The organism is Cycloclasticus sp., from assembly GCA_040743155.1.
Taxonomy (GTDB): domain Bacteria; phylum Pseudomonadota; class Gammaproteobacteria; order Methylococcales; family Cycloclasticaceae; genus Cycloclasticus.
The window spans coordinates 2304603-2362273 of record JBFLJU010000001.1 but is presented as its reverse complement, the minus strand read 5'-3'; the positions used below and the strand labels follow the sequence as shown (position 1 = coordinate 2362273).

At 41.8% G+C, this 57671-nt stretch carries 48 protein-coding genes (2 of these 48 cut by a window edge); 25 read left to right on the top strand and 23 right to left on the bottom strand.

Annotated elements, in window-relative coordinates:
- The 4 genes from glnA to AB1Y31_11290 form a co-directional block, all read right to left on the bottom strand.
- A protein-coding gene (gene glnA, locus AB1Y31_11305) for a glutamate--ammonia ligase (protein MEW4983765.1) crosses the window boundary here: on the bottom strand, window positions 1–1132 show its 5' portion. It extends 278 nt beyond the left edge of the window; only the first 1132 of its 1410 coding nucleotides appear in the window; its start codon is at window positions 1130–1132; the stop codon falls past the left edge of the window.
- Window positions 1133–1304: 172 nt separating this feature from the next.
- Complete coding sequence (locus AB1Y31_11300; protein ID MEW4983764.1) at window positions 1305–2441, bottom strand: cation diffusion facilitator family transporter; 1137 nt, start codon at window positions 2439–2441, stop codon at window positions 1305–1307.
- Window positions 2442–2450: 9 nt separating this feature from the next.
- Window positions 2451–2675, bottom strand: coding sequence for a sulfurtransferase TusA family protein (locus AB1Y31_11295; protein MEW4983763.1), 225 nt, complete (start codon window positions 2673–2675; stop codon window positions 2451–2453).
- The gene (locus AB1Y31_11290; protein MEW4983762.1) at window positions 2672–3715 is read right to left on the bottom strand and encodes a tRNA (5-methylaminomethyl-2-thiouridylate)-methyltransferase; all 1044 of its coding nucleotides are present in this window, start codon (window positions 3713–3715) and stop codon (window positions 2672–2674) included. The genes AB1Y31_11295 and AB1Y31_11290 overlap by 4 nt, the downstream gene beginning before the upstream one ends.
- Window positions 3716–3932: 217 nt before the next feature.
- Here AB1Y31_11290 and AB1Y31_11285 point away from each other — a divergent pair, with 217 nt between their 5' ends.
- The 6 genes from AB1Y31_11285 (at window position 3933) to AB1Y31_11260 (ending at window position 10415) form a co-directional block, all read left to right on the top strand.
- Window positions 3933–4334 (top strand): DUF6632 domain-containing protein, encoded by a 402-nt coding sequence (locus AB1Y31_11285; protein MEW4983761.1) that lies wholly within the window; start codon window positions 3933–3935, stop codon window positions 4332–4334.
- 14 nt (window positions 4335–4348) lie between these two features.
- Entirely contained in the window at window positions 4349–5884 is a 1536-nt protein-coding gene (locus AB1Y31_11280) for a GMC oxidoreductase (GenBank protein MEW4983760.1), read from the top strand.
- A 272-nt stretch (window positions 5885–6156) separates the two neighbouring features.
- The gene (glyQ, locus tag AB1Y31_11275) at window positions 6157–7074 is read left to right on the top strand and encodes a glycine--tRNA ligase subunit alpha (GenBank protein MEW4983759.1); all 918 of its coding nucleotides are present in this window, start codon (window positions 6157–6159) and stop codon (window positions 7072–7074) included.
- Window positions 7071–9137 (top strand): glycine--tRNA ligase subunit beta, encoded by a 2067-nt coding sequence (gene glyS, locus AB1Y31_11270; GenBank protein MEW4983758.1) that lies wholly within the window; start codon window positions 7071–7073, stop codon window positions 9135–9137. The genes glyQ and glyS overlap by 4 nt, the downstream gene beginning before the upstream one ends.
- A 5-nt stretch (window positions 9138–9142) precedes the next feature.
- Window positions 9143–9694 carry a D-glycero-beta-D-manno-heptose 1,7-bisphosphate 7-phosphatase gene (gene gmhB / locus AB1Y31_11265; GenBank protein MEW4983757.1) on the top strand — a complete coding sequence of 184 codons (552 nt, stop codon included), beginning with the start codon at window positions 9143–9145 and terminating at the stop codon, window positions 9692–9694.
- Window positions 9666–10415: a lysophospholipid acyltransferase family protein gene (locus AB1Y31_11260; GenBank protein MEW4983756.1), complete on the top strand. Its 750-nt coding sequence runs from the start codon at window positions 9666–9668 to the stop codon at window positions 10413–10415. Before gmhB ends, AB1Y31_11260 begins: the two co-directional genes overlap by 29 nt.
- Before the next feature lie 8 nt (window positions 10416–10423).
- On the opposite strand, the gene AB1Y31_11255 is transcribed toward AB1Y31_11260, so the two are convergent.
- The 8 genes from AB1Y31_11255 to dnaA all read right to left on the bottom strand — a co-directional run bounded on the left by AB1Y31_11255 (window position 10424) and on the right by dnaA (window position 23520).
- Window positions 10424–10789 carry a DUF6232 family protein gene (locus AB1Y31_11255; protein ID MEW4983755.1) on the bottom strand — a complete coding sequence of 122 codons (366 nt, stop codon included), beginning with the start codon at window positions 10787–10789 and terminating at the stop codon, window positions 10424–10426.
- Between the two features lie 431 nt (window positions 10790–11220).
- Window positions 11221–13650, bottom strand: a complete 2430-nt coding sequence (hsdR, locus tag AB1Y31_11250) for an EcoAI/FtnUII family type I restriction enzme subunit R (GenBank protein MEW4983754.1) — start codon at window positions 13648–13650, stop codon at window positions 11221–11223.
- A gap of 24 nt (window positions 13651–13674) precedes the next feature.
- Window positions 13675–14871 carry a restriction endonuclease subunit S gene (locus AB1Y31_11245; GenBank protein ID MEW4983753.1) on the bottom strand — a complete coding sequence of 399 codons (1197 nt, stop codon included), beginning with the start codon at window positions 14869–14871 and terminating at the stop codon, window positions 13675–13677.
- Window positions 14868–16322, bottom strand: coding sequence for an N-6 DNA methylase (locus AB1Y31_11240; protein MEW4983752.1), 1455 nt, complete (start codon window positions 16320–16322; stop codon window positions 14868–14870). Before AB1Y31_11240 ends, AB1Y31_11245 begins: the two co-directional genes overlap by 4 nt.
- A gap of 445 nt (window positions 16323–16767) precedes the next feature.
- On the bottom strand, window positions 16768–19182 hold the full coding sequence (gyrB, locus tag AB1Y31_11235) for a DNA topoisomerase (ATP-hydrolyzing) subunit B (GenBank protein ID MEW4983751.1): 2415 nt from the start codon (window positions 19180–19182) through the stop codon (window positions 16768–16770).
- The gene (gene recF / locus AB1Y31_11230; protein MEW4983750.1) at window positions 19183–20262 is read right to left on the bottom strand and encodes a DNA replication/repair protein RecF; all 1080 of its coding nucleotides are present in this window, start codon (window positions 20260–20262) and stop codon (window positions 19183–19185) included.
- Window positions 20263–20289: 27 nt separating this feature from the next.
- Window positions 20290–21390, bottom strand: a complete 1101-nt coding sequence (gene dnaN, locus AB1Y31_11225) for a DNA polymerase III subunit beta (protein ID MEW4983749.1) — start codon at window positions 21388–21390, stop codon at window positions 20290–20292.
- An 804-nt stretch (window positions 21391–22194) separates the two neighbouring features.
- The gene (dnaA, locus tag AB1Y31_11220; protein MEW4983748.1) at window positions 22195–23520 is read right to left on the bottom strand and encodes a chromosomal replication initiator protein DnaA; all 1326 of its coding nucleotides are present in this window, start codon (window positions 23518–23520) and stop codon (window positions 22195–22197) included.
- Window positions 23521–23746: 226 nt separating this feature from the next.
- Between dnaA and rpmH the strand changes: the two genes are divergently transcribed.
- From rpmH to mnmE, 5 genes are read left to right on the top strand one after another with little or no spacing between them, the layout of a single operon-like run.
- Complete coding sequence (rpmH, locus tag AB1Y31_11215) at window positions 23747–23881, top strand: 50S ribosomal protein L34 (protein MEW4983747.1); 135 nt, start codon at window positions 23747–23749, stop codon at window positions 23879–23881.
- Window positions 23872–24237 (top strand): ribonuclease P protein component, encoded by a 366-nt coding sequence (rnpA, locus tag AB1Y31_11210; protein ID MEW4983746.1) that lies wholly within the window; start codon window positions 23872–23874, stop codon window positions 24235–24237. Before rpmH ends, rnpA begins: the two co-directional genes overlap by 10 nt.
- Entirely contained in the window at window positions 24230–24460 is a 231-nt protein-coding gene (yidD, locus tag AB1Y31_11205; protein ID MEW4983745.1) for a membrane protein insertion efficiency factor YidD, read from the top strand. Before rnpA ends, yidD begins: the two co-directional genes overlap by 8 nt.
- On the top strand, window positions 24453–26099 hold the full coding sequence (gene yidC, locus AB1Y31_11200; protein ID MEW4983744.1) for a membrane protein insertase YidC: 1647 nt from the start codon (window positions 24453–24455) through the stop codon (window positions 26097–26099). Before yidD ends, yidC begins: the two co-directional genes overlap by 8 nt.
- 9 nt (window positions 26100–26108) lie before the next feature.
- Entirely contained in the window at window positions 26109–27464 is a 1356-nt protein-coding gene (gene mnmE / locus AB1Y31_11195; GenBank protein ID MEW4983743.1) for a tRNA uridine-5-carboxymethylaminomethyl(34) synthesis GTPase MnmE, read from the top strand.
- Between the two features lie 202 nt (window positions 27465–27666).
- On the opposite strand, the gene AB1Y31_11190 is transcribed toward mnmE, so the two are convergent.
- Entirely contained in the window at window positions 27667–29049 is a 1383-nt protein-coding gene (locus AB1Y31_11190) for an outer membrane protein transport protein (protein ID MEW4983742.1), read from the bottom strand.
- Between the two features lie 266 nt (window positions 29050–29315).
- Here AB1Y31_11190 and AB1Y31_11185 point away from each other — a divergent pair, with 266 nt between their 5' ends.
- Window positions 29316–29972 (top strand): nitroreductase family protein, encoded by a 657-nt coding sequence (locus AB1Y31_11185; GenBank protein ID MEW4983741.1) that lies wholly within the window; start codon window positions 29316–29318, stop codon window positions 29970–29972.
- A 37-nt stretch (window positions 29973–30009) separates the two neighbouring features.
- Here AB1Y31_11185 and AB1Y31_11180 read toward each other — a convergent pair whose 3' ends face one another.
- From AB1Y31_11180 to AB1Y31_11170, 3 genes are all read right to left on the bottom strand, one after another.
- Window positions 30010–31956, bottom strand: a complete 1947-nt coding sequence (locus tag AB1Y31_11180) for a DUF3488 and DUF4129 domain-containing transglutaminase family protein (GenBank protein ID MEW4983740.1) — start codon at window positions 31954–31956, stop codon at window positions 30010–30012.
- Between the two features lies 1 nt (window position 31957).
- Window positions 31958–32917, bottom strand: a complete 960-nt coding sequence (locus tag AB1Y31_11175) for a DUF58 domain-containing protein (GenBank protein MEW4983739.1) — start codon at window positions 32915–32917, stop codon at window positions 31958–31960.
- 104 nt (window positions 32918–33021) lie between these two features.
- Window positions 33022–33630: a glutathione S-transferase family protein gene (locus AB1Y31_11170; protein MEW4983738.1), complete on the bottom strand. Its 609-nt coding sequence runs from the start codon at window positions 33628–33630 to the stop codon at window positions 33022–33024.
- Window positions 33631–33718: 88 nt separating this feature from the next.
- Here AB1Y31_11170 and AB1Y31_11165 point away from each other — a divergent pair, with 88 nt between their 5' ends.
- The 4 genes from AB1Y31_11165 (at window position 33719) to AB1Y31_11150 (ending at window position 37453) form a co-directional block, all read left to right on the top strand.
- Window positions 33719–34501, top strand: a complete 783-nt coding sequence (locus AB1Y31_11165; protein MEW4983737.1) for a 1,6-dihydroxycyclohexa-2,4-diene-1-carboxylate dehydrogenase — start codon at window positions 33719–33721, stop codon at window positions 34499–34501.
- A 143-nt stretch (window positions 34502–34644) separates the two neighbouring features.
- Window positions 34645–35964, top strand: a complete 1320-nt coding sequence (locus AB1Y31_11160; GenBank protein MEW4983736.1) for an aromatic ring-hydroxylating dioxygenase subunit alpha — start codon at window positions 34645–34647, stop codon at window positions 35962–35964.
- A gap of 9 nt (window positions 35965–35973) precedes the next feature.
- Window positions 35974–36498, top strand: a complete 525-nt coding sequence (locus tag AB1Y31_11155) for a 3-phenylpropionate/cinnamic acid dioxygenase subunit beta (protein ID MEW4983735.1) — start codon at window positions 35974–35976, stop codon at window positions 36496–36498.
- Window positions 36499–36556: 58 nt separating this feature from the next.
- Complete coding sequence (locus AB1Y31_11150) at window positions 36557–37453, top strand: DMT family transporter (GenBank protein MEW4983734.1); 897 nt, start codon at window positions 36557–36559, stop codon at window positions 37451–37453.
- A gap of 57 nt (window positions 37454–37510) precedes the next feature.
- Here the strand turns inward: AB1Y31_11150 and AB1Y31_11145 are convergent, their stop codons facing one another.
- Complete coding sequence (locus tag AB1Y31_11145; GenBank protein MEW4983733.1) at window positions 37511–38488, bottom strand: quinone oxidoreductase; 978 nt, start codon at window positions 38486–38488, stop codon at window positions 37511–37513.
- Window positions 38489–38792: 304 nt separating this feature from the next.
- Between AB1Y31_11145 and AB1Y31_11140 the strand changes: the two genes are divergently transcribed.
- The 9 genes from AB1Y31_11140 to hcaB all read left to right on the top strand — a co-directional run bounded on the left by AB1Y31_11140 (window position 38793) and on the right by hcaB (window position 52823).
- Window positions 38793–40046, top strand: a complete 1254-nt coding sequence (locus AB1Y31_11140) for a YCF48-related protein (GenBank protein ID MEW4983732.1) — start codon at window positions 38793–38795, stop codon at window positions 40044–40046.
- Window positions 40046–42379: an MMPL family transporter gene (locus AB1Y31_11135; GenBank protein MEW4983731.1), complete on the top strand. Its 2334-nt coding sequence runs from the start codon at window positions 40046–40048 to the stop codon at window positions 42377–42379. Before AB1Y31_11140 ends, AB1Y31_11135 begins: the two co-directional genes overlap by 1 nt.
- 117 nt (window positions 42380–42496) lie before the next feature.
- Window positions 42497–44560: a hypothetical protein gene (locus AB1Y31_11130; protein MEW4983730.1), complete on the top strand. Its 2064-nt coding sequence runs from the start codon at window positions 42497–42499 to the stop codon at window positions 44558–44560.
- A gap of 134 nt (window positions 44561–44694) precedes the next feature.
- Window positions 44695–46110 carry an outer membrane lipoprotein-sorting protein gene (locus AB1Y31_11125; GenBank protein ID MEW4983729.1) on the top strand — a complete coding sequence of 472 codons (1416 nt, stop codon included), beginning with the start codon at window positions 44695–44697 and terminating at the stop codon, window positions 46108–46110.
- A gap of 404 nt (window positions 46111–46514) precedes the next feature.
- Window positions 46515–47933, top strand: coding sequence for a DUF1329 domain-containing protein (locus AB1Y31_11120; GenBank protein ID MEW4983728.1), 1419 nt, complete (start codon window positions 46515–46517; stop codon window positions 47931–47933).
- A gap of 140 nt (window positions 47934–48073) precedes the next feature.
- A complete protein-coding gene (locus AB1Y31_11115) occupies window positions 48074–50104 on the top strand; it encodes a PQQ-dependent dehydrogenase, methanol/ethanol family (GenBank protein ID MEW4983727.1) in 2031 nt (676 codons plus the stop codon).
- A 30-nt stretch (window positions 50105–50134) separates the two neighbouring features.
- Window positions 50135–51481 carry an aromatic ring-hydroxylating dioxygenase subunit alpha gene (locus AB1Y31_11110; GenBank protein MEW4983726.1) on the top strand — a complete coding sequence of 449 codons (1347 nt, stop codon included), beginning with the start codon at window positions 50135–50137 and terminating at the stop codon, window positions 51479–51481.
- On the top strand, window positions 51481–52002 hold the full coding sequence (locus AB1Y31_11105) for an aromatic-ring-hydroxylating dioxygenase subunit beta (GenBank protein MEW4983725.1): 522 nt from the start codon (window positions 51481–51483) through the stop codon (window positions 52000–52002). Before AB1Y31_11110 ends, AB1Y31_11105 begins: the two co-directional genes overlap by 1 nt.
- Window positions 52003–52028: 26 nt before the next feature.
- The gene (hcaB, locus tag AB1Y31_11100) at window positions 52029–52823 is read left to right on the top strand and encodes a 3-(cis-5,6-dihydroxycyclohexa-1,3-dien-1-yl)propanoate dehydrogenase (GenBank protein MEW4983724.1); all 795 of its coding nucleotides are present in this window, start codon (window positions 52029–52031) and stop codon (window positions 52821–52823) included.
- A 55-nt stretch (window positions 52824–52878) separates the two neighbouring features.
- Here the strand turns inward: hcaB and AB1Y31_11095 are convergent, their stop codons facing one another.
- From AB1Y31_11095 to AB1Y31_11070, 6 genes are all read right to left on the bottom strand, one after another.
- Entirely contained in the window at window positions 52879–53367 is a 489-nt protein-coding gene (locus tag AB1Y31_11095) for an aromatic-ring-hydroxylating dioxygenase subunit beta (protein MEW4983723.1), read from the bottom strand.
- A complete protein-coding gene (locus tag AB1Y31_11090) occupies window positions 53364–54554 on the bottom strand; it encodes an aromatic ring-hydroxylating dioxygenase subunit alpha (GenBank protein ID MEW4983722.1) in 1191 nt (396 codons plus the stop codon). Before AB1Y31_11090 ends, AB1Y31_11095 begins: the two co-directional genes overlap by 4 nt.
- Before the next feature lie 98 nt (window positions 54555–54652).
- Complete coding sequence (locus AB1Y31_11085) at window positions 54653–55369, bottom strand: helix-turn-helix domain-containing protein (GenBank protein MEW4983721.1); 717 nt, start codon at window positions 55367–55369, stop codon at window positions 54653–54655.
- Between the two features lie 134 nt (window positions 55370–55503).
- A complete protein-coding gene (locus AB1Y31_11080) occupies window positions 55504–56757 on the bottom strand; it encodes an aromatic ring-hydroxylating dioxygenase subunit alpha (protein MEW4983720.1) in 1254 nt (417 codons plus the stop codon).
- A gap of 15 nt (window positions 56758–56772) precedes the next feature.
- Window positions 56773–57258 carry an aromatic-ring-hydroxylating dioxygenase subunit beta gene (locus AB1Y31_11075; GenBank protein ID MEW4983719.1) on the bottom strand — a complete coding sequence of 162 codons (486 nt, stop codon included), beginning with the start codon at window positions 57256–57258 and terminating at the stop codon, window positions 56773–56775.
- Between the two features lie 141 nt (window positions 57259–57399).
- On the bottom strand, window positions 57400–57671 hold the 3' portion of the coding sequence (locus AB1Y31_11070; GenBank protein MEW4983718.1) for a hypothetical protein. 124 nt of this gene lie beyond the right edge of the window; 272 of the gene's 396 nt are visible here — the last part of the coding sequence; the start codon falls outside the window, past its right edge — the gene reads right to left on this strand; it ends in the stop codon at window positions 57400–57402.

The window sequence follows — 57671 nt, the reverse complement described above, 5'->3', positions numbered from 1 at the left end:
CCATTAACATCGCTGCAAAGCAAAGGTATGGGTTAGCTGTTGAGTCACCAAAACGTACTTCAATACGGCGTCCTTTAGGGTTAGCAACAAAAGGAATACGGATAGATGCTGAACGGTTACGTGCAGAGTAAGCCAACATAACAGGTGCTTCAAAACCAGGTACTAAACGCTTGTAGCTATTTGTTGATGCGTTTGCAAATGCGTTGATTGCTTTAGCATGCTTAACGATACCGCCAATGTAATGCAACGCTGTTTCAGATAGACCACCGTATAAATCACCAGCAAATAAAGCTTTGCCATCTTTAAAGATAGATTGGTGAACGTGCATACCATTACCGTTATCACCAACGATTGGTTTAGGCATAAAGGTTGCTGTTTTACCGTATGCGTGTGCTACGTTTTGTACAACATATTTAAGCTCTAATACTTCATCCGCTTTTTTCACGAGTGTGTTGAACACAGTACCAATTTCACATTGACCAGCTGTTGCAACTTCATGGTGATGTACTTCAGTTTCTTGACCCATTTCTTCAAGCGTTAGGCACATTGCTGCACGCATATCATGAAGAGAATCAACTGGAGGCACTGGGAAATAACCGCCTTTTACGCCAGGACGGTGACCCATATTACCACTTTCATATGATTTTTCTGAGTTCCAACCCGCTTCTTCTGAGTCAATCTTGTAGAAAGACCCTGACATATCAGTACCCCAGCGAATATCGTCGAATACGAAGAATTCATTTTCTGGGCCAAAATAAGCCGTATCACCAATGCCTGTTGATTGAAGGTATTCTTCTGCTCTTTTAGCAATCGAGCGAGGATCTCTTTCGTAGCCTGACATATCAGTAGGCTCTACAACGTCACAGCGAATGATTAGTGTTACATCGTCAAAAAATGGGTCTAATACAGCTGTTGAAGGGTCTGGCATCAAAATCATGTCAGACTCGTTAATACCTTTCCAACCTGCGATGGATGAACCATCAAACATTTTGCCATCTTCAAATACGCCGGCATCTATCGTGTGTGATGGAACCGTTACATGTTGTTCTTTACCAATGGTATCAACGAAACGAAAATCAACAAAAGTGACTTCTTTTTCTTTGATTAGATCTAATACGTCTTGTGCTGACATGATTACTCCTAAAATTTAATGTTATTAATTCAAATACGTTAGCCTGACAATTTTTGCACATATTGTGCCAAAATATAACCCCTTGTTTTCTACGGATATTTCGCTCAAGCTCCTTCAAAGCGCATCAACATTGGTGCGACGCGAGGTCATAAGCGCACCAATATTGGTCAAATTATAAAAACAACACCTTTACATCCACAACTTTCGGCACTGTTAGCGTTCTATTTTTAAACCTTTCCGACACTTCTTCCGCTTGTTTTATGTTTTCAACTATCTCAAAAGGCAGCCTTATTTCGACCTCCACTTTGCCACCGAGGTAGTGGAGATTAATATTACGCACGCTGTCTTTTTCAATGAGCCCATCCCACGCTTCATCAAATTGCGTCAACAGACTATCTCTCAACGGCAGTGCCGCGCTTGGTGAATACATTTCGTCGTCTTCTGGGTCAATATGCACCATCACCTCACCAATGTTTTCCACTCCGCTCATCAATGACAGTCGTACCGTTTCACTGACTAAGTGACCCTCTGATACACTGATTTTTGGATCAACAAGAATGTGCACATCAACCAGAGCCGTTTCTCCCATTTTTCGGGTGCGCAAAAAATGCAGCTGCCTTACTCCATGTACATTCAAGATAAGCTGTTTGATCTGCTCTACAATGCGAGCATCTAAGGCGGTATCAACCAGTTCTTTACTCGCACTAAGCACCAGGTCAACACCAATTTTTACCACCATTAGACCCACAACAAGCGCCGCGATGGAATCAAAATACTGGAAACCTGCCATCTCAAGGCCAACCCCGATCAACACCACCAATGATGAAATCGCATCACTTCTATGGTGCCAAGCATTTGCCTTTAATAAAGCCGACTTAGTTTCTTTTGCTGTCCTCATCGTTAAATGAAACATCACTTCTTTAGAAAGCACTGACAGTGTTGCAATGCCTATAATCAACCAACCATACGACAGGCTCTGGTCATTAAAAAATCGCGATATTGCATCCCAAACAATTGCACCAGCCACCGCTATGAGTATCGAACCCAAGATGACGGTTGCTAATGTTTCAAAGCGCGCATGCCCATACGGGTGCTCCTCATCTGCTGCTTCGTTTGCATGATGGGCGGCGTAATACACCAAGGCATCAGTTAATAAATCAGATAATGAGTGAAAGCCATCGGCAATTAACGCGTGCGACTGACCCAACCAACCAAAGCCTATTTTCAAAATAGACAGCACTAAGTTAACCACACTGCCAATAACAGTGATTTTCTTTTTAGCCTGTGTTTCCGTTATGGTTTGCGACATAGCGTTGTATTAATCCTTTCCAACTTCGATAGTAAGGATATATTCGTGGTCAATTTCCTCAGTTTTTAACACAGTATGTCCATTAATTCTGCACCAAGCTGGAATATCCTGCATAACGCCCGGATCGGTACACGTTACCCGCACGTTATCACCAGTTGACAACGTTTTAATGATATTTTGCGTTTTAATAACTGGCATAGGACACATCAATCGACGCGCATCTAACTCAATCATACCCGCCAAGCCTCTTGAATTTCATCCGCCGCAAAAGGTTTTACCGCGATGTTTTTAGCCACACCATTTTTCTCAGCCACTTCCACATCAACCGTATCCGCATCACGCCCTTGACTGAAACGTGCAACAATTTTCGCTGCAAGCACCAAATCTTCATCACTCGCCGTGCCATCCAGTAATGTTAATGGCCCTTTATGACTCATTGTTCTTAGCGTAATAAACTGTTTTTTATAGCCTTGTAAAAAGTTGTTCTCACCTTCTTCGCGCGCCACTATTATTTTAAAGTTTGGTTTAGGGCGAAAATGACGGCCTACTTTTAACAACATAATGTCGTCTATTTCATAGTCGCGTTTACCGCGTGACGCCCATAAATCCGTCAACTTCACCGAATAGGCCTTATCCGTTAAGAAGCAACAGCCACCGGCTGGTTGCGCGTAATCATCAAAACCAAATTTTTCAGCCAAGGCCATTTGTGGTTTACGTGTACGGCCACTGAAGTCATACAATTCATCACGATTAACCCAACCTTCACGTTCGGGTAATGTTTCTGGTAAATTTTGTGCGCATAACGGCCTCAATAAACGATCTTCTGCACCAGATTCTTCCGAAATAATCGGCATCGTTTCTTTACGTTGCGACATAGGGCGCTGGCCGATGACCTCACCGGTAATAATAAAATCAAAACCATTCTCGTCTGCCCACTCTTTGGCTTTACCCACCATAAACACTTTACAGTCCAAGCATGGGTTCATGTTTGCCCCATAACCGTGTTTTGGGTTGATCAACACATCTTTATATTCTTCAATAATATCAATGATGTGCAGTTTTATGCCCAGCGTTTCCGCACTCCAAAGTGCGTTATTGCGTTTCGGCTTCGCCTTGTCTTTTTTACGAATCGCATGGGTGTGCCCTTCCACACAAAACCCAGTGTAAAAGTTAATACCTTCCACATGAACGCCTTGCTCAAGCATTACTTTTGCCGCTAATAATGAATCTAGGCCGCCTGAAATAAGTGCGACCGCCTTACGTTGTTTTGACATAGCTCTCAATCAATAAGTTAATTGCACGCATTATACCGGATGGTAGCTTGCTATGTTGGAGCCACTAACAAGTGAGCCTCTTTATAAAAAACTTAACCGTTACACATGAAGTTGAACTTATTACTTGGAAATACATCAATAGTGTTGCGTTTGAGTTCTCAGCTAATTCAGTTGCACAACTACAATACAATTTACTTAAAAACTAAAGGAGAAAACGATGCTTTATAAAAGCAATATCCCAGCTATGCGCCACCTGTCAATTGCACTAGTGGTTTTGGGTATATCATTCCTCGCATTACCAATTCTTGTGGAGTTGTTACCCAGTATGTTTCGCTGGTCAAATCCGGCGGTCAACATGGCCGATGAGCATATGATTGTGTCGATATATTATGCTTTAGGTATTTGCTTTTTTATTGCCGCTAAAGACCCGCTGCGTAATGCAATCCTTATTGATTTCACCATCATCTCAAGTATTTTGCATGGTACCGTGATGGCTTATTACGCCCTAGTACTGGAAGGTGAAATGGCGCACATGTGGGGTGACATACCCTTTATGTACGCAATGGCGATAGGTTTTTACATTTACCACCCGCGTCGTCTTGCACGTGCGGCTGCTTAACAAGGAGATTTTTTATGAATACACAAGACGTGATTGTTATCGGCAGTGGTTTTGGTGGCGCTGTTTCTGCTTCGAATATTGCCGAAGCCGGATTTAAAGTTAAGATATTAGAACGGGGGCCTTGGCGCGACAGCCTGCCTAATGCTTCCCAAGGTATTCCTAACCGAGTCCCGTTTCCTAGCGAAGGGCTAAATTTTTGGACGAAAGTAGTTCGCACATTACGTAACAATAAATTACCAGGCGGCCGCCTTACGCTTAACATAAATGGTTTTTATGAAGCCCATATTGGCAAAGGTTTAAACATCGTTTGCTCTTCCAATGTGGGGGGTGGTAGTCACGCTTATGGTGGTTTAAATATGCTGCCAGCCAAATCGAATTATTGGGATGACATCACCAGTGGCCTGAGTGAAGAGCAGATGGCAGGGCATTACGATTCTGTCTTCGGCCGTATGGGCTCTAGCGTGCCAGGTGATGAGCATATCCCGTTGTCGATTCGTAAGCGATTTTCTGACTCTGATTCAATTCAAAGTGATGACGAAGTAGGTAACTTGCAGATGGGGTTTTTATTTCCAAAAGAGGCAGGAAATCCTCAAGAGGTCACCACTGAAGATGGCGTTCGGCGTTGTGAAATTGCTCCTAACGAGGGTGGTTTTCTTGGTTCACCTAAAGGCGGTAAAACATCACTAGATGTGGCGTATTTATACCAAGCGATAAAACATGGCTTAGAAATCTGTGACCTTCAGGAAGTTTTGGCTATCAGAAAAACAAGCGAACTAGGTAAACCCCGCTACTGTGTGAAGGTGGAAAACCACCACACTGGTGAGTTTGAAGATCATTTTGCAGATCATGTTATTTTTGCAGCGGGTACTCTCAATACGCTCCATCTTCTACTACAAAGTCGCGAGGGCGAAAAAGGTCTCGGCGGTATGCCTCAGTTAGGTAAAAGCTTTGGCAGTAATGGTGACCTCTTTGCGTATTGGAATTTGCAAAACAAGGGTCAAGACATGACCCAAAGTCTGCCAGTTAATGGTTATGTGCGTTTGAAAAATTGGGATGAGGAGAATGGAGCCACCCAACCAACCATTGTTGAAACGCCAATGCCTAGTCCAAATAAGCTTCGCTTACCTAGCTGGCTTGCCAATAAAATGCGACAAGGAACTATGGTTGCAGGCATGGGTGAAGATGCGATGGATGGTACGGTTAGCCTTAAAAACGGCAAATTGAACGTTGATTATAACCCTGACAATAGCTCTATTTTTCGTCAGATCCGCGATCAAATGGATCGTATTGCTAAAAGTACAGACAAGCGTATTTTATCCTTTAAACGACCGACTACTGTCCACCCATTGGGCGGCGCTTGTATTGGGCGCGATGTCAACACGGGTGTTATCGATGACAAGGGAGAGGTTTTTGACCACCCAGGTCTTTATGTAGCTGATGCTGCAGCGCTACCAAAGCCAGTAGCAGCGCCTCCAGCGATGACTATCGCTGCCTGGGCAAACCACGTTGCTGAGCAGCTCATTGTTAAACTTCAGAAGGAAAAAACTTAAGGTATTTCACAGTCTTTAATTTACTGAAAAAACTAGATTATTGATGTGGATAAATTCCACACTTAGACGACAAGCTGTATCTTACTAAGTCAGCCAGTAACTCTTCCTTTTTTTGCTAAGGATATAATTGGCATAGCAACTCAAACACCTCCCCCCCATGCTTACACAAAGCTTTGGGGGAGGTTAATGACGACCCATTACCAGCGTTTTAATGATATATGCGGGCTTATTAGATATACTTCTCGTTTATTTAAATTACTGTCAATTTCAGCGTGTCAAAATCCAAACAAGACCTCCAAACATTCCAAGGCCTTATCCTTGCATTGCAAGAATATTGGGCTGACCAGGGCTGCGTTATTCTTCAACCTCTCGATCTTGAAGTCGGTGCAGGAACATTTCACCCCGCTACTTTTTTGCGTGCGATTGGCCCAGAGCCTTGGGCAACCGCTTATGTGCAACCTTCGCGTCGCCCAACCGACGGTCGATTTGGTGAAAACCCTAACCGCTTGCAACATTACTATCAGTTTCAAGTGCTTATTAAACCGTCACCAACCGATATTCAAGACTTGTATCTCGGCTCGTTAAGCCATTTAGGGCTAGATATGCTGGAACACGATATCCGTTTTGTTGAAGATAACTGGGAGTCACCAACGCTTGGCGCTTGGGGGCTTGGCTGGGAAGTTTGGCTAAACGGCATGGAAGTCACGCAATTTACTTACTTCCAACAAGTTGGCGGTTTAGATTGCCGCCCAGTAAGCGGTGAAATCACCTACGGCCTAGAACGAATTGCCATGTATATTCAAGGCGTAGAAAGTGTTTACGATTTGGTTTGGGCAAACACTAAAAATGGCCCGGTTAGTTACGGTGATGTTTTTCATCAAAACGAAGTGGAACAGTCCGCTTATAATTTTGACCACGCCAACACAGACGCGATGTTTAAACAGTTTGACGAATGCGAAACCGCTTGCAACTTATTGATTGAAAAAGGCTTAGCTTTACCCGCGTATGAACACGTTTTAAAAGCCTCGCATACCTTTAATTTATTGGATGCGCGCCACGCCATATCCGTTACCGAAAGACAGCGCTTTATTCTTCGCGTGCGTTCCTTATCTAAAATGGTCGCTGAAACCTACCTTGCTTCACGTGAAGCACTTGGATTCCCAATGTTAAAAACGGAGGAATCAGCATGATGGCCAGTAAAGACTTATTATTTGAACTGGGCTGTGAAGAGTTACCACCCACCACGCTAAAAACGCTACGCGACCACCTGTTAAACGGTATTTGTGCAGGCCTAGATGACGCTAATTTAAGCTACGGAAAGACCCATAGTTTTGCCAGCCCGCGTCGCTTAGCCGTGTGGATTGAAGGCGTTGAAACCGCTCAAGCAGATGAGACCGTTGAAAAACGCGGCCCCGCTGTTGCAGCCGCCTACGATAAAGAAGGCAACCCCAGTAAAGCCGCTTTAGGCTTTGCCCGTGGTTGCGGCGCTGAGTTTAGCGACTTAGGCACGTTAAAAACCGATAAAGGCGAATGGCTATCGTACAAAAAACTTGAAAAAGGCCAAGCCGCTGAAGCACTTATTCCCGGCATTATCGAAAAGTCACTCAACCGCTTACCCATTGCAAAACGTATGCGTTGGGGCAGTTCTAACGAAGCCTTTGTGCGCCCCGTCCATTGGGTTGTTCTATTATTTGGCAACGATGTAATCAACAGCCAGTTCTATGGTATTACCGCGTCTAATACTACCTTTGGCCACCGCTTTCATGCACCGGCTGGCATCTCTATTGATAAACCAAGCGATTACAGTGAGCAACTGAGTAAAGCCATGGTTATTGCTGATTTTGAAGAGCGCAAGGCCGCTATTGAAAAACAAGCCATTCAAGCCGCTGAAGCGGTTAACGGTAATGCGCATATCGAACCTAGCTTATTGGATGAAATTAGCGCCTTGGTAGAATTTCCAGTCGCCGTTACCGGTCGATTTGATGAACACTTTCTAGCTTTACCAAAAGAAGTGCTCATTACCACCATGCAAATTAATCAGAAGTACTTCCCTGTGCTTGATAGTGCTGGCGCGTTACTGCCTTTTTTCATCACCATCAGTAACATCCAAAGTACCAACCCTGCCTCTGTAAGCCATGGTAATGAACGCGTCATTAGCCCGCGTTTGTCCGATGCAGAGTTTTTCTGGCAACAAGATTTAAAAACCAGCTTGGCTGATCGTATTGCCTCTCTAGACAATGTCGTTTTTCAACATAAACTCGGCTCCGTTGGCGATAAAACCCGTCGTATTGAAAAGCTATCAAGCGAACTGGCGAAACAGCTTGGCCATAATCTTGATTATGCTTCACGTGCGGCACTCCTCAGTAAAACTGATTTAGTGACCGATATGGTCGGCGAATTCGCCAGTTTACAGGGCGTTATTGGCCGTTACTATGCCACTGAAAATGCTGAACCGGAAGAAGTCGCCACTGCCATACAAGAACAATATCTACCAAAACAATCCGGTGGTACATTGCCCAGCACACAAACGGGGCAAATTTTAGCGCTTTCGGATAAGCTCGATACAGTGGTGGGTATTTTTAGTATTGGACTACTGCCAACCGGCGACAAAGATCCTTTTGCGCTACGTCGCGCTTCGTTGGGTGTTTTAAGAATATTGATTGAACACAATATTAAATTAGACCTAAAATCACTCGTTTCGCTATCATGCCAACACTTTAACCATGATTTCGACGAAGATAGCACCACAAAGCAAGTTATTGGTTTTATGCTTGATCGCCTAAAAGGCTATTGCTTGAGCCAAGGGTTCAGCCCCGAGCAGTTTGCAGCGGTAACCTCGGTGAACTGTACCGAGCCGGTAGATTTTATGAACCGCCTTCAAGCGGTTAAAGAATTTGCCCTACTTGATGAAGCGGCAAGCCTAGGCGAAGCCAATAAGCGTATTCAAAACCTATTAAAGAAAGCGCCTAATAATGTTGCTGAACACTTCAACGAAGCGATTTTATCTGATAGCCAAGAAATTCATCTACATAAAGAACTACAAAAAACTGAACTGCAAATTAACCCGCTTATTGAGCAGAACAACTACATTGATGCACTAAAGGCGCTATCGACTCTTAAACAGCCGATTGACGACTTTTTTGAACATGTTTTCATCATGGCTGATGATGAGAAAGTTAAAAATACCCGTTTAGCACTACTCGCTAATATTCATGCTAATTTCATAAAAATTGCTGATATTTCAATGATATAGAACAAATGGGCTTAAATAAAACTCAAACTGTAGATATTATTTTAGATCGCGACGGTGTTATTAATCTTGATAGCGACGCCTATGTAAAAAGTGCTGACGAATGGCTACCGATAGACAGCAGTATTCAAGCCATCGCTCAGTTGCACAAGGCCGGTCACCGCGTTTTTGTTGCTACTAACCAATCCGGCATTGGCCGCGGCTATTTCAGCCTTGCTACGCTCAATGCCATGCATGAAAAAATGCGCGGCTTAATTAATGAAGCCGGTGGCATTATTACCGACATCGCATTTTGCCCACACGCTCCTGAAGATGAGTGCGACTGTCGTAAACCGAAAGCCGGTTTGCTCGAATCCCTTGCCCATAAACACAGCATTAACTTAACTCACGCGATTGTCGTTGGTGACAGTTTGCGAGACCTGCAAGCCGCAGATAAAGTCGGCTCAAGCGCGATACTCGTTTTAACCGGCAAAGGAAAAAAAACGCAGCAAGACAACCCGTCACTGCCTTACCCCATATATGAGAACCTCTATGACGCAACCCAAGCCATCCTCGCATAATATGTTTCTTCTCGGCATTCGATCCGTGTTGTTTTTTGGGTTTCAGGTTATCACGCTGTTTATTTTTGCACCGCTCGTTCTGTTATCCTTCCCCTTTTCTTATCGCACCCGCTACGCCATTGCCAGCGCGTGGGCAAAGCTTGTTATTAAAGCCCTCAAAGTCATTTGTAATTTAGACTTCGAAGTTTCCGGTGCTGAAAACATTAAAGGTAATGGCATTATTTTTTGTAAGCACCAATCCGCGTGGGAAACCTTTGCCTTACAGGTCATGTTTCCGGAACAGTGCTGGGTGCTAAAACGTGAATTATTGTGGATTCCCTTATTTGGTTGGGCGCTTGCACTTATTCAACCGATTGCCATAGACCGCTCTAAAAAGAGCAAATCGTTCAGACAAATCATTAAACAAGGAACACAGCGTTTGCAGTCGGGTCGCTGGGTTGTTATTTTTCCTGAAGGTACGCGTATCGCTCCCGGTGAAAAAGGCAAGTATATGGTTGGTGGTGCGCTACTGGCTGAAAAGTCGGGTTACCCTGTTATTCCCGTTGCCCACAATGCTGGCGAATTTTGGAGGCGGAAAGCCTTCATTAAATACCCAGGCACCATACAGGTAAGAATAGGTGAAATGATCGACAGCAAATCTATTTCGGCCAGAGAGCTTAACCAGAAGGCTGAAAAATGGATTGAAGGCCAGATGGACGAGATATCCAATAAAACTTCGTAGGCGAGCTTTCAGAAGCCTATTTTTTCCTTCAATATCGTTTCAATTTGCTTAATTCGCCTCAAATCGTGACTAACCGCAACCGGTGTTTCCTTTTCTTTATTTTTTAAAAGAATCGTATACTTTCTTCTAGAATCAAAAAAAGTAACTATTCCCGCTAATATTGCTAAAACACCGCCAGCCATAAACCACCGTGTTGTAAAAATTATCAATACGATACCTATCGCTACATAAGCATACGCTCGATCCTTTGCTGGGTTTTGCTCCCCTATATAAATAGACTCGATATCAGCCAACGATATTTTATTTTTGCCAACAATAATTTCATCTTCTGTCAGGAAAATATTTTCTTCTTTTAATATTTGGTTGTTTTCCACATCAGCACCTTGTCTTAATTCTTAATTTATTTAGTTTCCCATCGGTTGAGGTATCTAACTTTTTTATTAACGTTTAATAAAAAAACTAATCTCTGCCACCCCGATTAAGGACAACTAATTCTAATAGCGAATGACGTATAACTTCGGGTTCATTATCAAATAACCACGGAAATTACTATACAGGCGTTTCTTAATATTTCTAAGCCGTTAGTTTATTTAACGTCATTTGAAAACATTGCTGATTGGTACTTGAATCGTTTAACTCGCCTATACAAACAGACATATTATTTTCCTATAAATAATAAAGCTCTCTTCTTAGCTAAAATCCATTTATTGGTTTTTTAATACCCCAATACGGTAAACATCGTTGAAATTTTGCATCCCCAATTGTTTAAACGCCGGAATTAATCGTTAGGTTAAGCCGTTATATTTCACTGACCCAATTCAGCATAGAGGTGTTTTTGAAACCCAATAAATACCCGACTTATTTCAGGCACACCCCCAAGTTCCGACATCGCATCCCTTATGGAGTGGTACTTTAGTTCTAACAAATTAGGCAGTTTATCTTTATCTAGCTCGCCGACTCCTTGCGTCACATAATGCTCCAACACAAAAGATAGAAATTCTTGCTGCTGATCAGAGTAATGACTATAAATTTTAGCCTTATGATGACTCACCCGTTCCGCACGCGTCACCGCAGGCACCGCAAAAGACACGTAAGCCAGCACATCGTACAGGTCACTTTTCTCCGCTTCTATCACTCGGCTTAACTCGCGCAATTGCTCTATGCCGTAACCCTTTTCCTCAAGCCCATCTAACAGCTTCTTACGCGTGTCAGGCTTGCTCCATATTGCCCTTAACTCATCTTCATTCTTAAACAAGTCAGGGAGTTCACCATATAAGCGTTCAATAAACTGCGCAGAAGAAATGGGCGTACCATCGGCACTCCAAAAAGAAGTCGCCGTCATGCTTTGAATTGTCCGTTCCTTGCCATCTGCCAGCTTAATAACCAGCTTACTTTTCTTTTCGCAAACACATGGTTTTTCACCGCACTCAGAACAAGGCTCAGTAACGGAAGAGCATTCACATGGAATCGAACCACAAACAGCACAAGCTTCTGGCAACACTATTGAACAACTACAAGGGTTATCACCGCATTGTTCACATATTGCAGGCTCTAGTGGATCACCATCCCACTCAGGGTCGCTAAAGTGCTCATAGGCTTTAACAAAATCATACAGGGTGAAGTAATCTTTGCCGTCAAACAGGCGCGTTCCCCTACCGACAATCTGCTTAAACTCAATCATTGAATTAACAGGCCGCATCAAGATAATGTTTCTCACATTACGTGCATCCACACCGGTGGATAATTTTTGTGAGGTGGTGAGTATGGTCGGAATCGTCTTCTCATTATCTTGAAAAACTCTTAACCAGCGCTCCCCTTCTGCCCCATCATTGGCAGTTACTCGCACACAATAATTAGGGTCGGTATGGGTCTTATACTGATTAATCAAATCCCTTACCGCTAAGGCATGATCTTGGGTCGCACAGAAAACAATCGCTTTCTGGTTTTGATCAACCTTTTCCATGAATAACTTCACCCGATAAGCTTCGCGTTCTTTAATCTCAATAACGTTATTAAAGTCAGATTCGGTATAACGTTTGCCCGCCTCTACCTCACCTTCAAGCACCGCATCATCGGCGGTATAAACATAATCATCCAAGGTCGTGGCAATTTGCTGAACCTTAAAAGGCGTGAGGAAGCCATCATTAATACCCTCTTTCAGAGAATACACATAAACAGGCTCACCAAAATAAGCATACGTATCCACATTACCCTTACGCTTAGGCGTAGCGGTAAGGCCTAATTGAACAGCAGGCGAAAAGTATTCAAGAATTCCGCGCCAATTACCCTCATCATTCGCACCGCCTCTATGGCACTCATCAATGATAATAAAATCAAAAAAGTCAGCGGGGTAATCACCAAAATTGGGAGCCGCTTGACCGTTTGCATCGGTACCCGACATAAAGGTCTGAAAGATGGTGAAGAAGATATTTCCGTTCTTCGGCACCATCCCCTTCTTACGGATAGTCTTAGGATCTATTCTCACCAAGGCATCTTCAGGAAAGGCGGAAAAAGAGTTATAAGCTTGATCGGCCAAAATATTACGATCAGCCAAAAACAGCACTCTAGGCCTACGCGTTGCCTCAGCATCGCCCTGCCACGCTTTAAGATTCCAACGGCTATGGAACAACTTCCACGCTAATTGAAACGCAACAAAGGTTTTACCCGTGCCGGTGGCCAGCGTTAAAAGAATTCGTTCTTGCCCTGCCGCTATCGCTTCTAAGGTTTGGTTAATCGCATTATGTTGGTAATAACGCGCTTCCCAACTTCCGCCCTTATCTTCAAACGGTACCGCCGAAAAGTTATCGCGCCAGTGTTGGGTTGATGCCTCTTTTTCAACATACGTTTCGGCCCAAAGCTCATCTGGTGTTGAGTAGTTATCCACATAGCCTTCAACACCTGTTTGCATATCAACCCTGTAAATTTTTCTACCATTGGTTGAATACGCATAGCGAGCTTGTAACCTTGTGGCGTATCGTTTGGCTTGAGCAAGCCCTTCAGTATCGGCAAGGCTCATTCGTTTGGCTTCAATAACCGCCAGCTTTTGCCCTTTATACACCAATACATAATCGGCAATATCGGCTTTACTGCGTTTACCGGCACCAATAAGCAGCCCCGGTGCAATTACTTCTTCTCGCCGGATACGGCTATTATCAAGCACACCCCAACCGGCAGAAGCCAGCGCTGGGTCAATCAGTTCGGCACGTGTTTCAGCTTCATTTAAATCTAGGTTCATCCGTTTACCTTTGTTGATATCGTCTTAGCTTAATTGGCCTGAGAAGGCTTTTTGTAGGAGAGATTGTTTGAGTTCATTAAGTGCTTCACTCTTTCTTTTAAAGATCGATTTCAGCTTTTGTGACTTTAAACATAGGTCATCTAAGTCACGAACAATAGAGGCTTGTTTCCTCTCATTCATACTCGGAACAATCATACTTCTTAAAAGTTTTAGTGAAACTGTTTTCTGTGCAGTTCCTGTTGCACCATCAGTTGCTTGACGATAAACCATAGGCGATAACAAAGCATAATAAAGCCATGAACTATTTACACCTGGTTTTGGCCTTAATAAGCCGATATGCCGCTGGAAACAGAAATTAACTCCGTCAGGCACTTTAACAGGAATACCGTATGATCCTGTCACTGTATATAAGACATCACCATTTATAGGTTTTCTATGCTTTAATTTATTGAAGTAATCTTTAGGCACTTTGAAGGTATTAGAAAAGTCGATCAATTTAGTGTTCTTATCAATGTTAGAAATCGTGATGAATGGAATACCACTAGGGGCTTTAGGTGGAGCAGAATGATCACCATCAGTAATACATGAAGTTACTTCTGATAATGAAACAAGAGGGTCTTTATTGTCATAATTAAAGACATTATTAAGATAACTCTCAAACAACTCACGCGCATTAGTTAGGTTCTTCTCTGTATTTGTAATCGCTTGATCTATGCTTTTAAAGGCTTCATCTAGAATGGAGACTATGCGTTTTTGTTCTGTGAGTGCGGGAAGTAATACTTTAACTCGCTTCACTAAGCCGATATTAAGATTGCGAACTGTTGAGCCTGCAGCAAGTTCATCAAACTGTTTATAAGCAGCATTTGAACCAAGAAAATAATATAAGTAGTCTTGATTGAATGCACCCGATTTATCACTAAGGACTAACCATCCATCATGAATACAGCCGGAAGTTTTCATAATATACGGACGACCGAAACTCATGGAGTTTGATAGCAGAAAGTCTCCCGCCTGAACAAACCGTGACCGTTGAATACCTTCCCTTTTTATTTTTTGCTTAGTCTTATATATATACTTATTACTAGCGGTTGCGTCACCTATCTTGATCCAGTTAACACCATCAGCAGCATCTGTAATAAATTCTTTAATCGGACGCGGAGAACCTCCTCGAGCAATATCACATATTTCATCTAGTGATACAGTTTTCCAACCTTCACTCACAACATACCCCTAATACCCTCAAGCAGCTTAGCGCTCTCAGCATCTAAAGCTGTTATCTCAGCCAGTATTTCTTGCGGATCTCTTAGCGGTGCTTCTTCTTCCGCATTGGGGTTTTTAACTGATAAATCAAAGCTGCTCTGATCAATATCATTAGCACTGATAGACCAAGATTTATCGCTATCTTTAAAGCCTTTTTGTAGTTCTATAAATTCTTTTAGGTCATTATCATTTAACGGATTGGTCTTGCCCATATTGCGCCCAGGATCTAACTGGTAGTACCAAATGTTTTGCGTTGGTGCACCTTTTTCAAAAAATAACACCACGGTTTTAACGCCTGCCCCTAGGAAGGTGCCACTGGGGCAATCTAATACGGTATGTAAATTACAACTTTCTAGCAGTTCCTGACGCAGTGCTTTTGATGCATTATCAGAATTTGAGAGGAAGGTGTTTTTAATAACCACCGCACCTCTGCCGCCAGCTTTTAGGTATTTGATAAAGTGCTGTAAAAATAAAAAGGCCGTTTCGCCGGTTTTAATTGGGAAGTTCTGCTGTATTTCTTTGCGTTCTTTTCCGCCAAAAGGCGGATTGGCTAGAATAATATCGTAACGATCTTTCTCTTGAACATCGGCTAAGTTATCTGCCAGAGTGTTGGTATGCAGGATGTTAGGGGTATCTATACCATGCAGAATAAGATTCATGATGGCGATAACATACGCCAGACTCTTCTTTTCTTTCCCGTAAAAAGTTGCCGTTTGCAGGGTTTGCAATTGATCGGTAGTAAGCTTTTTATCGGCTCTTAGGTAGTCGTGCGATTCACATAGGAAACCGGCTGATCCACACGCGGCATCATAAATGGTTTCGCCGATGGTCGGTTTTATCACTTGAATCATCGCTCTAATCAACGGCCTTGGGGTGTAATATTCGCCGCCATTACGCCCGGCATTGCCCATGTTTTTGATTTTAGTTTCGTAAAGATGGGATAACTCGTGTTTTTCTTTTTGTGACCTAAAGTGCAGCTGATCCATTAGTTCTAGCGCATCTCTTAAGGAATATCCGCTTTGAAATTTATTCTTAATTTCGCTGAAGATTTCTCCAATTTTGTATTCGATGGTATCGGATGAGGTGGCTCTTTGTTTAAAACCTTTTAGATACGGGAACAATTCATTATCAACATACTCAATTAGATCATCACCGGTGAGTGCCGTATCGTGATCAAAACTGCCATCGGAGCGTTTAGGCGCAGCCCACTTTGACCAGTGATGCGCTTGATCAATTATGAAGTTATATTGCTTGCCCATTAACTCAGACTCAATCGCCCTTTCGCCTTCTAGGTCATCTAGGTATTTGAGAAATAGCATCCATGAGGTTTGTTCGGTGTAATCGAGTTCTGAAGAACAGCCCGCTTCTTTCCAAAGTACATCATCGATATTTTTGAAGGTTTGTTCGAACATGAATTGCTTCCCTGCTTATATGGTTGGGTTTTTAATATTGTGAGACACAGTATATTGTAATTAGGCAAATAAATAAGCGATGTTGAAAGTAGGCTTAAGCGACTTTCAAAAATTGCTTTTGCGGTTTTTCATCGATGCATTAGCATTATTCGTAATTTGCTAACTACAATGTCTGACATGCTCTGATTTAGCATTCGCCAGCTCCTAATCATCAATCAAGTCTCGCCATGCCGCTGGCAGACAAATAAACAGCCTAAAGCCCCAAAAAAGACCCTCTGAGATGCGATATAAGAGACTTTCTCAACCAAACCCATGCTCTCGCCTTTATTTGCAAAAAAACCGCCTATAAATGCTTTATAGGCGGTTTTGAGTTTTTATCCGCCTGTTTTTATCGGGCGGTTTTAAGATAAGTTACAAAGGCTCTTTATTGAGCAAGCCTGTGACTCTAGACATCTAGATTTGCGACTTCTAATGCATTTTTTTCTATGAATGCACGTCTAGGTTCTACCTCATCACCCATCAAGGTTGTAAAAACGCCATCCGCTGCGACGGCATCTTCGATTCTAACCTGCAATAAGCGTCTTGAATCTGCGTCTAGTGTTGTTTCCCAAAGCTGTTCTGGGTTCATTTCGCCTAGACCTTTATAGCGCTGAATTTGTTGTCCTTTTCTTGCTTCTTTCATTAACAGGGTAAAGACTTCTTTAAAGCTTGAAACAAGGTGGGCCTTATCTGCAATAAGTAGTTTTGAGCCTTCTTCAAACATTCCACTTAACGTTTTACCAAAACTCACCAATCTTTTATATTCGCCCGATTTAAAGAACAAGCGTGTCATCTCAAATGATTTCTCTACACCGTGAGAAACAGTTGAACATTGAAGCGACCAGTCGCCTTCTTGGTATTCCAATCGTAAACTGTAATGTGTTGGGCTACTTTCTATCTCGTTTAATCGCTTCTCTAAATCGTTTAACCAGCTTTCAAGCTCAGCTTCGCTAGTAGATTCCGTTACCCCAGTAGAGACCAACAACTCGTTCAAAATTAGCGCATCATAACGGCCAGATAATCTGGTAATCATGCCTTCAATTTGAATATGCTCTTTAGCAAGTTCTTCAAGCGCTACGCCTGAAATAGCAGGAGTTGAGTCATTAATAACTAAACTGGCTTTTTGTAAGGCCAATTGCAATAAGTAATTATTTAACTCGTTATCGTCTTTCACATAATGCTCTTGTTTGCCCTTCTTAACTTTATACAAAGGTGGTTGAGCGATATAAACATTGCCGTTTTCAATAAGCTCAGGCATTTGGCGGTAAAAGAACGTTAACAACAAGGTACGGATGTGTGAACCATCAACGTCAGCATCGGTCATGATGATGATTTTGTGATAGCGCAAGTTTTCTGGCTTATATTCTTCTTTACCGATACCACAGCCTAGCGCCGTGATTAGCGTACCCACCTCATCGGATGACAGCATCTTGTCAAAGCGTGCTTTTTCAACATTTAATATTTTACCCTTCAACGGTAAAATAGCTTGTGTTCGTCTATCCCTACCCTGCTTTGCTGAACCTCCAGCGGAGTCCCCTTCCACTAGGAATATTTCTGATAATGCCGGATCTTTTTCTTGGCAATCGGCTAACTTTCCAGGTAAACCAGCGATATCTAACGCCGATTTTCGACGCGTCATTTCTCTTGCTTTTCTAGCCGCATCACGCGCCCTCGCCGCTTCTAGCATTTTACCTGCTATTTCTTTTGCTTCCTTTGGGTTTTCTAACAAAAACTCTTGTAACGCTTCGGATAAAGACGACTCTACAATCGATTTAACTTCCGATGAAACTAACTTGTCTTTTGTTTGTGAGGAGAATTTGGGGTCTGGCACTTTGACCGATAAAACGGCTGTTAAGCCTTCTCTTGCATCATCGCCTGACGTTGAAGCTTTTTGTTTTTTAGCTAAGCCGCTGCTTTCAATGTATTGATTTAACGTTCGTGTAAGGCCCGCTCTAAAACCGGCTAAATGAGTACCACCATCTCGTTGTGGAATATTATTTGTGTAGCAAAATATATTCTCTTGGTACGAATCATTCCATTGCAATGCAACCTCTACGTTCACATCGCTTTTCTCCACGTTAATATAAATAATGTTTTCGTGGATTTGTGATTTATTGATATTCAAGTGATTTACAAAGGCTTTAATTCCACCTTCGTATTCAAATACTTCTTCTTTAGCCGTGCGTTCATCTGACAATTTAATGCGAACACCCGAGTTTAAAAATGATAGTTCTCGTAACCTTTTTGCCAGCAACTCAAAATGGAACTCAATATTTGTGAACGTGTTTATGCTGGGTTTAAATCTCAGGCTCGTTCCGGTTTTATCCGTAGCGCCAATTACTTTTAAAGGCTCTACGGGCTCACCATGCACATATTTCTGATAGTGCTCGCTGCCATCACGTTTGATATTCAGTTCCAACTCTTCAGACAGCGCATTAACCACGGATACACCAACACCGTGTAAGCCGCCGGAAACCTTATAGGCGTTATCATTGAATTTACCACCGGCATGCAACACCGTCATAATGACTTCCGCGGCTGAACGACCTTCGTCAGGGTGAATATCCACAGGAATTCCACGCCCATCGTCGCTAATCGTTACCGAATTATCGTCATGAATAATCACACCGACTTCTGTACAGTGACCCGCTAAGGCTTCATCAATAGAGTTATCGACCGCTTCAAATACCATGTGATGCAAACCAGAACCATCATCGGTATCCCCGATATACATGCCTGGTCTTTTTCTAACGGCATCTAAGCCTTTTAAAACCTGGATATTTGAAGAATCATAGGTTTCCTCGTTTTTTTCTTCGCTCACTTAGCCTTCCTCATTCTGAATAACACCATGTTTCACGTGAAACACTTTTGTTTCTTTTGCTTCAATAAATTCTAAAAACAAATCATTGTTTGTCGTTGTAACAAAAACCTGAATACCCAAATCTTTAAGAAACAACATTACTTTTCTAAAACTTTCTTTATCCAGCTCTGCTGCCAAGTCATCCAGCAAAACACAAACAGACTTAGCCGACTGCTGACTCATTAATTTAATTTGCGCTAAATACATCGCAATAACTAATAACTTCATCTGACCTCTAGATAAATAGTCTTGTGCTAATTTCCCATCAACCAAAACCTTGATATCCGACTTATGCGCACCTAAGGTCGTATAACCATACAGAGTATCTCTAGAGTAGGATTTACTGAAGGCGTCAGATAAGGTGATTTTTTTATCCCAGCCTTGCAAGTAATTAATCTCTACATCACCGTCTCCGATAAACGTAGAAAAGATCAACTTTAACTCTTTCTGCAGTAAATCAACGTAAGCGCTTCTCTCAGAACCTACCATTGTACCGTATTCAATGAGCTTATTAGTCCAAACAGCTAATGTATCAAACTGTTTGGTTTTTAATAATTTATTTCGTTGCTTTAATAGTTGATTGTGCTTCTTTGAAATACCCAAAAAAGAGTGTTTCACGTGAAACACTCCTAGATCAATGAATGATCGCCTAACTGCAGCACCGTGCTCAAGTAACGTCTGCGATTCTGGCCTAATTAAATGTGTGTGTAGGTGTTTCGATAGTTCCGATGATTTTTTTTCAGTTCTGCCATCGATCCTTATGATTGTTTCAAGTTGGTTTTTTTTTATCGCTATTTTATGACTCGACCCAGAATAATTTAATTCAGAGAAAACTATTAGTTTTTGTTTATTGTGGGATAAAACCTTGCTGATGTTTTGTGTTCTAAAAGAACGAGCCCTGCTCAATATGTACAGCGCCTCCAGTAGAGATGTTTTACCACTCCCATTAGGGCCAACAATAATATTGAGTTTTGGAGATGGTTGGAATCTTAGGTATTCAATATTCCGAACATCCCTAATTTGAACATCAGTTAAAGACAAAGAATTAAAGCTTAGGCTGTGAATTATTTATATACGCATTGGCATAATAATAAAGCGACTGCTTTTATCACTCGGGTTCTCAAGTAAGCAGCTACTGTTGGTATCGGTAAAAGATACTTGAACACTTTCAGATTCAATAACATTTAACGCGTCCATTAAATAACTGGAGTTAAAGCCCATGCTCATCTCTTCGCTTTCATAATCTACCGACACCTCTTCTTCCGCTTCATCTTGCTCGGGGTTATTGGCATTTATTGTCATTAATTGATTAGATAAATCTAAGCGTATACCTTTGTATTTTTCATTGGATAAAATTGATACTCGAGATAAGGCAGATTTAAAAGATAACTTATCAATTGTGAAGCTGTGCTTGCTCTCTTCGGGAACAACGTTTTTGAAATCAGGGAAACGTCCATCAATTAATTTTGCGTTTAGTTGAACATCGCCTAATGTAAACTTAATGTTGTTTTTTGCTACTTTAAGTTCTACAGCGCCTTCAAACTTATCAATCAGCCTTAATAGCTCTTGAGCCGCTTTTCTAGGAATAATTATCTGGCTTATTGATTGACTCTCATTATCAATTTTATTTTTTGACAATGCTAAGCGGTGGCCATCAGATGCAACCGTTTGCAATTCCCCATCAACGACTTCCATCATCAAACCATTTAAATAATAACGAACATCTTGTTGCGCCATACAAAAGATGGTTTTACTAAATGCTTTTGCCAAAACTTCTTGGCTTATTGTTATTTGGTTAATGTAGTTAGATTCATCAAACAAAGGATATTCATCAGCACTTAACGTTCTTAAGGTGAATCGGCTTTTGCCTGATTTAATAACTAAAACATTTTGATCAAACGACATATTAATATCTGAATCGTCCGGTAATGAACGGCAGATGTCCAAAAGCTTTCTTGCTGGAATGGTCGTATTAAAAATTTCATTACTATTAATAGCGGATTCAGAGCTTACTTGAACTTCAAGGTCTGTCCCTGTGAACTTTAACCTTCCATCTGTGATGGATAAATAAACATTCGATAATATAGGCAATGTTTGTCTACGTTCGATAACACCGAATACTTTTTGTAAAGGTTCTAATAAATCGTTCTTAGTAATATTTAATTTCATATTTTAAATACTTATTATAGTTATAAGGGATAAAAAATCAGTTATTAAGTCTGTATTATCCTTTAAAATCAAAAGGTTAGTTAGTAACAAAAGGTGTTGTTAAATCCCCAAAGCTTTGTGGATAATTTGTTTATAAGCATCCTACTTATTTTATCCACAACTTGCACCTTATTAATGAGCTAGGGTTCTTAACAGGTTAATGAATTTCTCATCAAATTGTTATCAAGATTTCTCAAGTGTTGTAGTTTTTTCTTCACGTAAAACTGTTGCATGTTCAAGATTTTAAAATGTACAACTTTTCTCAAGCAATAGAACGCGTACGTTAAGGAAAAAAATAATTAGATCCTTGGATTTGAAAAACTTTAGCGACCGATTTTTATCGTATCGATACGAATACATTAAATTTGAAGAGTCATAAAACCTCTAACAAACTTTTTGATAAAAATAAGCGTTAGCGCTTAGCTAGAGATACTTGTATTAAATATAAATAATGTATTTTTTATAACAATCCAAAGCATAGGTGTATTGGATTGAACCGGAGTAAGTACAAAATAAGAGAAACACCGGTAAAAGTGGCTTAAATTGAGTTAAATCTAACGTTTAATCAAACATCTTAATTATTATTTAATTAAATCTTTTAATACTTATTATAGTTATTAGGGATGAAAAATCAGTTATTAAGTCTAAATTTCTTTTTTATATCAATGAGTTAATAAACAACAAAAGGTGTTGTTAAATTCAAATAGCTTTGTGGATAAATTGTTTATAAGCACCCAGCTAACGTTATCCACAATTTACACCTAGTTAATGAGATAGAGTTCTCAACAGGTTAATATAATCTTCATCGATTTTTTGATCCGAGTCTCTTAGCTCTTTTACTTTGCGTGTAGCGTGTAAAACAGTCGTATGATCGCGGCCGCCAAATTGGCTACCTATTTCGGGCAAACTGTATTGAGTTAGTTCTTTAGATAATGCCATTGCAATTTGTCGAGGTCGAGCAATAGAACGCGTACGTTTGGATGACAGTAAGTCAGACATTCTGATCTTGTAATATTCAGCTACCGTTTTTTGAATGTTATCAATACCGATACGTTTATTTTGCAGAGCGATTAAGTCTCGGAGAGCCTCTTTTGTAAAATCTAGGGTGATGGGTTGGCCGGTGAAGTTTGCATTAGCCAACACTCTTCGTAATGCACCTTCAAGTTCTCGGACATTAGACCTAATTCGATTACCCATGAAGAAAGCTACCTCGTCCGCTAGGTCAACACCACTTAGAGCCGCTTTACTTTTTAAAATAGCCACGCGGGTCTCAAGATCAGGTGGCTCAATAGGAATAGGTAAACCCCAACCAAAACGTGATTTTAGGCGCTCTTCTAAGCCATTAATTTCTTTGGGGTAGCAGTCACAAGTTAAGACAATTTGTTTGTTATTTTCTATCAGCGTATTAAATGTATGAAAAAACTCTTCTTGAGAGCGCTCTTTCTTGGCAAAAAACTGAATATCATCAATCAGTAAAAGGTCTAAAGAGCGGTAATGGTTTTTAAAATCATTAATTGTGTTCTTTTGTAGTGATTGCACCATGCCGGATACAAAACGTTCAGATGACAAGAAGTTGACCTTTGCGTTTTTGTTAGCTTTGATAATGCTGTTGCCAATAGAATGCATTAAATGGGTTTTTCCAAGACCAACACCACCATAAATAAAAAGGGGGTTGTAAGCAGTACCAGGGTTTTCTGAAACTTGGATGGCAGCAGCTTTAGCCAACTCATTAGATTTACCAACAACAAACGAGTCAAAGACGAATGCGCTGTTTAAATTATGTGAAACCGCTGGCGAGCTGGAGATTTTAGAAGGAGTGCTCTGTTTGATTGAACGAATCGGTTGTTGAACTTTAGAGCTACCAATTTTTAAATAGATATTAGTTTTACTATTTGTTAAATCATTGATTATATTAGTAATTTTCACAATGTAATTATCGGAAACCCAATCTAATACGAATTTATTTGGGGCGAATAAAAGCAAATCATCGTTATTATTTTGAGCTTGTAAAGGGCGAACCCAGGTGTTTATTTGTTGCGGAGGGATTTCCTCTTCTAAGCGTTGTAGGCATTGTTCCCAGAGAGATGACACATTGATCCTTATGAAATTAAGTTTAACTGGCGCTAAGAATATACCTTAATACACAAGTTATCCACAGGAAAAGAATGAAACAGGGAAAACACTTAATCTTCATATAAACATTGACTTTTGCAGTAAAAAAACTTAACCTGCGCAGTCTTTTTCTCGAAAGAAAAGCATCTAAAACAAGATGTTATCTTTTGTAACATTTTAATTAAGTATTTATAGGGTATTTAGCATGAAAAGAACATTCCAACCAAGCAACTTAAAAAGAGCAAGAACACACGGCTTTAGAGCTAGAATGGCAACTAAATCTGGCCGTAAAATCATTAATGCAAGACGCGCTAAAGGTAGAGTTCGTTTATCAGCCTAAATAAAGGGCAAGAACTCTCGTTTACAAAAGCAGATAGGCTTAACAGCGCATCTCAATACGCGGGAGTTTTTAAAGGTGCAAAAAGAAGTACGGACAATTTTTTTACCGTTTTAGTAAAAAAGAAAACCTTATCTAAGGCAAGACTTGGTCTTGCCATAGCGAAGAAAAGCGTAAAAAGAGCAGTAAAAAGAAATCTTATAAAACGAGTTATTAGAGAGTCGTTTAGACAAAGAAAAGCAACGCTATTTGGTTGTGACTTTGTTGTGTTATGTCGGAATAAAGCAGCAACAGCTACAAAAAAAGAGCTGGCTTTATCAATTCAACAGCACTGGGAAAAACTAATAATAAATGAATAAGTTTTTTATTTGTTTAATTGAATTTTATCGGCGTTTTATTAGCCCACTGCTTGCTAGCAGGTGTCGCTTCTACCCCACTTGCTCAGAGTATGCTCTTGAAGCATTTCAAGAATACGGTGTGATCAAAGCGCTTTATTTAACCGTTAAAAGGCTTGTCCGTTGCCAGCCTTTTTGTAAAGGTGGCGTAGACCCCTTACCAACATCAGAAAAAACACATGGATAATCAAAGAACGTTACTTTTTGCAGCCTTAGCTTTTATATCGGTACTTATTTGGCAAGCGTGGCAAAAAGACTACGTTCTTCCTCCTGAAGTACCGGTTCAAGTTGCCGGTGTTGATGGGCAGCCAGTACAGGCAAATGACGTACCGAATACAGCAGCGGCAAATAATAGGTTGTTGGGTGGCGGTGCTATTGTTGCCGCTAATGAAGGTGTGCAAGTAAGCGGTGGTGTTGTACGTGTTAGCACTGACGTGTATGAGCTTGAAATTAGTACAGTCGGCGGAAGCGTTGTTCAATTAGGCTTGTCTCAATATCCTGAAACAAAAGGTGAAGAGAGAAAAGTACAGCTGTTAAATAATGAAGCAGCGAAAACGTTTGTTGTTGAGTCGGGTTTAATCGCGCAAAACGGCGATAGCCCAAATCACCATGCTCTTTGGAGCGCGTCTGAAAGTGAATATGTAATGACGGGTGATGAGTTAAGAGTGCCGTTAACGTGGCAAGATGCTAGTGGCGTTAAAGTCACGAAAACATATGTGTTTGCTAAAGGAAGTTATAAGGTTGGTGTTGAAACACGTATAGAAAATAACGCTGTTAATAGTTGGTCAGCGAGAGAGTATGTGCAAATAAAGCGTAATGATTACGCTGATAAAAAAGCAAACTCAATGATTCATACTTATACCGGCGGCGTACTGTATACAGATGAAGAAAAGTACCAAAAAATTGATTTTGGTGACATGGAAGATGAGGACCTAAACCGTGTCGCGATAGGTGGCTGGGCTGCAATGATCCAACACTATTTCGGTGTTGCGTGGGTTCCAGAAAAAGAAAACCAATACAGTTATTACACCAAGTCGCTAAAAGGTGCTTTGTATGTGATAGGTGCCTATTCCCCTAATAAAACAGTTCAGGCTGGTGAGACAGAGGTTATTCACACCGTTCTTTTTGCGGGACCTAAGCTTCAAGAGCAGTTAACCGGTGTGGCTCCAGGTCTTGAGTTAATGGTTGATTACGGCAAGCTGACTATTATTGCTGAACCTATTTTTTGGTTACTCAGTTTCTTCTACGACTTTGTTGGAAACTGGGGTGTTGCGATCATCATGGTGACGTTCACCATTAAGGCGCTGTTTTTCAAATTATCTGAAAAAAGCTATAAGTCTATGGCTCATATGAAGATAGTTCAGCCAAGAATTGTTGCGCTTAAAGAGCGTTATGGCGATGATAAGCAACAGCTTAATCAAGCGATGATGGAGCTATACAAAACAGAAAAAATTAACCCGCTTGGTGGTTGTTTACCGATTCTGGTTCAAATACCCGTGTTTATTGCCTTGTATTGGACCTTGCTTGAAAGTGTCGAGTTGAGGCAAGCACCGTTTGCCTTGTGGATCGATAATATTTCATCAGCAGACCCATACTTTGTTCTTCCGGTTATTTACGGTATCACTATGTTCTTCCAGCAGCGCTTAAACCCTGCACCCGTGGATCCAATGCAAAAGAAAATGATGCAAATGCTACCAATTATGTTTACCGGTTTCTTTGCCTTTTTCCCAGCCGGTCTTGTGTTGTACTGGATTGTGAATAATCTATTAACGATTGCTCAACAAACTTTCATCATGAAAAGAATTGAAGCAGGAAAAGATACATAAGCGACGGTTATGTCGAACAATAATGACACGATAGCGGCCGTTGCAACAGCAAGTGGCCGTGGTGGCATTGGCATTATTCGGATTAGTGGTCCAAATACAAAGCAAATAAGCGAAAAGCTGTTAGGCGGTCAAATACCCGCGCGACAAGCCTGCTTTAAATCATTCAAAGAGCAAGACAACACGGTTATCGACAGTGGTCTTGCTTTGTTCTTTCAGTCCCCTGCTTCCTACACCGGTGAAGATACACTTGAGCTGCAAGGCCATGGTGGCCCAGTTGTTTTAGATATGTTGCTAAAACGGGTATTGGCATTAGGTGCTCGTCTTGCAGAACCCGGCGAGTTCACCCAGAGAGCCTTTCTAAACAATAAGCTAGATTTAGCCCAAGCAGAGGCAGTTGCCGATATTATTGATGCAGGTACAGCGGCTGCAGCGATATCTGCACAGCGTTCCTTACAAGGCGCTTTTTCTCAGCATATCAACGAGCTGCAACAACAACTAACGCACCTTCGCTTATATGTAGAGTCAGCAATAGACTTTAGTGATGAGGAGATAGACTTTCTCGCGGGTGATGAACTACAACAAATCATTAATAAGCTAAAACAAGCCTTCGCGACACTGACAGAAACCGCAAAGCAAGGGAGTTTATTAAGGGACGGCATGACCGTTGTTTTGGCGGGTAAGCCCAATGCGGGTAAATCGAGTCTTTTGAACGCCTTAGCAAAGCGCGATACCGCCATTGTGACCGAGGTTGCGGGTACAACGCGTGATGTGCTGAGAGAGCAGATACAAATAGACGGTATGCCGGTGCATATCATAGATACTGCGGGACTTCGTGAAACCAGCGATATTATTGAACAAGAAGGCGTAAAGCGCGCAAAACAAGCTATTTTAGCGGCAGATCAAGTACTACTCGTGGTGGATGATCGGGAAGCAGGATCAGAAGAGCATTTAACTTTATTAAAAGACATCCCCCCCGCTATTCCAATTACGATTGTATTTAATAAAGTAGATATTACCGGGGCGAAAATTGAAGAAGTTAAGTCGAGTGATGGGCAAACAATCATAAAGTTGTCTGCGAAACACGGTGACGGTCTTAACTTGTTAACTCAACACTTGAAAGAATTAATGGGTTTCAACCCAGAAGAAAAAAATATATTTTTAGCGCGCCGTCGTCATTTAGACGCCTTAGCAAGGTCGAATGATTTTTTAAATGATGGTATTGAACAGTTGCTCAGCTATCAAGCGGGTGAAATGTTCGCAGAAGATCTACGTTTAGCGCAAAACGCGCTATCTGAAATTACCGGAAAAATGACGCCAGACGATTTGCTGGGAGAAATATTCTCTTCGTTTTGTATTGGCAAGTAAAACTGATTGAATACCGTTTATTAGCAATGAACATTCCATTGAGGGAATAAGCGTGAGCTTGAATGCTTGTATAACTGTGGTTAGCTATTGATGCTGAGAAATTAAAGTAGGCTGGTGAGCTGTATGCTGTGCTTATAGCGTTTACCCAAGACAAAAAAAATCCCGCAGGAACTCCTGCGGGATTTTTTTCTAAAACACGTCTTTAGAACATGCGCATAAAGCTGATACCGAAATCATAACAACGGTGATCGACTTTATACCCCGTGCCGCCCCACATTGTGCCAACTAAAACGTCCACCTTCCAAGTCTCGTACTGTATGCCCATTCCAACGCTGGCAATTTGTAAATCGCCAAGCGTAATGGTTGCAGGGTTTTCAAACTCAGAGGGTACGCCTGACGACTCATTTGTGTAGCCAGCTCGTAACGTTATTTTGTCATTTAGTAGATATTCTGTACCAATGCTATAGCCGTGACCACGGTGCCAGCCTGGATCGCCGTCAGCATTTTGTAAGAATGGACCTTGATCATCGTATTTTGCATTAGAGCCAGGCCAATTGAAGTCGCTCCAGTCGTTTTCTTTATAATCGTAAGTGAAGGTAAGCCTTTTTGTTGGTTTATAAGCAACGCCTACAGCCCATGAAGCGCCATATACAAAATCAGTATGCCCATCGCTTTTTTCATCGGTTTTGAACGGGTCGATAGCAGTGCCGCCTTTCAGTTTCACACGTGTGTCACCTTTTAGCTTAATGTCGGTACCGGTGCGGTATGTTGCGCCAACACTCCACTGCTCATTAAATTTGTAGAGCATGCCAAAGTTACCCTGAACACCATAGCCCCACTTGCGTATTTGCATGTCGAAGTTATAGTCAAGATCGGGGTCCGGTGCTCGGTAATTCTTATCGACGTCGCCTCGCCAAAGGCTAAGGATAACGTCAACACCAACACCAACACTAAGTTTTTCAGTGACTTGATAGCCTACGGAGCCGTTTACCGTCATCAGCGCAAGAAGGGCAAACACGTCAGCTTCGATTTCTGCGCCTGTAACAGGGTCAGTTATTTTATCGTTATAGCTTGAGTATGCTCCGCCTAATCCATAGAGACCACCAGCAAATGTGTAACGGCCATAATTTTTGAAGGCGACAAATGACGGCATGGTAGCCGCACCTAACCAGAGCTCTTCATCATCATCAAAATGATCTGGCTCGGATGGATAGAAGCCTGGAAACAGGTCGCCTTTGTTAGGATCATATGGGTTATCAAGGTCGGCAAGTCCGTTATTTGTAACGCCATTTTTAGCATCAATTTTAGCGGTCATTGAGTAAACACCAAGAGTGTAGCCAGAGCCTTTTAACTGGCTTAAGCCAGCAGGGTTCCAGAAAATTGCTGAGGCATCATCTGCCAAGCCAACAAATGCGCCACCCATGCTCATTGCGCGAATGCCTAAACCCTCAAGGTTAACACCACTAGCGTATACGTCCGTTGCTGGAAGTGATGATGCAGTAAGTAAAGCAAGGCCAAGAAGGCTACTGCGAGAGCGTGTTAAATTAGAAAAAAACCCCTTTTTTTTCTGCGACGTTAAGTCCATTTTATAATCCCCATAATTATTTTTTATTTCATTAAAATTCAGCTAACGCGGCATTCTATATGAAGTCGATAAGTAGGTGGGTGATTAAAATCATCATCTTCTAATTTAAATGCTTTATGATTTGAAAATATAAATATAGCGTTAAATTTCAGTCATCAAAAAATGAGAAGAAAAGGTTAAGACGCTTTAATCATATATGCACTCATCAGCTGATTTGCTGTACGGTCGGCGAAAATATAAGTTCAACCCAACGATAGATAATAGAAATGACACACCCCATTATTGAAAGCCTTTTATGGCGGCACACCACAAAAAAATACGATACGACAAAAAAGGTTCCGCAAGAGGATCTTGACGTGCTTTTTGAGGCGATGCGGCTATCGCCATCGTCGATTAATTCTCAGCCGTGGAAGTTTGTCATCATAGAGAGTGACGAAGCAAAACAGCGAATGAATAAGACATTTGCTAATAAATACCAGTTTAATCAGCCACACGTTTTTGATAGTTCGCAAGTTATTCTTTTTGCCCATAACCCGCAATACACGCACGATGATTTTGTCGAAATAGTGGATAAAGGCATTAAGGATAAGCGCACAAAGCCTGAAAATCGTGAAGCTGCGTTTACTAGCTTTGCGTTTGCCAAGCTCAATACCGATAAAACGGGTGATACGAGTCGTTGGACAAAGGCGCAAACCTATATTGCGCTTGGTAATACCTTGCACACCTTGGCTCGTCTTAAAATTGATTCAACGGCCCTAGAAGGCATTGATACGGACTTAGTTAATGAAGAGTTTAAAAAAGAGTTAGCTGGCTATCAGTGCGATGTGGCGTTAGCGATTGGCTACCACCACCCAGAAGAGGACTATAATGCAAAACTACCTAAGTCACGGCGTAGCTTAAACAGTATTTTACTGCGGATATAAGGATCGGCAAGGTTATTAAGGTCGATTAGGGTGCGTTCTAGCGTAAGCTAAAATTAGCTACTTTTTTTATAAAATGCTGTTCGGAGCCCTCTCCATAGCGAGTTTTTAGGTACAGAAGTTGAAGGGTTTTTAAGGTCTCAGCTTTTTCTGGGTAATGTTGTATTGCACGATTAAAGTAGTCGGTAGTGGTTTCGTGCTTTTGCCTCTCCCCCGCTTTTTTAGCCAGTTTTATACAAAGCTCTAAATAGCTTTTTTGTACCGGGTCGAGCGTTTCTTTTTTAAATAGCAGCATGGCACAGATGGATATCAGCAGGATTAAGCCGCTAAGCGTTGCTAGCCAAAGCACCATATCACCCCAATCCATAATGCCAAACTTGGAAAGGAAATCGAGTTGTTTTTCTGGGCCATAGGCCAGCACAGAATTTTGCCAATAATAATCAATGCTATGGATCATCCACGTGAGTTGTTGAGCCCACTTCCTTAAGCCGTCAGGCGGTGTTATTAGGAAATTAACGTCACCATTAACCCGTTGCAAAGACGCGTCAATGGAGTGTTCAATTCTGTCGGGTGAAATAGCAGCGGTAGGATCGATGCGTGTCCAACCGGTTTTTTTCAACCAAACTTCAACCCATACGTGGGCATCTGCTTGGCGAATATTATAAAAGCCCCCTACTTTGTTGAAAACGCCGCCTTGATAACCGCCGACTAGACGAGCAGGAATATTGGCGACGCGCATGAGCGTGGCAAAACTGGTAGCAAAGTGACCACAAAAGCCGCGTTTGGTTTCAAATAGAAACTCAGCCACTGGGTTTTTGTGTAACGAAGGCGGTTTAAGCGTGTAAAAGAACTCTTGATTATAAAAGGTTAGGGCTTTATTGATCATATCTCTATTAGTTGTCGCGTTTTGTGACCAATTTTTAACCAGTTTATCAATCCTAGGGTCGAGATTATCGGGTAATTTTAACGCGCGCTGTCGGTCGTCGTTTGAAAGCTGCTTGAGGTGGGCCTGTGTTGACGAGGTCATTTGAAACGCAATATTACGGCGTAACTTTTTCTTAAGTATTAATTGGTGATCGTGAGTTAGCCGTGCTTTATTCGGCGCATTAATTGGAACATCTAATGCGTATAGCCAGAATTGCTGATGGGGCTCCATCATTAAGGTGTATTGATAGTCGCTAGGGCTTTTGGGTATTGGGCTGGCTTGCTCAAAGGCTGCTTTTCTTGGTGGGGTGAGGGACCAAGACCGCCCGTCTGTTTCCCAAAAAACAGGACCACGCCAATAGAGGTCTTTTTGCGCCGGTGCGGGGCCATTAAATAAAACACGAAAAGCTGTTTTATCCGATAAAGCTAAATTAGACACCTGTCCAGGGTTAATCGAGTCGCTTATCCCGCTAACAGCGGAGCTACTGTTCGGCATAGCCCATAAGGGACCTATCATGCGTGGAAAGAGTAAGAAAAAAACCAGCATTAATGGAATGGATTGTAATAACACAATGCTTGATAAGCGTAATAGCGGTATATTTTTTAAGGTATTGGTTTGAGTGGTATTAATAACCAGGGCAAACAGCAGCATGAAAAATACACCTAAAGCGTAGAAAGCCAGTTCAATCCGTTGATCAAATAAGAATGGGGTGATGAGCATAAAAAAGCTCATATAAATCACCGCTTGGGCATCGCGCGCAGATTTGCTTTCAAGTAACTTTAGGCCCATTAATACAATTAATAAGCTACTGCTCGCGTCGCGCCCTAACGACATGCCGAATGTTTTTGACACAAAAAAAACCAGCCCGATGGCTAAGGGTAATAGTAGCCATTTATTCGGCAGGGCCTTGGGAAACCGTAGTGTTAACAAGCGCCAAGCCAATAAGGCAAAACCAATGGTAATAAACGAGGGCTTTAATTCGCCAATATGCGGGGTAATGAGTAACGCACCAATGGCGACTAATAACTTAATAAGTGTGGGCTGAAGAGGGATTGCTTGCACCTTATGACTGCCCGTACAGTGCTAATTCTTTTAAGCAGGCGTGTTGATGGCTGCTGCCATGGTTTGGCAGAAGTTCAATATTGGGCAAGCGCAAACCATATTCCGCACCCTTTTCTTCACAATTTAGTACCCAAAAAGATAATTGGGATATTTTTTCTTCAATGGCTAATTGATCGCAAGACTGCCAGTCTAACCAAACGTTAGCGGATTGTTCGGCGCTAAAATCATTACTGTATAAGCCTTTTTCAGCGGCTAGTGCTTTCCAATTGATATGTCTGTAATTTTGTCCTTGTTGATAGGGTTTAAGTCCGGCAAAGTCATCGGCACCAGTTTGATTGCTAGCGGTGCCGTTTGCTTCCTCGTCGTGTTGCGTGAACGCTAAAGGTATTCCTGCATCGATAGCTTGCGGGTAAACCAAAATAGCTTGGTTAAATAATAAGGGAGACCATGCTTGAAAAAAACCAAACGGAAATTGTGTAGAAAGGGTAATGGTTTCGGGTCTATACCATCCGCGTTTTTTAAGTTTCACGGGCAAACTGATCAGTAAAGACTGTTCCTTTTTTAGGTTAAAGGTTGTTTGTTGCTCGAGATGGGAGGCCTTAATAACAAAGCGTTCGCGTTCATCCCGTTCTTTTACTGAGATATTAATGTGACCGATTGAACCGGCATAACAAGCGGGTGTCTTAGCGAGCGATATAGCGAGACCCGATAGGTTTTTATAACTGTAAAAGGTGGACGCTTGTGCGGCAGCAGCTAATAGAAAGGTAAAGATAAAGCCCATGCTGTTGTTGTAGTTAATGGAGGCTATTAGCATCAGTAAAATGACTAGGGCTAGGGAAAAGCCACCCTTGCAAGGGAGTATGAAGATGCGTCGGTGATTTAACTCAATAACAGGCTGCTGCGCTGCCTCGCCTTTTATAAAGCGTTTTAACGATAGTCGTTGTGAAAGCGTTAATGACATTGGCTGTGTGAGGGGTTAGGTCATTTAACTGTAGCACGCGTTGTTGGCCCCCGATGTGTAAAAAGCCGCAAAAGCGGCTTTTTACACAGGAAATAGGTTCTTTTTTAAAGAGCCGGAGCAGAATCTTTAACGCTAGCTTTCTCTTCCATACGAGCTTTCCACGCGCTTACGCCTGGATAATCGGCCAGTAATGAGCCCTCTGGCACCATGCCAAGGTAGGCGATGATCGGGTACAAGAAGTAATCGGCAAGCGAGGCAGTATTACCGGCTAAATAGTCATCGCTAGCTAAGGTTTTTTCCAATAAGGCGAGTTGCTCTGTTGTGGCTGGAATGGCGGCGTCTAGAACTGTTTGATCCATTGGCATGATTTCAAACCTGAATAAAACAATATCATGAACGATAGTCGGAAAAATATAGGCATTAATATAGCTAATCCATTGGTTCATAACGCCACGCTGTTTAGCGTTATCAGGTTGCAATGATGGGCCGTCAAAGGCTTCATCAATGTAATTAACAATGGCAAGAGTTTCGTACAAGGTGTAATCACCGTGGGTAAAAGCAGGGACTTTTCCCGTTGGGCTGACGACACGCATTTCATCGGTATTCGGTGCGTGCTGCAGATGCTCAAAATTTACCCCTTTTTCAATCAGCGCCATGTGGGCTGTTCTAACGTAGGTGCTTAGTGGAAAACCATATAAAGTAATCTCGATCATTTTATTTATCCCATTATTTTGCTTAAATATGAACTGATTAATATAAGTAATTAGAGTGTTGCTGTAAATAACAATATAGAGAGGAAAGATGGCTCGACGTTTTGAGAAGAAAGTAGTGGTGGTGACCGGTGCGGCGCAAGGTATTGGCAAAGCGTGTGCGTTACGGTTTGCGAAAGAAGGCGCCAGTGTGATGATTGCTGACCGTGCAAAAGAGCAGGCGCGGCTTGTTCAACAAGAGATTATTGAGCAAGGTGGAACGGCCAGTGTTTGCATTGTAGACCTTGAAACGAGCGCGGGCGCAAAAGAAGTAATGCAAGCAACGATGGATACATATGGGCGCATAGATGTGTCGGTTCACAATGTAGGCGGCACGATTTGGGCAAAGCCCTTTTGGGAATACCCAGACGATCAAATAGAAAAAGAAATAAACCGCTCCTTGTGGCCAACGTTGTGGTGTTGCCGTGCGGTTATACCTTTTATGATGGAGCAAAAATATGGCGCCATTGTAAATGTTGGTTCGGTTGCAACGCGGGGAATTAACCGTGTACCCTACTCCGCCGCTAAAGGCGGTGTGCAGGCGATCACGACTTGTATGGCGTTAGAGCTAGCTGAGCACGGTATTCGCGTTAATTGTGTCAACCCAGGCGGCATCGACCAAGGTGAACGTGCGATACCCAGACATACCGATGCGCTGACAGATGTTGATAAAAAAGGTATGGAAGGGGTTGTTGAGCAAACATTGCGAGATACCCCGATGAAACGATATGGTACGCCAGAAGAAGAAGCGGCGGCGATCTGCTTTTTAGCGGCGGACGAATCATCGTATATCACCGGTGAGATTATTAACGTTGCGGGTGGTGGGATCGGGTAATTAAAGCAATGTTTCTGTGTTGTTGAAAGTAGTAGAGTATGGGAATATACCCCCGTATAAAAATAATGTGTGTCTTAACCGTAAAGGTTTGCAGGGGCAAAATGGCGAAAGCCTTTGATTTAATTTAGGAGAGCAACCTCATCATGAAAAATATAGATTGTAAGCAATTTGTTAATACCAAAGAAGGCTGGATAGACCGCCGTATTTTTTGGGAACAGGAAATATATCAGCAAGAATTAGAACAAATTTTTGCCAAAGCGTGGCAGTTTGTCGCTCACGACTCAATGTTGCCGAATGCCAATGATTTTTATACCACCTACATGGGTGAAGACGGAGTGATTGTTGCGCGCCAAAGAGATGGTAGCGTCAAAGTATTTCTTAACTCTTGTACGCATCGAGGTAATAAAATTTGTTACGCCGATGATGGCAATACACGTAACTTCACCTGCAACTACCACGGTTGGGCGTTTGGCACAGACGGCGAGTTAAAAGGTCTGTCGAATGAGCACGTATATAATGAAGGTGATATAGACAAAAGCAAATGGGGCTTACAGCAGGCCCGCGTAGATAACTATAAAGGCATGATATTTGCGACCTTTGACGATGAGGCGCCATCTCTGGAAGAATTTTTGGGTGACTTCCGTTGGTATTTAGACATTATCTTGGATCAAGACGAAGGCGGCACGGAATTTATTGGCGGCGGTATCAAAAATTATATCAATGCTAACTGGAAATTTGGCGTTGAGAATTTTGTTGGCGATGCCTATCACGCCTTGTGGACACATGATTCTGGCTTTAAAGCGATGAACAATAATGAAGGCTTCCCACCAGCAGACCCAACGGGTAGCTACCACGCCAGTGTCAATGGACATGGTTGGGAATTTGGTACCGATGGTTTAGCGGATATCGCTATTTTAGGCCAGCCTAAGGTGCTGGAATATTATGAAAAAATACGTCCCCAAATGGCTGAGCGCTTAGGTGAAATGCGCTCGAAGATATTTGGCTCGTTGGCTTCTGTATCGCTATTCCCTAACTGTTCATTTTTACCGGGTATTCAAACCTTCCGTGTTTGGTTGCCTAGAGGGCCACATAAATTTGAAATGCGTATGTGGACGATCGTGAACAAAAATATGCCCGATGAGATTAAACAAGCGATTAATATTGGTTGTATGCAAACCTTTAACCCGGCTGGCGTATTGGAAATGGACGACGGTGAAAACTGGGAAGGCAATACCATCGTAAATAAGGGCGTGGTGACGCGTAAAGGTAAGTTGCATTATGGCTGTGGAATAAGTAGTCGAATTGAACACGAGGAGCTACCAGGTATTGTCCATGCGGGGCAATTCAATGATGCCAACCAGCGTCTGTTTTATGAGCGTTGGGCAGATATGATGAATGCTAAAAGCTGGGATGATGTTCCTTCACGATATACGCCGCGTTACGCTGGCAAAAAGACCGTATAGGAGGCTCAGATGACAAATGCAAACACACAGACAGCCTCATTAGAGCTCGTTAACGAGGTTCAGCAGTTTTTATACCGTGAAGCGCGACATCACGATAATGAAGAATTCAGAGAATGGCTGGAGATGTTGACCGAAGATATCCATTACTGGATGCCTTATCGTTATCAACGTTACCGTAAAAATGAAAAAGAACCTTCTATTTATGACACCGCGTATTACAACGATGATATGGAGTGTTTGGTTAAGCGTATTATTCGTACTGAAACAGGTACATGTTGGTCTGAAGATCCGGCAACACGTAGCGCTCATGTTGTTACCAATATCGAAGTTGAATTAACGGATAATCCCGTTGAATATCGGGTGTATTCATTAACCACCGTACATAGAAACATAAATGAAGATGAAGAGCATACGATGTTGGGTCATCGTACCGATTTAATACGCCGAGTTAATGGCAAGTTGAAGTTGGCTAAGCGTAAGATTATTCTGGATCAGAATATCTTTAAAAACAAAAGCTTAAATGTTTATTTGTAAATATTTTCATAACAAGTAAGAGGAAAAGCCCTGTTAAAACAGGGCTTTTTATTAAACGATGAGTAATACGTTAAAAGCAGTTTTATTATTAAATATTGCCGGTTTGTTTTGGGGCGGGAATATGATTTTGGGGCACTATTTAAAAGATTACTTTGGCCCTTGGTCCATTGTTAGCACTCGCTTGCTGATAGGCGGGGCCATCTTTCTTATCTTGTTGATAAAAAGTGGTGAGTTAAAAAAAATCAGAGACATCACTAACTGGCGGATAATCATCGCGTTGGCGATCACAGGCGTTATCGCTTTTCAGTTCTTAATATATTATGGACTCCGCCTGACTACATCGACAAATGGCGGCCTAATTAACTCATTAACGCCGTTATTAACCGCTATCGTGGTGGGTATTTACTTTAAAGAAAAGCTAACCTATCAACATTGGCTTGCCGCAATGGTGACGGTATTAGGTTTGGCCTTTATTCTCAGTGAAGGACAGCTTTCAAATCTCATGGTATTGGAATTCAACCTCGGTGACCTCTTCATTTTGGCAGCAGTGTGCAGTTGGGTGGCTTATAGCATTATTGCAAAAGTGGCGATGAGGGAGCTAACACCGTTGCTGATTACCTCGTTGGGCGTGCTCATTTCATTGGTTGTTGTGGTGCCATTAGGTTTATGGGAAACGCAATATGTCCAGGAGCCCACATTGACTCTCCAGTCCATGCTTGCGGTATTGTTTATTAGCACGGGGCCAACCGTTTTATCGCTATTATTTTGGAATAAGGGTGTCCTGTTGATAGGACCGGCAAGAGCGTCGTTATTTCTAAACACGGTGCCGGTCTATATAATCGTGATCAACGCATTGTTTTTGGACGTTATGCCGCAGCAATATCAACTGGTCGGTATGTTGCTAATATTTGCCGGTAGCTTTTATGCTGGTTTTAAAACATCAAAACCGACTTAAAAATTAAGGCAGATGCCGTGATTAAAAACGGCTTAACAGGCTTAGCTAGCGTTTAGGCTAAGGAATTAAGACAGGGCTGCCCGTTGTATTTCGCTGTTCTAAATAATCATGTGCCTTAGCAACATCAGAGAGTGAAAAAGTCGCGCCTATTTGTATTTTGATCTGCCCTTTCTCAAGTTTATCTAAGTAACGAGCGGCGCTTTCAAGGATCTCTTGCCGATTTCTAGTGTAGTGATATAGCGTCGGGCGGGTTAAGTAAAGAGAGCCTTTTTTTGACAGCTCCAATACGTCAAAGGGGTCCGGTTTACCAGACGCATTGCCAAAACTGACCATCAGTCCGCGCGGGCGGAGGCAATCAAGCGATTTCATAAAAGTAGTTTTGCCCACGCCGTCATACACAACATCTACTTTTTGACCTTTTGTTATCTCGTCAACAGCTTGCACAAAATCTTGCTCAGAGTAATTAATGACAAAATCACAGCCACACTTCTCAGCAATACGAGCCTTTTCGGCAGAGCTAACGGTGCCAATAACGGTCGCACCAATTGTACGGGCCCACTGGCAGGCAATCTGGCCTACTCCACCGGCCGCCGCGTGAATTAATATGGTGTCGCTGGCTTTTAGTTCATACAAACGACAGAGCAGGTATTCAACCGTCATGCCTCTAAGCAAACTGGTGGCGATGGCGCTATCTTCAATACCGTCGGACACAGGCACAAGCTCGTTTATATCGATGACTCTATATTGAGTGTAAGCACCTTTTGCAGCTGAATAAGCAACACGTTGACCAACAGAAAATTCGCTAACGCCCTCGCCTACTTGCTCAACGACGCCAACAGCCTCGTCACCTAATATAGACGGTAATTCAACCGGGTAAAGACCAGAGCGAAAATAGGTATCTATATAGTTGACACCAATTGCGGTTTGCTTAATGAGCACTTGATGAGCTTTCGGCGGGTTTACGTTAGTTGATTCAAGTTGAAAAACACTGGAGTCGCCGGTTTGATAAATCTTAGCAGAAAGGCTTGAGTACATGGTGCTTCCAAGGTGGTTAAGGTGGGTGATGAAAGTAACAAAATTCGTTAATTAAGTAAAACCTAATATTAAATTTAATTTTTGAAAAAAAAGGGGTACAAAGTTAAAGAATTCATATATATTCGGTTTGCAAAGTTAAGTGTTTAGAATTTGGTAAACCGGCTAAGAGTTATGATGATGCTTCTCAATTAGTGATAATTGTCATTGACAGTAACAGCCCAATTATTATAAATTTGAACGCTTGTTAGATTGAAAATTGTAAACAAATCTATAAAAAATAGATTCCGTTGATGAGGGGAAGATAGTGAAATCGATAAATATTAAACAAAGTAAAGGCTCGCGCCTTTTATTCGCGCTTGTATTGGCGTTCCTAATAAGTGGAATTGCTATAGCAGAAAATGGCGATTCGGCCGAACAAAGTCAGTTCCACCGATTTTGGCCTGATAATTTATACGCAGTTGAATTTGTTGATGACAAGCTTGGCTTTGTAGCAGGTTATTCTGGTTCCCTTTTTAGAACAGAGGACGGCGGTGAGTCATGGGGCGCAGTTTACATGGGGGTCAATGAACTTATTCGTCACGTTTCATTTGTCGATGCGAATAATGGCTGGGCCGTAGGTCATCGCGGATCAATCCTACATACAGCAGACGCTGGTATAACGTGGGAAGTTCAAAAACAAGACGCCGGCACTTATTTGAGAGACATTGCATTTGCAGATGCAAACAATGGCTGGGCTGTTGGCCATGACTCGGCGATTTGGCATACAAAGGATGGCGGTAAAAATTGGCAAAAGCAATCGTTAACGGGTTTTGACGGCCGCGATTTACCAAGATTACATGGCGTTGTTGCAAAAGATGCTAATACTGCAATTTTGGTGGGTGAGTTTGGAACGATCGCGCATACCGAAAACGGTGGTGAACTATGGATGGTTACGTATAACCGAAGTTCAGGAACCTTACTTTCAATAGCAACTCAGGGAGATGGTGCGGTTGCGGTTGGCTTGGATGGCGGTATTTATTCCCTTACGCTAGCGACAGACGCTCAACGAGAGTCAGTAAAAGCAATTAAAGATGCAAAGCTGGCAAAAAAAGAAGCCAGAGCGAGAAAGAAAGCAGAGCGGCGTGGCAAAGAATATGTGGCTAAAGAAGTAGCGGTATTGCCAGAAACAGAGATTGATTATTTCGTTAGCGAAATAGACAGTGGAGTCAGCAATCACTTATATGACGTCGCCAGCGCAAGCAACAATGATGTGTTGGTTACGGGTGCGTCAATCGTACTTAAAGTGTCTATGGATGATGCTGTGGTAGAAGCAGAGGCAGTAGAACAAGTATTACAGCCAACATTTACAGTGACAAGTCTAACGCCTCAAGAAGGCTTCCCGCTTCCATACGTTTGGATGGGTGGGATTGCTGTAACACCGTCAGGTGACTTTTGGGCAGCAGGTTTACGCGGCATGATTGTAAAAGGTAATTTGAATGATATGTCCTTCGGGCAGAAACTAAATATAGCTGGGTCTGAAGCGGTTAAGCTGATATCTAGTCGTTGGGGAGAAAAATAATGATTAATAAATTATCCAGTTTTATTTCAAGGCATCCGGTATTTGTTGCCTCATTGTTGGCACTAATAACAATTGTGCCTGGGTATTATGCGTATAAAGGCCTGTCGCTGAATGTTGTATTAGAAGAAATGCTACCAGCAGACTCAAATAATGTTGAATTGTTTTTGAGGTTTGGTGAGCAGTTTGGCGGCGCGAATACGACCTTAATTGAAGTAAAAAATAAGAAGGGAAATATTTATAACCTTGATTATTTAAAAAACTACAAGCAGATTGCTGAAGATGTGTACTACAACAAGAGTACATATCGCCATTTAAGCCAGTCTTTAGTGCTTAGAAAAACAAAGGCGATTTCAGGTGGTGGCGGTCGTGTGGGTGTGGATGCTTTGCTGTGGCCAGATCTACCTAAAAACGAAAAAGATATGACGCGTATGCGTCAGTTTGTTAATAAACAATATAGAGGTCTTCAAGTCTCTAATGATGAAACCTCAGCTATTATCATTGCAGACTTTAGAGATGAGGCAGACAAGTTAGAAGTCCTTAACTTTTTCCTAGATTTACGCGAAAAATATGAAGGGGATGATTTAGAAATTAACTTTGTGGGTCGCCCGATACTACTTGGTTACATCTACCAATCACTAGATGCTGTGTTTAATATTTTAGCGGCGTCATTGGTAATTATTGCGATTATTTTGTTCTTATACTTTAGAACATGGGTTGGCGTGTTTATTCCAATGTTTACAGCTTCAGTAGCGACAATTTGGGGTCTAGGTGCAATGGGTGCGGTTGAGTATAACCTTGATCCACTGCTCATTCTCTTACCGGCCTTTATTTTTGCCATCGTGTTATCGCATGGTGTGCAGTTCACTACGCGAATATTGGATAATATTGATGCCTGTGATGAGCGACCAACAGATTGTCGTGTCTGTACTAGAGATGGTTTGGCGTTATTGTTGGTACCAAGTACAGCGGCGATTATTACTGATGCGGCCGGTTTTGGTGTGTTAGGGCTAGTTGCTATTCCAAGTATCGAATCACTGGCGGTAATTTGTGGTTTATGGCTACTATCTGTTGTACCTGCACTTATATTTGCTGCAGCGGTTATGTGCTTAATCAAACCACCAAAGTCGCACAAAACGGGTTCAATTATTCTCAATAAAATTTGGGCTGCTGTGATTAATATGGAAGATCACAAGTGGACAATGGTCTTCATCACAGCGAGTTTATTAGCAATGGGTGGCTGGTATTCACAAAACCTAACGGTTGGTGATACAAAAGGTAGTGCTATTTTGTGGCCAGAAGCTCGCTTTAATAAAGACGTTGAATCAATTAATACTCGATTCTCATTTTTGGGAACCGATATGATGCAAGTCTATGTGGAAGGTGAAAAGGACACCATGTTGGATCCGTCTGTGTATCACCAAACAGAAGCGCTTGATCGCTATGTATTTGAGCATATGTCTGAAGTACGTCCAGCCATCAGCTTAGTGCCCATCATTAAGTTAATTAACTCGGTGTTGTTTGAAGGGGATCCGTCGTACGCGCTCATTCCAGATACTAAAGAAGAAGTAGGTTTTGATATCTACATGTTCCGTTCAAGGGGTGAGCCGGGTGATTTTGCGGCCTACACAAACAACGACTGGGAAATTGGTAATATATCGTTCTTCCTAGAAGATCATAGTCGACCAACAATCCAAAAGTTAAGAGATAACTTGGACGCTTTCTTTGCCAGTGAAAAAGAAGTGGTCAGTGATGCCAAGTTCTTATATATGGGTGGGCAAGTTGGTATCGTCGAGGCACTTAATAAAGAAATCGTTAATTCAAACGTTAAAACAATGGTGGCGATCGCTTTTGTTATTTTCTTTTGTATTGTCTTGTACTACCGCTCGGTTACTACTGGCTTGATTCTATTATTTAGTTTGGCAACGGCTAACTCACTAACTTACGCCTTTATGGCGTGGAAAGAAGTGGGCTTAAACGTTAGTACTTTACCGCTAGCTGCGCTGGGTGTAGGTCTAGGGGTGGATTACGGTATTTACATGATCGATAGAATTAAAGAAGAATACCGGAACTTAGAAGTAAAAGATGTGCACGAAGCGATTCACCATGCCTTCTTAACATCGGGTAACGCGATCTTTATTACAGCGGTGACAATGATAGCGCCGTTAATTCCATGGGCGGTTGCATCACCACTAAGGTTCCAAGCTGAAATGGGCATGTTATTGTCAATGGTGTTATTCATGAATATGTTGGGGTCGTTACTGTTTGTACCAGCAGCAATTGCAGCATTCCACCCGAAAGCGTTATTTACCATCAAGGATGCTGCTACGAAATAATAAAACAACAGTGTTGTAAAAAAGATAAAAAACACTATGTGGCGCTAAAAAATTAGTGTATAAAACAAGTGTTAGAAAATATATATAAGCAATTGACAAGAAAATAAAGGGGAAACCATGAAGTCAATAATAAAAACAGGCCTAGCGGCCGCATTAGGGTTAGCAATAGCTGCGCCTGCTTTTGCGTTAGATACCGGTATTAAAGGTCTAACACAAAACGGTCGTATCAAAGTTGGTGCATCCGTGTTGTATGATCTTAAAGATCAAGGTAATAAAATGGGTCCGTCGCAATGGATCATCGAATCAAAAACGACATACCGTCCAAGTAGAAAATGGACATTCGTAGCAAATTTCTGGTTACGAGGCGATTTATCAACAGAATTTACCAGCTTTAATTCAGTTGGTGGTGTAACTGATCAAACTCCGAGTTTTGCGTTTGAACCAGGTTTAGATCCAACGGATCCGCTATCATTTCCAAATATTACTTTCCCTGGTACTGTGCCGTTTAAACTCAATAATTGTAAGGGCAATGTGGGTTACACCTGTCGTGAAACCAGTGAGGTGCAAATCCTTAATGACTGGGAAGAAGTTATTCGTGAGTTATCGGTTAAATATCGTGATAGAAAAGGACGCTTTAGTGTTAAATTTGGTAAACAACAGCGTGGCTGGGGTGAGTCAGATGGTCTACGTTTAATCGATTTACTGCACGCACAAGACTTACGTGAGCGCTTTGCTTTTAGAGACTCAGATGAGCTACGTATCCCGGCATTAATGCTATCAGTGGACTTTAACCTAAAGAAACTTGGAATGGCGGCGCCGTTCGAAGCACTCGGTATGCACCGGCCAACAGTTGAGTTTAACTTCACACCAGAAGTTTTCCATTCGAATGTTATCGTTAACAATCCAACACCTGGCGAGTCTGACTCAGCCGGTGGTCTATTTGGCTTGCCTTGGCCAGTAACACTAGATGAGCCCTCCGGTAGTGGTTTAGTTGGTTTTGCATTTGCAACACCTGAGCATAAATCCAAAAGACTGAGCTTTTCAGACGCCGAATACTCATTGCGTTTGAAATTTGAAACACTTGGGGGTGTTGCAACACTAAATGCTTTTTACGGCATGCAAGATTTGCCGGTACTCAAATTAAGAGGGCTGGATTTATTTATCGGTGGTGATGTTACAACTGGTGCAGGAGCTGGTTTTGGTACTTGGGGAACTGGCGGTTTGGCCCCTTTACCTTCTGCGACAGGAGGTCGTTACACATTTTCAGCTTCCCAAACAGAGGCGATTGTGCATGGTGCTGGCGGTTACTTAGATTGGTTACGTGACCTGTCTGTCGGTGGCAATGTATTAACGGGTGGTTTACCACAAGGAAGCCCATTAACAGCAGCTACGACAGCTTTTGGATTTGGGTTAGGGGCATGTAATGATCCAGTATTGGATGCAGATGGAGACAATTCAGTAGCTTTTTGTTCTGTAAGAGCAGGTGTAGAACTAGATTACGACTACAGACAAATGGTGGTAGGTGCAACCTTTACTCGTGACTTGTCAGACTTTATGGCTTTTGGGCGTAAAAATTCATCACCTTCTATACGTTTAGAAGTAAGCCATGAATTTGATCACCCGTTCAACCGTTCAATTGTTAATCCTACAGAAAATTTTGCTGGGCTAGATGCGACCATAAATCTAGATGGGTCGGCAAATATAGATCAAGGAAGTTCTGGTGCATTGGCTGTTATACCTAGTAATGCGATTACTAAATCAGACATTACTTCAGCGATGATTGGTATAGATTTCCCGTTCTGGGTACCAGGTTGGGAAGGTCAGGAAAAATCAATCTTCACAAGCTTTCAATTGTTTGATATTTATACACACGATGCAGATGAAGGTTTGTTAGCTCAAGCACCTTATGCATTAGACGAAGTGTCAGACCACCAGAACTATATGACGTTCTTATGGAGCATGCCGTTAGACAGTCAAAGATTAGTTCTTGAAGGTTTAGTTATTGAAGACTTTACAAATGATGCAACACTATATCGTCAACGTATCGACTTCAACTACTTCGGTGACAGCTGGCGCCCACGTCTAGAATGGTTGCATTTATCAGGTGACGCAGAAAGCCCACCAATTGGAATGTACGACCACTCTGATTATGTTGAACTATCTTTAACATACCAGTTCTAAGAAATAAAAAAGCGGGGAATTAATTCCCCGCTTTTTTTTTATTTTGCGTAAATGCAAATAAAGAGGCAAGAGGCAATATAGAAAGTAAGGACTAATTAAATATATAAAGTAAAAAGTAATAACAGGAGAACAGAATGAAATTAAATAAAATAGCAGCAGCGCTTGGTTTTGTAGCGGCTGTATCAGTTACGGCGCCGGTTATGGCGGATACAAATAGGGCCTTAGATGCTTGGAAAGCCTTTGCGGCAGAGCAAAATAACCCTAATTATGATAAATGGGTCACTCTAATTTCAGACCCTAAAGCAATTGCTTTAGCGAAAGAATGGAAGGACTTACGTGGATATGATGCCTACGATTTAATGGATAAGGCAGATATACCTGCGGACCTAAAGGCTGGTTTGGTTATTAATGGTGAAAACAAAGGCGATTACCCTTGGTTAAAGAAATATTTACCAGAAGAGGTATATGCTCATATAGGTGGTGAATGGGCTAATATTAAACAAATTACAATTGTGCCAACAAATACCTACTATATGCATGAAGGATATTTGAAAAACACTAAAGAACTTCGTGATAAGAATATTAATATCACTATTGATGAGACAGGTTTCCTTAAGTATGACGATGGCACGAGAGCGCTAATGTCTGGTCCTGGCGCTACGGCTATACCGTTTCTTCATCCTAAAAATGGCATGGAGCTTCACTGGGACTTCGTAGCTCATTCAACCAATAATGACACGCTTGCATTTAACCCTGTTAAATTTGATGCATGTTCACCTGATGGGCATGAGCGTGGTTATGTAGCCGATTTGTGGTGGTGGCATTATCACAACCGATCAGTTACTGCACCGATGGGTGAGATTGAAGGTAAGGAAAAATACGTTGAAGGTGGATCAGTATTCTTCCTAGAGCCAAACGATATTCGCGGCTTGGCTGCTGTTAGACAACGTTACGCAGGTCCAGATAAAGAAGATGACTTTAAAGTGTTTATTCCTAGTTTGCGTCGTACTCGCTTGTTAACAGGTTCTGACTCACAAGATCCTATGGCTTCAGGCCTTGAGATTACTTGGGATGACTGGCGTGGTTCATGGGCGAAGACAAATATTAAAAGTTTTGATTACAAACTTGTAAGAGAAGGCTTTATTCTTGCTCAGCCAGAAGTTGGACATGCATATGACCCTATAGATTGGACTGAAGATCAGTGTGGAATTAATAATATGGATGTAGAACTTAGACCGATTTGGGTTCTAGAAGTAACTGATAAGTCTGGTAAGTATATGTACTCAAAGCGTGAAACCTATATTGATAAAGAGTTTTACTACTTACAATATCAAATGACTTGGGATCCACGCGGTAATCCATTCCGTACTTGGGATGATGCGCGTGATTGGAGACCAAGCGTTGGTGATGCTATGTGGAAAAACGTGCTTATTTTGAATGAAGCTACGCAAAGACATACAACACTTCGATTAGATGGTGCTTGGACAGATCGTGAAGAAGATGTAACAGAAGAAATGTTTGATATTGACCAATTACGTGATTATCAGTAAAGCTTAATAGTTAAACAGAGATACAAAAAAGCAGCGAAACTTCGGTTTCGCTGCTTTTTTTATGCCTTAAATCAATAATGCAGACGTTAAAAGCTCTTATAATATGTAAATGATGTTAGAGGACCTTGAACTAGCATTAAGAACTAAATAATTAAAGCTTGTATAGAATTATCCACTAGTAAACATTCCTGAAGACTTGATATCTATAAGTGCATGACAGATAGATTTGTTGAGGATTATCTGTAGCTAGCTTGTATAGAAGACTCAAGCTGATCAAATTGGATGAGGTAAACTTAATTGATTACCAAATTACTTATTTAACTGTTTGAATAAACCAATTGAAGGATTGGTTATGCGTGGCTATTTTGATTGATATAAACATAAGTAATATGAAGGAGCAATAAATGAAGATGAGTAAATTTGCAGCAGCGATTGGATTCGCAGCAGCTGTATCAGTGGCATCGCCTGTATTGGCGGATACCAATAAAGCGCTAGAAGCATGGAAAGCATTTGCTGCTTCTGAAAAGAACCCAAATTATGACAAATGGGTTAAATTAATTTCAGACCCTAAAGCTATTAAATTAGCAAAACAGTGGAAAGAACTACGTGGCTACGATGCGTATGATCTTATTGAAAAAGCTGAGATTCCTGCAGAGCTAAAGCCTGGGTTAATCATCACCAATGAAAATAAAGCCGATTACCCATGGTTAAAAGACTACTTACCAAAAGAGATGTATGAAGCACTAGGAAATAAGTGGGCAAACATTAAGCAATTTAAAATTGTGCCGACTAACACCTACTATATGCATGAAGGTTACTTAAAAGGTACCAAAGCAATTAAAGAAAATAATACTAAGCTAGTCATTGGTGAAGATGGAAACCTGTTATATGAAGACGGTTCATATGCACTGATGAGTGGTGACGCTAGTACAGCGATTCCTTTTTTAAATCCTAAAAATGGTATTGAGCTAAATTGGGATTATGTAGCACATTCTACTAATTCAGATACCTTGAGCTTTAACGCAGTCACAATGAATGCATGTACTAGCGACGGTAAGCTTGATAGAGAATATAAAGCGGACTTATGGTGGTGGCACTATCACAACCGCACGAATGTAGCTCCTATGGGCGACATATACGGTAAAGAGAAATTTATTGAAGGTGGTTCTGTATTCTTCTTAGAGCCCAACGATGTTAGGGGTCTTGCTGGTGTTAGACAACGATACGCTGAGTCAGGTAAAGAAGATGACTTTAAAGTATTTATTCCAAGCTTAAGAAGAACGAGACTATTAACAGGTTCTGATTCTCAGGATCCTTTGGCATCTGGTTTAGAGCTCACATGGGATGATTGGCGTGCATACTGGGTTAAGACAGATACAACTATGTTTGACTACAAGTTAGTAGGAGAAGCATTAATTCTTTCGTCACCTGAAGTGGGTCACGCATATGATTCGCAAGTATTAACAGCGGACAAGTGTAATTGGGAAAGTGTTGAACTTGAACTTCGCCCAACATGGATTTTGGAAATTACTGATAAAACAGGCAAATACCAATATTCAAAACGTCGTTCTTATATTGATAAAGAGTACTATTATGCGCAGTATCAAATGACATGGGACCCTCGTGGAAACGCATTTAGAAACTGGGATGAAGTGCGTGATTTCCGTCCATCTGTTGGCGATATGCAGTGGCGTTCAACGATCATTTCAAACCAAGTTACTCAACGTGTATCAACGTTACTTATGAATTCATCATGGGACGATCGTGGTGAGGAAGTTTCGGACGAAATGTTTGATATTGATCAATTACGCGATTATCAATAAAGCAAACAAGTAGTTAGCGTTAAAAAGCAGTGAGGCGAAAGCTTCACTGCTTTTTTTATGCCTGAAATCAATTTTAAAAGGAAAAAGTATAGTAAGACGAGATAGAAATTAATAGTATGTAGCAATATAAGGGGAAGGGAATGTTTAATATAAAACAAAAACTGGCATATCTTCTATTGTTCATTATCTTACTTGGCTGTAGCAATGATCAACCTGATCAGATAGCCAGTAAAGAACCTGCGGGTGTAACGACTTCAGCTGATGAGGCTATCAACACTGATATTGCTGATCAAAATACCGGCGTTAGGTATTACGGGTTAGAGCAAAATTTACAGCGCTATTCTGCTTTAACGCAAATTAACGAGAGCAATGCTGCGCAATTAAAGCCGGCATGGATCTTATCCCTAGGTGATAACCGCGGGCAACAAACGCAGCCGATAATTATAGACGGCGTTATGTATGCAACCACGCATAATGCAAGCTATGCGATTGACGCAAAAACAGGGCGTCAATTATGGAAAAGCAAGATTCAATACCCACCAGATACACTGACTTGCTGTGGTATCACCAATAGAGGAGCGACATGGCATGAAGGTATTTTATACCGTGTAACGCTGGATAATCGGGTTCAGGCCCTTGACCCAAAAAATGGCAAGGTTATTTGGCAAAAGCGTGCGGCAGACGTAAAAGAAGGTTACTCCATGACCAGCGCACCGCTAATAGCTAACGGCACAATGATTACGGGCATTGCCGGTGGAGAATTTGGTGCAAGGGGCTTCTTGGATGGCTGGGATCCCAGTACGGGTGAACATTTATGGCGTTTTTATACCGTGCCAGAACCTGGAAAGCTTGGTAATGATACTTGGCAAGGGGACGACTGGAAGCGCGGCGGTGGCCCGACTTGGCTTATTGGTTCATACGATAAAGAACTGGATATTGTGTACTGGGGTGTGGGTAATACGGCACCATGGAATGCAAACATGCACCCGGGTGACAACCTGTTTACTGAGAGTGTCATCGCCATAAAACCAAAAACCGGCGAGTTGGTTTGGCATTATCAATTTACCCCAAACGATGGTTTTGACTATGACGGGGTCAATGACCCGATTCTTGCGGATATTATGATTGATGGCTCTGAACGCAAAGTCATGATGCAAGCAAACAGGAATGGATTTTTTTATGTACTTGACCGCACCAATGGAAAGCTACTAAAAGCCAATCAATTCGTTGATAAGGTGACATGGGCTGACGGTATCGATATGGAAACCGGTAGGCCAATCGTGTCCGAGCGTGTAAAAAATATGTTGAAGACGGGTGAAACGACCGAAATTTGGCCATCTGCATTTGGCGGTAAAAACCTAGCACCCATGTCTTATAGCCCTAAAACAGGGCTTGCCTACGCCAACACATTTAACGTGGGCTGGAAATACACACCCGTAAAACAAGAGTATAAACAAGGGATGTTCTATATTGGGGCGAGCTTTAAGTGGATATTTCCCGAAGGAAATAAAGGTTATTTACGAGCTATAGACCCGTTGACCGGTCAGGCAAAATGGGAATTCCCAACAACGGTGCCAATGAATGGGGGCACGTTAGTGACAGCAGGAAATGTCGTCTTTTCGGGTGCTCAAACGGGCGAGTTGTATGCACTAAATGCACAAAGCGGCGAGAAATTATGGGAATTTAGAACCGGCTCAGGGATTATTGCGCCGCCGATTACTTATCAAATTGACGGTAAGCAGTATATTGCTGTAGCCAGTGGAATCGGCGGGGTATACACCAATTTTTCAGGTGATATAGATCTAAAAAATGTTAACCCCGGCGGTTCCATTTGGGTGTTTGAATTGGCTGAAGGCGCAGACCATAGCACTATTCATGCTGAAACTAATCGGCCGCCAGAAGAGCATCAAATAGATTCAACGGTGGCCAATAAAGCAGAATGGTCTGATCTCGTAAAGCACGGTGCGGAGCTCTATGAGCAGGCTTGCTCGCACTGCCATGGTGTAGAAATGAAAACCGCGGGCACAACGTTTGATCTTCGTACGTTCCCTAAAAATGATAAGGCACGGTTTAACGATTCAGTTATCAATGGAAAGGGTTCAATGCCGGCATGGGGTAATAAGCTATCAGCAGACGAAGTGAATGCCATATATGAGTATGTTGTTAAATAATTAAATAATTAAATTAATAGAGGAAGAGAGATGGAAAAGTTAGATGATTTAATAGATTTTAAAACGGGCCGTCAGAAACGGCTTATCTATTCAGATGCTGATATTTATGAGCAAGAGATGGAGAAGATATTTGGCCGCAGTTGGCTTTTTTTAGCCCATGAGTGCCAGCTTGAAAAACCGGGTGATTTCATTCGTACCTTTATGGGGGAGGATGAAGTGTTGGTGGTTAGGCAGAAAGATAAGAGTGTAAAAGCTTTTTTGAATACGTGCACACACCGTGGTAATCGTTTATGTAAGGCCGACCATGGAAACAGTAAAACATTTGTTTGTAATTACCACGGCTGGAGTTTTAATTTTAGTGGGGAGTTAACCGGTGTACCACTTGAAGAAGCTGCTTATGGTAATGATTTAGATAAATCTAAATTTGGCATGGTTGAGGTCGCGCAAATTGCCAGTTATAAAGGCTTAATATTTGCTACCTTTGACGAACAAGCGCCAAGCCTAGAAGATTCTCTAGGTGAAATGAAGTGGTATATGGATGTTTGGTTGGACGCGATGCCTGAAGGAACAGAACTTATTGGTACAGCAATGAAAGTGGAGTTACCGGTCAATTGGAAGCTTGCAGTAGAGAATGTATCAGGTGATGGCTACCATTTGGGCTGGGCGCATGCAGGAGCTATGACGGTTACAGCAGAATCAGGTATAGCTGGCTTGTCTGTCGGTAATAGTGAGGTTGACAACGCTGCGGCGGTATCTGTTGCTGGATTGAATGGGCACACAGTACTGGCGGCTTTAGACGGTAAGTCAGGCTATGCTTTTTACAATGAATATCAGAAAGCCTGGGATTATCTAGATGCGAACAGAGCAACGGTTGTTGAGCGCTTAGGCAAGTTTCGTGGTGAAAAGATGTGGGGCTCACAAGTCAATATGACTGTATTCCCCAACTTGCAATTTTTGCCTGGTCTTAATTGGTTTCGTGTTTACCACCCCAAAGGCCCCGGAAAGTTTGAAATGTGGACTTGGGCGATGGTAGACAAAGAAATGTCGGATGAGCTCAAACAAGTCATTCTTGATAATGTTAGCCGAACGTTTGGTCCAGCTGGTATGTTCGACAATGACGATGGAGATAACCTGCAGGCGGCTACCGAGCAATCACGCGGTTGGAGAACGGGGCAAATGGATGTGTACACCAATATGGCGCTTGGTGGTGAACATAGCCGAGAAGAAATGCCTGGAGTGATTAGTGAAGGGCTGGTCTGTGAGCAAAATCAGCGCTATGTGTACCGGCGCTGGCTAGAAATGATGAAAGCAGATAGTTGGGCGGATATTCCCTTTTATAATAGCCTAGAAGAGGCACAAGCTACGGAGGGTAAGTAATGAACTTAGTACATGCAAAAAATGATATTTATTTAGACCTACAAAAACACTTATTCCAAGAGGCTCGTATTCTAAGTGCTGAACGATATGATGATTGGTTAAATACTATATTATCTGACGATATTTACTACTGTATGGATATGCCGCAGAGGCGTTTTAGGGAAGATAAGTCTGGGCAACGAGCACCCGCTAAAACACCTATATTTAAGGATGATATGGAGTCACTCAAAGTTAGGGTTGGACGCTACAGTACAGGTTTTGTCTGGGCTGAGAACCCAATGAATGCATCACGTCACATTATTAGTAACGTAGAGGTGTTTGAGACCGATGAGAAAGATCAGTTTAAGGTATATTCAATTGTTGAATTACATAGAAGTCGATTAGATTCAGATAGGAAGCGCTTTACTGTTGGACGTGAAGATACCTGGATAAAATCAGCTGAAGGCTATAAATTACTCACCCGTTCGATGACATTGGATGATAGTGTGGTGCTTGATAGCAATATGAACTTTTTTCTTTAGATTATAAATAAAATAAGGCAATTTTTATGGGATGGTTGGATAGTAAAGTAGTGCTGATTACAGGTGGTGGGTCGGGTATAGGCTTGGCGGTTGTGGAGCGTTTTGTAGAAGAAGGGGCTCGCGTGTGCGTTATGGATAGGTCTCAAGAAGGAGTCGATGCTCTTGAAGCGAAGTTTGACGGTAAGGTGGTAGGTATTACCGGCGATGTTCGTTCGTTCGCAGATAATAAAGCGGCGGTTGCTAAAACAATTGAGTGTTTTGGCCAGTTAGATACATTTATTGGTAATGCGGGTATTTGGGACTATATGGTGCCGCTTGAAGCTCAAGAAGACGATAAGGTGGAAGGTATTTGTGATGAAGTTTTTGCCGTCAATGTAAAGGGGTATTTATTGGGGGCGAAGGCCGCGTTACCTGAATTGAGAAAGACGAAAGGGAATATGGTTTTCACTGCATCGAGTTCTAGCTTTTATACAGGCGGTGGTGGGCCAATCTATGTTGCTTCAAAACATGCGGTTATTGGTATGATCAAGCAATTAGCCCATGAAGTGGCACCCGATATTAGAGTTAATGGTGTTGCACCTGGCGGAACCATGACCAGTTTGGGTGGCAGTGCGGTAGCGGGTCAAGCCGAAGCGAAATTGAGTGAAATACCGGATGTGGATAAAATAATTAGTAGTATGACACCGTTGGGCTTTATTTCAGAACCTGAAGCACACGCCGGTATTTATCTGTTATTGGCTTCGGATAAAAATAGTGGCTACATCACGGGTAGTATTATTAATTCTGATGGTGGTATTGGTATTGGAGTGCGTCCAGAGTAAGTCAGACGTAATGCAATAAAAAAGCCCGCGACTAGCGGGCTTTTTTATTGGCTTGTTATATAGGGTAAGCTATATAGCGAGGTAGTACATTGGTGTCGATAACGGCTTTACGTTGAATAAAGCTGGCAGAGCCGTTTTCTATTAAGACAATGTCCTCATAGCGGCCAACGCATAAGATATCAGTTGTTTCAATAAGGTTTTGAGTATAAAAAGTCGAGAAATTATAGTCTGCTTGGTAACGATTATTTCCTAAAGACGTGATAGACGTTAATTGAGTCATATGCCTTGTTTGATAATGTTCAGTAGAGTCTTCTTGAATTTCTGTGACTTGCTTTACTCTATCCTGTAGACGCTCATATTTATCATCTAGCATAAAGCCAATGGGGAAGCCATTGCGCTCGTTTTCATTTGAAATTAATGTATAAGTTCCCTGCTTATTAAAACAAGCGAGCCACTTATGCATGTCCAATTTGTCCAATGAGCAGATGTAATCACGGTTTAAATTTTCAATACTAAAAATAACACTTGGTTCAATTTCACTCATGATGTCGCCCTCTTAAAGCCCATGGTTTTTCTATAATGTTCCCACCTTGGTAAATTACCAGACTCATCATTTTGTCCAACCTGAAGTTCTAATTTGTACTCGTCTTTTACACCCTTTTGGAAAATCGCCATGCCGGGCGTTTTATTGCCCTTATCAATACGAGAGAAAACAGAGGCATCTTCCATACTGATAAGACCACAGGGGCCTAATAAGTTACTGGATTGACGTATTCTGTGTGCGACCATTTCGTCATCGTCATCTTCATGAGTGAAATAAGCGTAATGTACTTCTATACCCTTTGGACCTTTTGGGTATGCATAACGAATATTCAACATATCCATGTGTTTAGAGTAAACAGTGACGGGAAATTGCATCTGCACAATAGAGCCGGTACTGGTTTCAGTGCCTTTAAAGTCAAGAATGGAAGGGTCCTTTAAGGCCGTAATGTCGTCAGGGATTTTAAGTTCAGATTCAAATGATAAATGACCATTTTCAGATACGTTTTGTACACCCTTACCGCCTTGCCAATTTAGCATTTTAAAGGCTAGGTGAAGTAGTGGCGCGTGGTAGCCATCATTATCGCAATAGGCTTTCCAGTTACAGTTATAATAAACTTTTTGATAACCGACAAACTTCATCCGTCCGTCACCACCTAGAATACGGCCAAGTGGCTCATAGAAATCTTCGCCAAGGTATTCTCTTAGCGGAGCAACTGTGTCGCTCATTGTAATGAAGTAAAGACCGTTATATTCCTCAGTACGAAAGGTCGCTAGGCCAAAGTTCTTTTTATCAAAGCCAGGGGCATATTCACGGCTGTTTGGGCAGCCAACTAACTCGCCTTCAGGGTTGAACAGCCAGCGATGGTACGGGCACTCAAATTCGGTTTTATTACCTATGCTTTCAGTAACAAGTGTTGTGCCACGGTGGGTACAAGAGTTTTGAAAAATACGTATTTTATTGTCTTGGCCACGTACCGCAAAAACAGGTATGTCGCCTAAATCAGCAGCTTTGAAATCACCAATATTTGGGATCTCGCTTTGGTGAACAATGGGATGCCACTCATCACCATAGAATATTTTCTCAAGTTCAAGCGGCCATAAGTCTGCTCGTTCAAAAACTTCTTTAGGCACTTCATTATATTTAGCAGGCCACTCTAGAGTGGCGTTATTGTTAGATTCTTGCGTCATGTTTCCCCCTGTAAAATTGTAGTAAAAATACTATATATAATTTTTTTTGGGCAACCTATATCTATTCGATGAGAATTTGATATTAGTCACTAAACTGGTTAGCGCGTAGAGGTATTGGCGTGTTGTTGAAGCATTGCATGATCAATAATTTTGATATTGTGGCCCTCTTTATGAATGCATCCCGAATCAATTAATTTGGAGAAGGATCGGCTGACGGTTTCAACCGCAAGACCAAGATGGTTTGCAATATCTTGTCGAGCCATTGGCAATTGAAAGCTGTTGTTTTGTGAGCCATATTTATTAATACGGCTATGGTAAAAAATTAAAAAAGCAGCTAATCGGGATGAAGCGGCTTGCAGAGCAATGATGTTTTGTACTTGAGTCATCGCCGCCAGTGCTGAGCTATATAACTTAACCGAAAAATCAGACAGGCTAGGAAATTCCTTTCTTATCGTACGAAGTTGAGGGTAGTTAATCTTACAAGCCAAGCTATTTTCAAGTGCGTCAGCGCTATTAAGCGTGACTCCAAACGCGAGGCTGTCTAAACCGATAAATTCACCGGGTAAAAAGAAGTTATGAATGTGCTCAGTACCTTGAGGTGAGATCATTTTAGTTTTAAATGAGCCTGTTTTAACTATATATAGGTAACCGGCTTTATTGTGCTGTTCAAACAAGATGTCACCTGCTTTATAGGGGAGGTTGGTCTGAACGATATTTTCAAATCGGAATAACTTTTCGGCTGGCATCCCTGACGGGACACATTTCTTTGCAAGTATGCAATCGGCACAGTTTGATTTAGTCGTTTGTATTGGCATTGATGAAGGTGTGTCTGATTACTTATAGCTCACTGTAAACTATAATTAACGAGAGTTAAAAGGTTTTTTAAGAGATGCAAAAAGACCCTAGTTTAAAAGCTAGGGTCTTTTTGTTTTAGGATGGTGAAGAGGCGTTAAAAATCCATTATTTTTTGATAGCCTTGCCATAAACCACGAATCAAACCTTCGGTCACTAGGTGGTCATCGCCACTAGGTTCGGTGCCAGCCATCTGAATAACATTAGTGTATTCGCCGTCTCGGATGATGGCATTTTGACACAATTCTGTGGATTCGCCGTCTTCCATAGAAATAAGTCCACCTGGTCCAATAAGATTGAATTGTTTTAGGCGGTAATTACGTAGCTCTTCAGTATCATCTTTATAACCAAAGTAGGTCCAGACTAATTCAAACTCATCTTTACCTTTCGGCAAGATTTGACGAAACGCCAAGGTGTTTTGAATTTGCTGTAAAACCAACGAAGGAAATAATGACAAAATAACTAAGGTAATGCCATCATCAAATTCTTGGGTACCCGCTAGTAGAGACGCGTCTCGTAACTTATATTCACCAGTTTGAAGTGTTCTGAGTTTGTCCTTTTTCATGTCATCCAAGGCGTTTTCATCTTCGGTGCCGCTGCTGGCCCAAAGAACGGAATGGAAGTCGTTGTTGACAATAGATGCGCCTTTTTGAGACGAACGGTATAAGCCAAAGGTCGCATGAAATAGGTGTAATAAACTCGCGTGATATGGATCTTTAGTATTTTCTGAGTAAAACTTCCAGTTTCCAGCAATATGCTGACGCGTTGTACCTAGTATTTCGATGGGCTTGTGCATGAGGCGCTTGAAGTGATACGCCACATCTTCGCCCATATATTCTTCGATATCAGGCGTTTCATTACTAAAGGTGCCAAAAATAGCACCGTGGTAATTCACCACACGAACTTTACGTAAGCCATGTTGTTTTTTATCAAAATCTTTTGGCATGCCACCTTTGCCGGCAAGCCCACGTTGAAAGGGTACGCCACGTAGCTCACCTTTTGCATCATAGGCCCATTGATGGTACACGCAAGTATATACGCCATCTTCAGATTTGCCGTGACGTTCGCGGCAAATCTCTGCGCCACGGTGCGCGCAACGATTAACCCAGGCGTAAACTTCATCATCTTGCCCGCGGGTAACCACTACTGGGGTGTCGCCAATATAAGTTGATTTAAAGCTGCCTTTTTCCGGGAGTTCAGCCTCGGCGGCTAAGAAATTCCACGTTTTACCGTTATAAAGCTTTGCTTGTTCTAGGTCGTAGACTTCTTGGTTATTAAAAACGGAATAAGGCACAGCAGTGCAACCAGCATTTGCGGGCCATTTTAAATGTTCGGGTGTTATGGCATTCATTATCTTGCTCCTATCTTAAATGGGGATAACCATTAATGTGGTAATGCGGTGAGTATCATAGATAGCAGTTCTTTCTTTAAACTTTAAAGCGCCATTCACTCGAACGATAACATCGACATAGCGACCAACGTTATAGACGGTGCTTTCACCATCATTACAGGTCTTAAACACGGCATAATTAGATTGAACATTAAATGTTTCGCCATCTTCTGTTGTGATAACGGGATTGCTGATGATATGACGGTACCATTGCACTTGATATACGTTAGCGTGACGCAAAGCGGTAATGCGGTCTTGTAACATGCCGCGGCTATCACACCACATAACGGCTGTTGGCAGACCCACTTCATGATTTTCTCTAGGGATGACGCGGTATAAGCACTCGTCAGTAAAGAAATCGGGCCAACTTTCAAGTTCGTCATTATCAATGCATTGAGCATATTCATTTAAAAGTGCGTCTATTTCACTTTTTAACTCAAGGGTTAGTGCATTGCTTGCCATGGGGTCTCCTCGTTAAGATGTTTGGGATGAATTACACAGTTGAGTATACGGGCTTAGTTATATAAGGAAATGATTATGATCAAAAAAAGGCCTCTTCATATGAAGAGGCCTTTTTTTGATACGTTTGAAACTAGCGGTTTATTATGAACTGGGGCGATTATCAACCAGAATCATTTTAGAAATAAGGTCTTGGACATTTACACTGATAGCGTTATCTAGCAGAACGGAAACGCGGTTGATGGTACAAACTACAGAGCCTCGCATGCTATGTACATAATAGCCGTCTAGGGGGTAAACAACCGTTGGGTCTTGTGAGGCGCGATGATAACTGAGCTGACTTATGCCCATCACAGCTAAGCCAGCCGCTTCTGAGTGCGCCATAAGACGTTCGGCACGATCTTCAGTAATGCCGC

Excerpts from the sequence above, each read along its gene's own strand:
- AB1Y31_11095 (MEW4983723.1), bottom strand. The coding sequence starts at position 53,367 with ATGAGTGAAATTGAACCAAGTGTTATTTTTAGTATTGAAAATTTAAAC.
- rpmH (MEW4983747.1), top strand. The coding sequence starts at position 23,747 with ATGAAAAGAACATTCCAACCAAGCAACTTAAAAAGAGCAAGAACACAC.
- AB1Y31_11260 (MEW4983756.1), top strand. The coding sequence starts at position 9,666 with ATGACGCAACCCAAGCCATCCTCGCATAATATGTTTCTTCTCGGCATT.
- AB1Y31_11125 (MEW4983729.1), top strand. The coding sequence starts at position 44,695 with ATGAAATTAAATAAAATAGCAGCAGCGCTTGGTTTTGTAGCGGCTGTA.
- AB1Y31_11145 (MEW4983733.1), bottom strand. The coding sequence starts at position 38,488 with ATGTACTCAAGCCTTTCTGCTAAGATTTATCAAACCGGCGACTCCAGT.
- AB1Y31_11075 (MEW4983719.1), bottom strand. The coding sequence starts at position 57,258 with ATGGCAAGCAATGCACTAACCCTTGAGTTAAAAAGTGAAATAGACGCA.
- AB1Y31_11155 (MEW4983735.1), top strand. The coding sequence starts at position 35,974 with ATGACAAATGCAAACACACAGACAGCCTCATTAGAGCTCGTTAACGAG.
- AB1Y31_11115 (MEW4983727.1), top strand. The coding sequence starts at position 48,074 with ATGTTTAATATAAAACAAAAACTGGCATATCTTCTATTGTTCATTATC.
- AB1Y31_11085 (MEW4983721.1), bottom strand. The coding sequence starts at position 55,369 with ATGCCAATACAAACGACTAAATCAAACTGTGCCGATTGCATACTTGCA.
- gmhB (MEW4983757.1), top strand. The coding sequence starts at position 9,143 with ATGGGCTTAAATAAAACTCAAACTGTAGATATTATTTTAGATCGCGAC.
- AB1Y31_11175 (MEW4983739.1), bottom strand. The coding sequence starts at position 32,917 with ATGTCATTAACGCTTTCACAACGACTATCGTTAAAACGCTTTATAAAA.
- dnaN (MEW4983749.1), bottom strand. The coding sequence starts at position 21,390 with ATGAAATTAAATATTACTAAGAACGATTTATTAGAACCTTTACAAAAA.
- yidD (MEW4983745.1), top strand. The coding sequence starts at position 24,230 with ATGAATAAGTTTTTTATTTGTTTAATTGAATTTTATCGGCGTTTTATT.
- AB1Y31_11090 (MEW4983722.1), bottom strand. The coding sequence starts at position 54,554 with ATGACGCAAGAATCTAACAATAACGCCACTCTAGAGTGGCCTGCTAAA.
- AB1Y31_11170 (MEW4983738.1), bottom strand. The coding sequence starts at position 33,630 with ATGATCGAGATTACTTTATATGGTTTTCCACTAAGCACCTACGTTAGA.
- AB1Y31_11120 (MEW4983728.1), top strand. The coding sequence starts at position 46,515 with ATGAAGATGAGTAAATTTGCAGCAGCGATTGGATTCGCAGCAGCTGTA.
- AB1Y31_11135 (MEW4983731.1), top strand. The coding sequence starts at position 40,046 with ATGATTAATAAATTATCCAGTTTTATTTCAAGGCATCCGGTATTTGTT.
- AB1Y31_11165 (MEW4983737.1), top strand. The coding sequence starts at position 33,719 with ATGGCTCGACGTTTTGAGAAGAAAGTAGTGGTGGTGACCGGTGCGGCG.
- AB1Y31_11295 (MEW4983763.1), bottom strand. The coding sequence starts at position 2,675 with ATGATTGAGTTAGATGCGCGTCGATTGATGTGTCCTATGCCAGTTATT.
- AB1Y31_11160 (MEW4983736.1), top strand. The coding sequence starts at position 34,645 with ATGAAAAATATAGATTGTAAGCAATTTGTTAATACCAAAGAAGGCTGG.
- hcaB (MEW4983724.1), top strand. The coding sequence starts at position 52,029 with ATGGGATGGTTGGATAGTAAAGTAGTGCTGATTACAGGTGGTGGGTCG.
- AB1Y31_11150 (MEW4983734.1), top strand. The coding sequence starts at position 36,557 with ATGAGTAATACGTTAAAAGCAGTTTTATTATTAAATATTGCCGGTTTG.
- AB1Y31_11130 (MEW4983730.1), top strand. The coding sequence starts at position 42,497 with ATGAAGTCAATAATAAAAACAGGCCTAGCGGCCGCATTAGGGTTAGCA.
- AB1Y31_11300 (MEW4983764.1), bottom strand. The coding sequence starts at position 2,441 with ATGTCGCAAACCATAACGGAAACACAGGCTAAAAAGAAAATCACTGTT.
- hsdR (MEW4983754.1), bottom strand. The coding sequence starts at position 13,650 with ATGAACCTAGATTTAAATGAAGCTGAAACACGTGCCGAACTGATTGAC.
- AB1Y31_11285 (MEW4983761.1), top strand. The coding sequence starts at position 3,933 with ATGCTTTATAAAAGCAATATCCCAGCTATGCGCCACCTGTCAATTGCA.
- AB1Y31_11105 (MEW4983725.1), top strand. The coding sequence starts at position 51,481 with ATGAACTTAGTACATGCAAAAAATGATATTTATTTAGACCTACAAAAA.
- AB1Y31_11110 (MEW4983726.1), top strand. The coding sequence starts at position 50,135 with ATGGAAAAGTTAGATGATTTAATAGATTTTAAAACGGGCCGTCAGAAA.
- AB1Y31_11185 (MEW4983741.1), top strand. The coding sequence starts at position 29,316 with ATGACACACCCCATTATTGAAAGCCTTTTATGGCGGCACACCACAAAA.
- AB1Y31_11240 (MEW4983752.1), bottom strand. The coding sequence starts at position 16,322 with ATGTTCGAACAAACCTTCAAAAATATCGATGATGTACTTTGGAAAGAA.
- yidC (MEW4983744.1), top strand. The coding sequence starts at position 24,453 with ATGGATAATCAAAGAACGTTACTTTTTGCAGCCTTAGCTTTTATATCG.
- AB1Y31_11290 (MEW4983762.1), bottom strand. The coding sequence starts at position 3,715 with ATGTCAAAACAACGTAAGGCGGTCGCACTTATTTCAGGCGGCCTAGAT.
- AB1Y31_11280 (MEW4983760.1), top strand. The coding sequence starts at position 4,349 with ATGAATACACAAGACGTGATTGTTATCGGCAGTGGTTTTGGTGGCGCT.
- mnmE (MEW4983743.1), top strand. The coding sequence starts at position 26,109 with ATGTCGAACAATAATGACACGATAGCGGCCGTTGCAACAGCAAGTGGC.
- AB1Y31_11190 (MEW4983742.1), bottom strand. The coding sequence starts at position 29,049 with ATGGACTTAACGTCGCAGAAAAAAAAGGGGTTTTTTTCTAATTTAACA.
- glyS (MEW4983758.1), top strand. The coding sequence starts at position 7,071 with ATGATGGCCAGTAAAGACTTATTATTTGAACTGGGCTGTGAAGAGTTA.
- AB1Y31_11080 (MEW4983720.1), bottom strand. The coding sequence starts at position 56,757 with ATGAATGCCATAACACCCGAACATTTAAAATGGCCCGCAAATGCTGGT.